At 42.2% G+C, this 57,671-nt stretch carries 45 protein-coding genes and 2 pseudogenes; 24 read left to right on the top strand and 23 right to left on the bottom strand.

Going from position 1 to position 57,671, the window contains the following annotated elements; translation table 11 throughout:
* Positions 1-4 precede the first annotated feature (4 nt).
* Positions 5-598 carry a DUF1517 domain-containing protein gene (locus tag RMY31_RS30090; protein WP_322662116.1) on the bottom strand — a complete coding sequence of 198 codons (594 nt, stop codon included), beginning with the start codon at positions 596-598 and terminating at the stop codon, positions 5-7.
* Positions 599-682: 84 nt separating this feature from the next.
* A complete protein-coding gene (locus RMY31_RS30085) occupies positions 683-2,218 on the bottom strand; it encodes a pentapeptide repeat-containing protein (protein ID WP_409878850.1) in 1,536 nt (511 codons plus the stop codon).
* A gap of 630 nt (positions 2,219-2,848) precedes the next feature.
* On the opposite strand from RMY31_RS30085, the gene RMY31_RS30080 reads away from it, so the two are divergent.
* Positions 2,849-3,688 (top strand): prephenate/arogenate dehydrogenase, encoded by an 840-nt coding sequence (locus tag RMY31_RS30080; RefSeq protein ID WP_322662112.1) that lies wholly within the window; start codon positions 2,849-2,851, stop codon positions 3,686-3,688.
* A gap of 616 nt (positions 3,689-4,304) precedes the next feature.
* Here RMY31_RS30080 and RMY31_RS30075 read toward each other — a convergent pair.
* From RMY31_RS30075 to RMY31_RS30055, 5 genes are all read right to left on the bottom strand, one after another.
* Complete coding sequence (locus RMY31_RS30075; protein WP_206263173.1) at positions 4,305-4,643, bottom strand: P-II family nitrogen regulator; 339 nt, start codon at positions 4,641-4,643, stop codon at positions 4,305-4,307.
* A 353-nt stretch (positions 4,644-4,996) separates the two neighbouring features.
* Positions 4,997-5,626 (bottom strand): hypothetical protein, encoded by a 630-nt coding sequence (locus RMY31_RS30070; RefSeq protein WP_322662128.1) that lies wholly within the window; start codon positions 5,624-5,626, stop codon positions 4,997-4,999.
* A 420-nt stretch (positions 5,627-6,046) separates the two neighbouring features.
* The gene (gene thiD, locus RMY31_RS30065; RefSeq protein ID WP_322662109.1) at positions 6,047-6,868 is read right to left on the bottom strand and encodes a bifunctional hydroxymethylpyrimidine kinase/phosphomethylpyrimidine kinase; all 822 of its coding nucleotides are present in this window, start codon (positions 6,866-6,868) and stop codon (positions 6,047-6,049) included.
* 9 nt (positions 6,869-6,877) lie between these two features.
* Positions 6,878-8,518, bottom strand: coding sequence for a hypothetical protein (locus RMY31_RS30060; protein WP_322662107.1), 1,641 nt, complete (start codon positions 8,516-8,518; stop codon positions 6,878-6,880).
* Between the two features lie 326 nt (positions 8,519-8,844).
* Positions 8,845-9,276 carry a hypothetical protein gene (locus RMY31_RS30055; RefSeq protein WP_322662105.1) on the bottom strand — a complete coding sequence of 144 codons (432 nt, stop codon included), beginning with the start codon at positions 9,274-9,276 and terminating at the stop codon, positions 8,845-8,847.
* 120 nt (positions 9,277-9,396) lie between these two features.
* On the opposite strand from RMY31_RS30055, the gene RMY31_RS30050 reads away from it, so the two are divergent.
* Together RMY31_RS30050 and RMY31_RS30045 are read left to right on the top strand one after the other, a co-directional pair.
* Entirely contained in the window at positions 9,397-11,247 is a 1,851-nt protein-coding gene (locus RMY31_RS30050) for a S8 family peptidase (RefSeq protein WP_322662102.1), read from the top strand.
* Positions 11,248-11,334: 87 nt separating this feature from the next.
* Positions 11,335-11,568 (top strand): hypothetical protein, encoded by a 234-nt coding sequence (locus tag RMY31_RS30045; RefSeq protein ID WP_322662100.1) that lies wholly within the window; start codon positions 11,335-11,337, stop codon positions 11,566-11,568.
* A 108-nt stretch (positions 11,569-11,676) separates the two neighbouring features.
* Here RMY31_RS30045 and RMY31_RS30040 read toward each other — a convergent pair whose 3' ends face one another.
* Complete coding sequence (locus RMY31_RS30040; RefSeq protein WP_322662098.1) at positions 11,677-11,997, bottom strand: thioredoxin family protein; 321 nt, start codon at positions 11,995-11,997, stop codon at positions 11,677-11,679.
* A 1,680-nt stretch (positions 11,998-13,677) separates the two neighbouring features.
* Between RMY31_RS30040 and RMY31_RS30035 the strand changes: the two genes are divergently transcribed.
* Complete coding sequence (locus tag RMY31_RS30035; RefSeq protein ID WP_409878845.1) at positions 13,678-13,842, top strand: hypothetical protein; 165 nt, start codon at positions 13,678-13,680, stop codon at positions 13,840-13,842.
* Positions 13,839-16,358 carry a cell division protein HetF gene (hetF, locus tag RMY31_RS30030; protein ID WP_322662093.1) on the top strand — a complete coding sequence of 840 codons (2,520 nt, stop codon included), beginning with the start codon at positions 13,839-13,841 and terminating at the stop codon, positions 16,356-16,358. Before RMY31_RS30035 ends, hetF begins: the two co-directional genes overlap by 4 nt.
* 12 nt (positions 16,359-16,370) lie before the next feature.
* On the opposite strand, the gene RMY31_RS30025 is transcribed toward hetF, so the two are convergent.
* Both RMY31_RS30025 and RMY31_RS30020 read right to left on the bottom strand, forming a co-directional pair.
* The gene (locus RMY31_RS30025) at positions 16,371-18,215 is read right to left on the bottom strand and encodes a phospholipid carrier-dependent glycosyltransferase (RefSeq protein WP_322662092.1); all 1,845 of its coding nucleotides are present in this window, start codon (positions 18,213-18,215) and stop codon (positions 16,371-16,373) included.
* Between the two features lie 182 nt (positions 18,216-18,397).
* Positions 18,398-19,642: a glycosyltransferase gene (locus RMY31_RS30020; RefSeq protein ID WP_322662090.1), complete on the bottom strand. Its 1,245-nt coding sequence runs from the start codon at positions 19,640-19,642 to the stop codon at positions 18,398-18,400.
* Between the two features lie 440 nt (positions 19,643-20,082).
* Here RMY31_RS30020 and RMY31_RS30015 point away from each other — a divergent pair, with 440 nt between their 5' ends.
* Positions 20,083-21,678 (top strand): glycosyltransferase family 39 protein, encoded by a 1,596-nt coding sequence (locus RMY31_RS30015; protein ID WP_322662088.1) that lies wholly within the window; start codon positions 20,083-20,085, stop codon positions 21,676-21,678.
* Between the two features lie 126 nt (positions 21,679-21,804).
* On the opposite strand, the gene RMY31_RS30010 is transcribed toward RMY31_RS30015, so the two are convergent.
* The gene (locus RMY31_RS30010) at positions 21,805-23,487 is read right to left on the bottom strand and encodes a glycosyltransferase family 39 protein (protein WP_322662086.1); all 1,683 of its coding nucleotides are present in this window, start codon (positions 23,485-23,487) and stop codon (positions 21,805-21,807) included.
* A gap of 270 nt (positions 23,488-23,757) precedes the next feature.
* Here RMY31_RS30010 and cofH point away from each other — a divergent pair, with 270 nt between their 5' ends.
* From cofH to RMY31_RS29995, 3 genes are all read left to right on the top strand, one after another.
* Entirely contained in the window at positions 23,758-24,900 is a 1,143-nt protein-coding gene (gene cofH, locus RMY31_RS30005; RefSeq protein ID WP_322662084.1) for a 7,8-didemethyl-8-hydroxy-5-deazariboflavin synthase subunit CofH, read from the top strand.
* Positions 24,901-24,995: 95 nt separating this feature from the next.
* Positions 24,996-25,391 (top strand): photosystem II protein Psb27, encoded by a 396-nt coding sequence (gene psb27, locus RMY31_RS30000; protein ID WP_322662082.1) that lies wholly within the window; start codon positions 24,996-24,998, stop codon positions 25,389-25,391.
* Between the two features lie 524 nt (positions 25,392-25,915).
* On the top strand, positions 25,916-27,415 hold the full coding sequence (locus tag RMY31_RS29995) for a family 10 glycosylhydrolase (protein WP_322662080.1): 1,500 nt from the start codon (positions 25,916-25,918) through the stop codon (positions 27,413-27,415).
* A gap of 109 nt (positions 27,416-27,524) precedes the next feature.
* Here the strand turns inward: RMY31_RS29995 and polA are convergent, their stop codons facing one another.
* The 3 genes from polA to RMY31_RS29980 all read right to left on the bottom strand — a co-directional run bounded on the left by polA (position 27,525) and on the right by RMY31_RS29980 (position 32,118).
* The gene (gene polA / locus RMY31_RS29990; RefSeq protein ID WP_322662078.1) at positions 27,525-30,446 is read right to left on the bottom strand and encodes a DNA polymerase I; all 2,922 of its coding nucleotides are present in this window, start codon (positions 30,444-30,446) and stop codon (positions 27,525-27,527) included.
* A 196-nt stretch (positions 30,447-30,642) separates the two neighbouring features.
* Positions 30,643-31,686, bottom strand: coding sequence for an LEVG family PEP-CTERM protein (locus RMY31_RS29985; protein ID WP_322662076.1), 1,044 nt, complete (start codon positions 31,684-31,686; stop codon positions 30,643-30,645).
* Positions 31,687-31,980: 294 nt separating this feature from the next.
* The gene (locus RMY31_RS29980; RefSeq protein WP_409878839.1) at positions 31,981-32,118 is read right to left on the bottom strand and encodes a hypothetical protein; all 138 of its coding nucleotides are present in this window, start codon (positions 32,116-32,118) and stop codon (positions 31,981-31,983) included.
* Between the two features lie 123 nt (positions 32,119-32,241).
* Between RMY31_RS29980 and RMY31_RS29975 the strand changes: the two genes are divergently transcribed.
* From RMY31_RS29975 to RMY31_RS29960, 4 genes are all read left to right on the top strand, one after another.
* On the top strand, positions 32,242-32,721 hold the full coding sequence (locus tag RMY31_RS29975; RefSeq protein WP_322662071.1) for a hypothetical protein: 480 nt from the start codon (positions 32,242-32,244) through the stop codon (positions 32,719-32,721).
* A gap of 175 nt (positions 32,722-32,896) precedes the next feature.
* The gene (locus RMY31_RS29970) at positions 32,897-34,816 is read left to right on the top strand and encodes an iron uptake porin (protein ID WP_322662069.1); all 1,920 of its coding nucleotides are present in this window, start codon (positions 32,897-32,899) and stop codon (positions 34,814-34,816) included.
* Between the two features lie 268 nt (positions 34,817-35,084).
* Positions 35,085-36,230 carry a hypothetical protein gene (locus RMY31_RS29965; protein ID WP_322662067.1) on the top strand — a complete coding sequence of 382 codons (1,146 nt, stop codon included), beginning with the start codon at positions 35,085-35,087 and terminating at the stop codon, positions 36,228-36,230.
* Between the two features lie 382 nt (positions 36,231-36,612).
* On the top strand, positions 36,613-37,278 hold the full coding sequence (locus RMY31_RS29960) for a DUF1361 domain-containing protein (RefSeq protein WP_322662065.1): 666 nt from the start codon (positions 36,613-36,615) through the stop codon (positions 37,276-37,278).
* A gap of 195 nt (positions 37,279-37,473) precedes the next feature.
* Here RMY31_RS29960 and RMY31_RS29955 read toward each other — a convergent pair whose 3' ends face one another.
* From RMY31_RS29955 to RMY31_RS29945, 3 genes are all read right to left on the bottom strand, one after another.
* Complete coding sequence (locus tag RMY31_RS29955) at positions 37,474-37,671, bottom strand: DUF1348 family protein (protein ID WP_322662063.1); 198 nt, start codon at positions 37,669-37,671, stop codon at positions 37,474-37,476.
* Positions 37,672-37,824: 153 nt separating this feature from the next.
* Positions 37,825-38,121 (bottom strand): DUF1330 domain-containing protein, encoded by a 297-nt coding sequence (locus RMY31_RS29950; RefSeq protein WP_053454906.1) that lies wholly within the window; start codon positions 38,119-38,121, stop codon positions 37,825-37,827.
* A 9-nt stretch (positions 38,122-38,130) separates the two neighbouring features.
* Complete coding sequence (locus RMY31_RS29945; RefSeq protein WP_322662059.1) at positions 38,131-38,985, bottom strand: alpha/beta hydrolase; 855 nt, start codon at positions 38,983-38,985, stop codon at positions 38,131-38,133.
* 209 nt (positions 38,986-39,194) lie between these two features.
* Between RMY31_RS29945 and RMY31_RS29940 the strand changes: the two genes are divergently transcribed.
* The 5 genes and pseudogenes from RMY31_RS29940 (at position 39,195) to RMY31_RS29920 (ending at position 43,119) form a co-directional block, all read left to right on the top strand.
* Positions 39,195-39,749, top strand: coding sequence for a TetR/AcrR family transcriptional regulator (locus RMY31_RS29940; RefSeq protein ID WP_322662057.1), 555 nt, complete (start codon positions 39,195-39,197; stop codon positions 39,747-39,749).
* A gap of 250 nt (positions 39,750-39,999) precedes the next feature.
* Positions 40,000-40,191, top strand: coding sequence for a hypothetical protein (locus RMY31_RS29935; RefSeq protein ID WP_322662132.1), 192 nt, complete (start codon positions 40,000-40,002; stop codon positions 40,189-40,191).
* Positions 40,097-40,790 (top strand): annotated as a pseudogene (locus tag RMY31_RS29930) (transposase). The gene RMY31_RS29935 and the pseudogene RMY31_RS29930 overlap by 95 nt, the downstream one beginning before the upstream one ends.
* Before the next feature lie 289 nt (positions 40,791-41,079).
* Entirely contained in the window at positions 41,080-42,255 is a 1,176-nt protein-coding gene (locus RMY31_RS29925; RefSeq protein ID WP_322662055.1) for a hypothetical protein, read from the top strand.
* 60 nt (positions 42,256-42,315) lie between these two features.
* Positions 42,316-43,119 (top strand): hypothetical protein, encoded by an 804-nt coding sequence (locus RMY31_RS29920; RefSeq protein WP_322662054.1) that lies wholly within the window; start codon positions 42,316-42,318, stop codon positions 43,117-43,119.
* Between the two features lie 23 nt (positions 43,120-43,142).
* Here the strand turns inward: RMY31_RS29920 and RMY31_RS29915 are convergent, their stop codons facing one another.
* Positions 43,143-45,521, bottom strand: a complete 2,379-nt coding sequence (locus tag RMY31_RS29915; RefSeq protein WP_322662052.1) for a putative PEP-binding protein — start codon at positions 45,519-45,521, stop codon at positions 43,143-43,145.
* A gap of 585 nt (positions 45,522-46,106) precedes the next feature.
* On the opposite strand from RMY31_RS29915, the gene RMY31_RS29910 reads away from it, so the two are divergent.
* Positions 46,107-46,562: an MgtC/SapB family protein gene (locus tag RMY31_RS29910; protein ID WP_322662050.1), complete on the top strand. Its 456-nt coding sequence runs from the start codon at positions 46,107-46,109 to the stop codon at positions 46,560-46,562.
* Positions 46,563-46,576: 14 nt separating this feature from the next.
* Here RMY31_RS29910 and RMY31_RS29905 read toward each other — a convergent pair whose 3' ends face one another.
* From RMY31_RS29905 to RMY31_RS29895, 3 genes are all read right to left on the bottom strand, one after another.
* Positions 46,577-46,990 carry a hypothetical protein gene (locus tag RMY31_RS29905; protein WP_322662048.1) on the bottom strand — a complete coding sequence of 138 codons (414 nt, stop codon included), beginning with the start codon at positions 46,988-46,990 and terminating at the stop codon, positions 46,577-46,579.
* Between the two features lie 149 nt (positions 46,991-47,139).
* Positions 47,140-48,270, bottom strand: a complete 1,131-nt coding sequence (recF, locus tag RMY31_RS29900) for a DNA replication/repair protein RecF (protein ID WP_322662046.1) — start codon at positions 48,268-48,270, stop codon at positions 47,140-47,142.
* A gap of 84 nt (positions 48,271-48,354) precedes the next feature.
* The gene (locus RMY31_RS29895) at positions 48,355-51,213 is read right to left on the bottom strand and encodes a cation-translocating P-type ATPase (RefSeq protein WP_322662043.1); all 2,859 of its coding nucleotides are present in this window, start codon (positions 51,211-51,213) and stop codon (positions 48,355-48,357) included.
* A 281-nt stretch (positions 51,214-51,494) separates the two neighbouring features.
* Here RMY31_RS29895 and RMY31_RS29890 point away from each other — a divergent pair, with 281 nt between their 5' ends.
* On the top strand, positions 51,495-53,174 hold the full coding sequence (locus RMY31_RS29890) for a transglutaminase domain-containing protein (protein WP_322662041.1): 1,680 nt from the start codon (positions 51,495-51,497) through the stop codon (positions 53,172-53,174).
* Between the two features lie 115 nt (positions 53,175-53,289).
* Here the strand turns inward: RMY31_RS29890 and RMY31_RS29885 are convergent, their stop codons facing one another.
* Positions 53,290-54,141, bottom strand: a complete 852-nt coding sequence (locus tag RMY31_RS29885; RefSeq protein WP_322662039.1) for a PD-(D/E)XK nuclease family protein — start codon at positions 54,139-54,141, stop codon at positions 53,290-53,292.
* A gap of 95 nt (positions 54,142-54,236) precedes the next feature.
* On the opposite strand from RMY31_RS29885, the gene RMY31_RS29880 reads away from it, so the two are divergent.
* The 4 genes from RMY31_RS29880 to RMY31_RS29865 all read left to right on the top strand — a co-directional run bounded on the left by RMY31_RS29880 (position 54,237) and on the right by RMY31_RS29865 (position 57,056).
* Positions 54,237-55,676, top strand: a complete 1,440-nt coding sequence (locus RMY31_RS29880; protein WP_322662037.1) for a phosphoglucomutase/phosphomannomutase family protein — start codon at positions 54,237-54,239, stop codon at positions 55,674-55,676.
* 74 nt (positions 55,677-55,750) lie between these two features.
* Entirely contained in the window at positions 55,751-56,029 is a 279-nt protein-coding gene (locus tag RMY31_RS29875) for a LapA family protein (RefSeq protein ID WP_322662035.1), read from the top strand.
* 29 nt (positions 56,030-56,058) lie between these two features.
* The gene (locus RMY31_RS29870) at positions 56,059-56,199 is read left to right on the top strand and encodes a hypothetical protein (protein WP_322662033.1); all 141 of its coding nucleotides are present in this window, start codon (positions 56,059-56,061) and stop codon (positions 56,197-56,199) included.
* Between the two features lie 416 nt (positions 56,200-56,615).
* Entirely contained in the window at positions 56,616-57,056 is a 441-nt protein-coding gene (locus RMY31_RS29865; protein WP_322662031.1) for a DUF29 domain-containing protein, read from the top strand.
* Between the two features lie 38 nt (positions 57,057-57,094).
* On the opposite strand, the pseudogene RMY31_RS29860 reads toward RMY31_RS29865, so the two are convergent.
* Positions 57,095-57,313, bottom strand: a pseudogene (locus RMY31_RS29860) (hypothetical protein); the annotation flags it as partial.
* Positions 57,314-57,671 lie beyond the last annotated feature (358 nt).

Raw genomic sequence — 57,671 nt, 5'->3', positions numbered from 1 at the left:
CAAATTACAAAGGTATCAATTCTGGGTAATATTGCAACAGTTGATCGTTGGTGAGTTCATCTCCTAACTGTGCTGGTGAGAAATGCACTTGGATTGCCCGTAGTTTGTGTTTGTAGTGCAAATTGATTAAGGCTTTTAAACCTTCCTTCAGTGCTTGAATGTTAGCGAGGTCAGTTTCTAACTCTGGCACTTCGCCTTCATAAGCTACTGTAATCATCACAACTACGTTGCGGGTTACAGGTATAGATAAGGGCTGATTTAAATCAGATTCTGGACTGAAATCGAGGTCAGCACCGTATCGTTCGGCAGAGTCTGTAAATAAGTCATTCACATAATCTCCCGCCTCGCCTTCGCTCCAAAATACATCGCCTTCATTAGCTGCCGAAAGCCAGTATTCATCAGATCGCAAAAGAGTTTCGCAAAGTTCTACTAATCCTTCTCCTAAAACTTGCAAGTCTCCATCTGCATCGATCGCATCCCTTGCACCACGATTCAATACTCCCAAAATTGGTGCGACCTCAGACCCAGCTAGATGTAGAAATAAGCGAAAGACTACATAGCGAGTTCTGCCAATCATTTTATTGAAGATATCGGGCATATGCTTTCTCCGGAAATTTGTCAGTTGTTAGTGGTCAGTTGCTAGTTGTCCTTTGTTTAGTTGCCACTGACTGATGACTAATGACTATTGACTGATATAGTGGAAACTTTTGACAAAATCTACAACCATATTTAACGAAGGCAATATAGATATAGCAGATTCGCTAGATGTATCAGCTAAAAATCCGACATCGAGTTCAGAGGGATTAATAAATCGTTTACCAAAATTCGGGTTATAATGCATAATCAAAGTTTGAGCGCTAGAATTCGTTAATATTGTTTGGGTAGGAACTCTAAAGAAATTTAATTTTGCTGCTAATTCCAGATTTTTTTTCATTTGTCTAATAGTCTTAGCCTGACTAATAGCTTGCTGGATAAGAGTAGATAATTGCTTCACCCGATGGGGTGTTTTTTCCCCAAGGTGCGGCAAATCTTCTTTTGCCAACATTTCTACTACTGTGTAAATATTTTTTTGCGTGGTAGCAGCATCTCTAAAGGGAAGAATGGCAATACAAGCTGTAGGCAATAAAGCTTCATCACTATCTACTCGAAAAGTGAAAACAGTCCGGCGACGACCGATTTCCATGCTAGGAGGTTGTTTCAGCATCCGGTATTCCTGAGCAATTTGAAAATATGCACCAGCGAGGGCAAAGTTGGCCTCGTGTTCTAGAGCTGCATCGACGATAATACGGATTGTCGGTGGAGTTTCATTGAAAAAGTCTCGTGGGTCTTCTGACTCAAACTTTTGGATGATGGAGCGATCGCCTGTTGGACTGAGGTCAACCCACTCACAAGTCAAGCCTTCGGTTTTTAAACCAAAGCGAGAGGTAGAGTAAAGTTTTGCTCCGGTTAAAATCGCACCTGTTAAGTCAGCACCTATCCACTCTGCTTTAATTAATGTTACCTGAGTTAAATCGGCATGTACTAAACTGGCATTTGTTAAATTCGCATTGCTTAAGTCTGCGCCCATTAAGTTAGCTCCACTTAATTTGGCTCCGCTTAAATCTGCCCAACGGAGATTTGCCCCGCTTAAATCTGTACCGTTGAGGTTAGCATGACTGAGATTTGCTTGTTTGAGTTCAGCTTCTCGCAAATTTGCACCGCTAAGGTCAGTGCGATTCAAATCGGTAGCGTTTAAATTAGCCATTTCTAAGTTGGCTCCTGCTAAAGAAGCACCTTTTAAAATCGCCTCAGTTAAGTTGGCACAACGGAGATTCGCCTGTCGCAGCGTTGCTTCTCGCAAGTCAGCGCAACCCAAGTTAGCCTCGCAAAGATCGGCACGACTGAGATCGGCACGAATTAATTCAGCACGCACCAGTGAAGCCCCTCGTAGTTGAGCGCGATTGAGATCGGCGCGAATTAAATTAGCTACATTGAGACTGGAATTATTGAGGTTAGCGTTGTCAAGATTTGCACCACTTAGTCTTGCTACATTCAGATTGGTATGGCTCAAGTTGGCTGCGCTGAGATTCGCCCCACTCAAGTTGACTACATTTAAGTTAGCTGCGCTCAAATTCACGCCACTGAGTTTGACACCACTCAGGTTAGCTTCACAGAGGTCAATACCACTAAAGTTTATGACTCCTGCCGCGTATTGTTCCAACAATTCCTCTACAGTCATAGATGCTACCCCTCATACCAATTTTAGATTTTGCGGAAAGTTGTCAGCAGGGTTTCCCTGCGTAACAAACTTTCCAAGACGGATTTTAGATTTTAGATGGGAAATCCTAATGAATTAGGACTTACGCAAAAACTCTCTGAAACTCTTATTCCTCCGTGTCCTCTGTGTCGCGCCAGCTGCTTCAAGTCGGGGAACCCGCCCAACGCACTGGCTTCTGTGTGGTTCGATTTTCCGTTGCCTATGCGTAAGTCTTGTGAATATTCAACTGGTCGCGGCGAGAAGTCCCACACTATACTTTTATGTTGGTGGCTCTTGAAACGCCGCTTTGCTACTGGGTAATGGGAAGATGTTGCAAAATTTGGGAGAGGTTAAAGCCCCTTCCGTAATTTTTCCGTTTTTTACCCAATCCCCAGTCCCTTTTACTTTCATAAATTTAAAACAATACAAGCTATCTTAATTTGGTATGAGATGCCAACTTTAACAAGCTAGACATAATTAACTGTAAAATGCCAACCCTTGAAACCTTGCCAGGCAGCGGATTTTCCCTTCTGCCATCTGCCATCTGCCTTCTACTTAATAGTTGGTAAAGTATCCAGAAAATACTTAGAAGATAAACTTTCAAAATTAAAAATGAAAATTGGTATTTTAGGACTCGGACTAATAGGCGGTTCTTTGGGTTATGACTTGCGATCGCAAGGGCATCATATCTTGGGAGTCAGTCGCCGTGAATCCACCTGTCAAAGAGCGATCGCCCTAGGCAGTGTCAATGAGGCATCTGTTAACATGAGCTTATTGGCAACCGCAGAGGTTGTATTTATTTGTACGCCTATCGGGCTTATTGTTCCCCAATTTAAACAGCTGATTGAGCATTTGTCTGCCGCAACAATTGTGACTGATGTCGGTTCAGTGAAAGCACCGATAGTTCAAGCAATTTCTCACCTTTGGCAAAATTTTATTGGCGGTCATCCCATGGCAGGAACAGCAGATAGTGGGATAGAAGCTGCACAACGGGATTTATTTCTTGGTAGACCTTACGTATTAACACCAGACACGACAACACCAACTACTGCAATTTCAGTTTTAGAGGAAATTGTGCGATCGCTTGGCGCTAATATCTACTATTGTCAGCCAGAGCAACACGACCGCGCTGTTAGTTGGATTTCTCATTTACCTGTAATGGTCAGTGCTTCATTGATTGCTGCTTGCATGGATGAAACTGACCTCGAAGTTTTGCAATTAGCTCAAAATTTAGCTAGTTCAGGTTTTCGAGATACCAGTCGTGTGGGTGGTGGAAATCCTGAATTGGGGGTAATGATGGCGCAGTACAACCGCAAAGCATTGTTGGGGTCTTTGCAAGAATATCGCCACAACCTGGACGAATTAATTAACTTAATTGAGCAGGAAAATTGGAAAGCTTTAGAGACAAAGTTACAGTCAACGCAGCAAGCGCGACCTGATTTTGTTGAATAGGCACAAGACAGGAGTAGGAGTTTTATCTTCCCCTGCTTTCCCCAGAGATTAAGATTAGAAAAACGACCACAGTTATACCTGCGATCGCGACGAATTAACTATAGACTTGATTTTACTACGAATAATTACTGAATACCCTATCTCCCTAAAGAGGGTTTTTTATATGTATTAAGTATGCGTATTGGCGTATTGACAGAATACTAAGTAAAGTATTGCTATATTTGGGCAAAGATTGTTTCAAAGTCCCCATAAAAAAATGCACCTTGGTTAAAACTGTTACTAAGATGCCGTTATATCAATTTAAAATCTGGCTAGGGTTATGCATTTAAAGTACAGGTACTATAAGGTAATGCGTCTAACCCTTATACAACACTTTAAAAAACGACACAATAAAACCTGTGCAAGGAGAAGCTAGCGCTGCGGTGTTAACGTAGCGCTAGCGACGTAAAAGCGCCAGCAGTCCGAACTTGAGGATTTCCGCGCTACTTGAAGGCAGATGCTAGCTTCAAGAAATTTTGACACTCATTTTTATCCTTGAGGACTCGCTAACGCAGTCGCAGCTTGGATCGGAAAACCCTCCTATAGCCCTGCTTCAGCGCAGAAACTTCTACAGCAATTAGACTGCTTCTGTATTCTTTTCTCCAGTACGAATCCGAATAACTTGCTCAACAGGCGAGATGAAAATTTTGCCGTCGCCAATTTCGCCTGTGCGGGCAGCAGCAATAATTTTGTCTACTACCATATCAACTTGACTGTCCTCGACAACAATTTCCACCTTGAGTTTTTGCAGAAACTCAACGGTATATTCAGAACCCCGATAGCGTTCCGTTTGACCTTTCTGCCGTCCGAAACCTCGAACTTCAGAAACAGTCATACCCACAATACCAGCGTTAACCAAAGCAATTTTTACTTCATCAAGCTTAAATGGGCGGATAATTGCTTCTACTTTTTTCATGTTTTCGACTCCTTACTTCTCATATGTTCGTTTATCTATCTAACCAGATCCACTGTCTGACACTTTCATCATTTGTACTATTTCAAAAAGATATGTAAGAATTGGCTCTTTTTTTAAAGTTTATGCGCCCTGGATGAGCAATTCTGACATTAGCAGTGGCAAGGATTGAATAGTTGGTTAATCCTTGAGGTTGTGATACGAGACGTTTGTCCCCTAATAAACGTTTTTGTATGTGGTTTTTGTGACTCAAAAGACAAATTCCATTATTGACTAAATTTAGTCCGATATTGACAGAGTGATTTTGGATAATTTACATAGGAGTTGGAAACACAAAGAAGCAATGGATGTGTCAGCTAACGACTCTGATGTTCAAACAAGGGACGCACAATCAAATAGCCAGCAGCAAAAGCGGTAAGCATAATTAACAAGATAGTAATGGCTAACCACCAACCACTGAATTCTTTTAACTCTGTCTGCGTGGAGGGATAATAGCTTACTTGCTGCTCTTCTATAAGTATTGTTTCCGGCATTTGGGAAGTTATTTCCACTACAGGTACAGAGAAGTTAGAATGACGATTTTTGCTGTTGGCAACTTCTCCTGTGGTCGACGCTACGCGAACAGGAACGACAGGTTGACGCGAACGAGGAACTTGCTGGCGTGGATGCGCTTCAGTACCTGGATAGTTAGTTGGATTTTTCACCTCAGTAGGAGAACGCTGGGCTTGGTGAGAACTAGGTGTAACAGGAGAATCTACCAATTTTTGCAGGTGTAAAAAAGACTGAACCACTTTGGTAATTTCCTGGCGGAGTAGTTGGTTGTCTTGTACCAGTTTTTGGTTTTTTCCAGTAAGTGCATCTAGCTTTGCCTGTGTTGCCTGCAACTCTGCTGCCAATTCTCGGTATACGTACATTGGTACAGAGGCAGGGTAAGTTTGACTTGGTTTTGGGGGATTACTGTGAACAGAACCTGTGGTTGTTCGCATCGGTGAGTTGGTATCAAAAATTAAGGTAATCAGATTATTCAGAGAGGCTATCACATTATAGTCAGCCCTGAAACTAGCCCAAGAATAATAGAAAAATGCCCAGAGGGCAAAGATTTTTTTTACATTTTGGATGTGGTCAATGGTGAGCCAGTGTGGTCTTGGGGAGACACTCGCTACACTGCGGGTAGCAAGTGTCGTCGGCAAAGCCCGACTTGTTCGCTCAAGCGCGTTCCCGCAGGGTAGGAACTGCCGTCAGCATAAAGCACCTGCCGTGGTTTCCCTCATGAACAACTGGCGCTAGCGACGCAGGAGCGTCACCCGTTCGCCGTCAGACGTTCCCGCAGGGTAGGGTCAGTAGTCAGTGGTTAGTGGCAAGACAAATAACAATTTACAACTGACAACTGACAACTAACCAACAAGTTAATTTTGTAACAATGGGAAGAAGTGTCCCACAGGCCCTTGTCCTTTGCCAATATTGAGGGCGTAACAGAGTGCGGTCGTGACATACTCTTTGGCTTGTTGTACTGCTGGCCACAAGTCTTCTCCGAGCGCCAGATTAGCTGCGATCGCTGCTGATAGTGTACAACCAGTACCGTGGGTATTTGTAGTCTCTATTTGTCTTGTTGTCAAGATTTCCAGCTTTTCGCCATCAAACCAGATATCTACACCACGCAAATTCCCCTGCATTCCTCCACCCTTGACTAAAACAGCCTTTGCCCCTAAATTTTCGTGAATGGTTCGAGCGGCTTTCCCCATGTCATCGAGGCAATTAATTGTTAAACCGCTCAAAATCTGTGCTTCATAGCGATTTGGCGTGACAATAGTCGCTTTGGGAATCAAGACATTGCGGAGAGTGTTGACAGCGTCATCATCAATCAATTGTGCTCCCATGCGTGACACCATCACCGGGTCAACCACTAGGTTATTGATTTGTAAAGTTTCTACCTGTTGAGCAACAGCAGAGATAATTTCTTGATTGAGCAGCATTCCGGTTTTTGCGGCTTGCACGCCGATATCTTTGGCCACCGCTTGAATTTGCGCTACAACTGCCTCGACTGGCATAGCGTCAACCCGTGCTACCCCTAGAGTATTCTGTGCCGTGACGCAGGTTATAGCGCTGGTACCGTGGACACAGTTAAAGGCAAAAGTGCGTAAATCAGCTTGAATTCCCGCACCACCACCACTATCTGAACCAGCAATAGTTAAAGCAACAGGCACCCTACATATTGTTTCAGCGTTCATAGGTGAAGATTACTGGCGAGATGGTAATTCGTTGACTTTTGCTGCCAAAGGATTTGGTTGTAGGTTTTGTGGTCGTGCTTGCGGTACAACCGTTAAGTAAGGTTGAAGCTTGGCTTCATCAACCCAACCAGAGTAGTATTTTACACTGGTTGATTTTGGGGAAAGCTGAAGTAACTCTAGATCGCCACGCATGGCATTCCAATTGATTGGAACCTCTGGTGAAAGTTGACCAGAACCAATACCTTGCGGACCACTGCCGACTAAATTGAGAGAAACTTCATCTAATCCTCGCACAAAGCGATCGCCATTCCAATGCCATTGAAAACCAGGCCAATCAATTTGTGGTTTTCCTGGTGGTAAAGAGTTATTAAATTCATAAATACTTGCACCCTCATCCAGCTTCACAGTAAAGCCTTGAGGATATTTCACCTCATAGCGTTTCTTGAGAGTCTGATATTCAACAGGACTCCACCACAACACTTCCACTGTTTCCCCACTGTTATTACGAGATAAAGATACAGCAGGAGTTTTATTAGTCAATGCACTGTAAAGTGGAACTTCTTCTGATGGCAGGTTAGCCATTGCTGTAAATCGCCAGCAAGACCAATCACGATTATCAGCAGCTTGCCAATTAAATTGACAAACACCGTTAGCAGTACTGACCCACAGCTTATCGTTTTCCAACTTGAGTTTGTCAGGAATTGCCCCCACCAACGGACTATCGTTAACAGTGTAAGCAGTTAAAGAACCAGAATTAAGATTTTGTGAATTGGGACGGTAAGCCACTAATCCTTTAGCAGGAATATAAAGATTTCCTTCGCCACTAACACTAGTACCCATCCAAAAAGTAAGATTCTTAGTATCTCCAGTGATAGCTAAATCAGTAATTTGTGTAGACCAAAGTGCTTCTGGTTGAATCAGACTAAATTTCTCAGTTTTCGGGTCATAACTGACGATAGTAGCAATTCCGTTATTACCTTCACCTTGTTCAAAAGCCACTGACCACCAAATACGGTTGTCATAAACCGTAGCAGATGTAATGCGAGGAAAACCTAATTGACCTCCCGTACCATACCCTGCTTTTACCGCTACATCCTGTAAATCTTTGAGAGTGTACAGCGTTTTTATTTGAGGTTTTTCACTATTAGGAGTAACTAATTCAAAAACAACTCGATCCTGTGTAGGTTCTGGTTCATTGGGTCTGGAGATATTATTGTTTTCACCCAAAGTAAACTTCGGCTCTCTCAATACTCGATACTGATAGGTTTTACCCTGAAATTCGATATTTTTGAACTTTGGATTAACCGTCTCTTGTGCGAATGCCGCATAATTACTTTCTGGCTGCAACTCCTTGGGTAGAGTTCCTGGTTGTACTGTCCAGGAATTGTTACTCCGACAGAAAACAAAATCTTGCTTTAAACTTTGAAACCTAACCGTATCCGCATCTGTTATAATATTGCGAATATGAAAATTAAAGCTATCATAAAAGCTTTCATTTTCCTTCGGCATAGGTAAAGAAACAATTGTAGCCTTTGGACAGTTTTCCGCTTGAGGTTTGACACTATTATTTGCCTGAGAAGAAGTGTTCGCCGTAGAAACACAAGCATTGAGCAGTAAAGCCATCCCAAAAAGGGGAAGAATTTTTTTCATTACGAACTATACTCGTCAAATAGAGACTTGCCACTTTGAATTCATTAAATTGAATACAAACTCTCTAAAGACAATTCCTAATCTTATTTAGAGAATTTTATAAAAATCTTTCTTTACTTAGCGTTGTTTGCATCCTTGGCGGTACCCTGCGGAAAGCCGCTTTGTGTCTAAGTTAAAAAACTAATTCTCACAACGCAAATAAGATTGCTATAATAGCAAGAATTTTAGGCATAATTATTAAAAATCGCCTTTAATGGGGCTTGCACACACCACACTTTGATCCTAACAACCATTCATCTTTAATGATAATTAATGACTAACGACTACTAAGTTGGTTCCGAATGCAAATTTTGCAATGCTCCTTGCAAATACTTGCTCCATTCTGCTGCTAAAGGAATTTCTGTGAAAGGAACGCGCACGGAGTTAGCAGGTTCAGCAAAAATAAATTCTAACTCAATCGTCCGACCTTTTTTTGGAGGAGTTTCCGTTTCTACAGGTTTGCCTTCTACCAAAAGTCGGACTTTATCGACATCAACTAAAGAAAAAGTTTCTAGTTTAATAGGACCTTTTGGTGTGGGTTTACCCCAAGTTAAATTGTTGCCTTTTTGACCCAATACAGCATAGATATCATACTTAGCTCTTTCAAATTGCTCTGCCCAAGCTCTATAGGCTTCAACTTTCTGATACTCCTTCGAGCCTTGCCAAGCTAACCAGAAAAACATTGCTAACAAAGGCAACCACAAAAGACCGCGTTCCATTATTTAAACTATCCTGAATTTGAGTAAAAATTGTGTAACTAAAGTGCAAAATACATCCACATAGAGACGGATATAAGTTATGGTAGTGAGCAAACTGGCAAAAAGCGGTAACGAGTTAATATGAGAAGACTTATATTATTGTGCTTGTTTGTCATTGGGTTAGTAACTGCTGTATTTGGCTTCCTGAACTTTCAGGGATTAGCAGCTAAAGGCGATTTTGAGACAATTTTGCTTGATTTTCGGGAAGATATTCCTACAGAGATAGTGAAGCAAGATTTACAAGCGATCGCACAACAATACAACGTTACACCCCAATTAGATAACAAATTTTCAGCGCAAGATAATGTTTATATTATCAAAGGCGATCGCCAGCGACTGAAACAACTGCAAAAATCTCCATTTGCTAAAGCGACAGAAATTATCGAGCCAAATTACATCTACAGGCTAATTCCCCAACCAAGTGAAGCAACTGGACAGGAAGCGTTTTTGAAATCCAATAACTGTGGGGAAACAACTCCTTCGTTAATTGGCCCTAACGACCCGTGTTACAGCAAACAGTGGAACCTTCACAAAATCGGCGTTGAAGGCGCGTGGAGTCAAACTAAGGGTAGCGGCGTAACAGTTGCTGTAATTGACACAGGTGTTACGCAAGTGCGCGACTTGCAAGAAACAAAATTCGTCAAAGGCTACGATTTTGTTAACGACCGCGAACAAGCCACAGATGACCACGGACACGGTACTCATGTCGCTGGTACTGTTGCTCAATCTACTAATAACAATTATGGCGTAGCTGGGATTGCTTACGAAGCCAATATCATGCCGCTAAAGGTACTCAGTTCCTATGGTGGCGGTACTGTTGCCGATATTGCCGAAGCCATTAAATTTGCTGCCGATAATGGCGCAGATGTCATTAATATGAGCTTGGGCGGTGGCGGTGAAAGCCAGTTGATGAAACAAGCAATTGAATATGCCCACAGAAAAGGCGTTGCGATAGTTGCTGCCGCCGGTAATGAAAACGCCAATGGGGCAGGCTATCCAGCGCGTTATCCCTATGTTATCGGCGTTTCAGCACTCGGCCCGGATGGAGAAAGAGCACCTTATTCTAACTTTGGTGCTGGTGTTGATATCTCAGCCCCTGGTGGTAGTGAAGCTGGTACGATTCTGCAAGAGACCATCGACGAAAACGGCGAAGGGGTATTTCTGGGGCTTCAAGGCACAAGCATGGCTTCCCCTCACGTAGCTGGTGTGGCAGCATTAATCAAAGCCAGTGGCATCAAAGAACCAGATGAAATATTAAAAGTTCTCAAGCAGTCAGCAAGAGTTATCCAGGATGATAACTTGAACTACTATGGTGCTGGACACCTCAATGCCGAAGCCGCAGTCAAACTTGCCATCAATGGACAAATCAGTTTCCAAGATTTCTTCCGATGGTTACGCGATAACGGCTATCTTAACCCCCGTTTTTGGATTGATGGTGGTGCCGTGGCACTGTTACCCAAAGTCTTAATGGTATTGGGTTCCTATCTTTTGGCTTGGTTTTTACGGGTTTACTTCCCCTTCACCTGGAGTTGGACTTTATCCAGTGGCTTAATTGCTGGGAGTTCTGGGTTATTCTTACTCAAGGGAATTTATATCTTTGACCTTCCCCAGTGGCCTTTCCGAGTTTTGGGCAGTTCCATTCCCGAACTAGGCAATACCATACAGGGCACTGATGCTTTTAATCCCCTGTTTGCCAGCGTGGCGATTCCCCTTGTTTTAATAGCATTACTGTTAGGACATCCTAGCTGGAAATGGTTTGCCATTGGCTCTACCCTAGGCGTTGCAGCGTGCTTAACAGTAAGTGCAGTTTACGACCCAGCAGTTTGGGGCTTGGGAAGTGGTAACTTGGCTAGAAGCTTCCTTATTGTCAATGCCCTACTTTGTTATGGACTGGCTCGTTTAGCATTGAAAAACGAAAGTAAACCAGCATAAAAGGGACTAACTATTGGGGACTGGGTATCAAGAAAGATTTTCCTAGTCCCTAGTCTCTAGTCCCTACTCAACACTCGGTACTCGATTATGAGCATCACAGTTACAGGTACTATCGAACGTCGTCAACTCGGTATGGGGGCTTGGGCCTTAGTCACAGATGAGGGTGTTACTTACGAAATCCTCAAAGGTGCAGACAAAAGCTTACTCAAAGCCGGACAAAAAGCAAAAGTTAAAGGACAGGTACGCGAAGATGTCATGACGACTGCCATGATAGGCCCTGTCTTAGAGGTTAAATCTTTTGAGGTAATTAGTTCTGACTAGAGTAAAGGATTAGGGGAAAGATTATGCTCTCTCTTGCCCCTCTGGAGACAGCGCCTTGGGCGGCTCTGCCGACTTGTGGCGACTGTCTGTCGTCCCTCTGCCTTCAAGCTAAGCACTAGCCGTTGAATTTAGAACTTCTTGCAGGCGACTTCTAAACTCCCCTTTGGGATGACCTCCTTTTACTTCGCCTATAATTTGAAATTCTCCTTCTGGAGAATCACAGAGAATATAAGTAGGCCATCCCATTTCTGATTTATCAGGATATTGGGTTAACAAAATCTTACGATACTTGCGGTAAGTAGCCGTGTCTTGCATTTTCACATCAATAAATTGCAAACCCAGCTCTTCAGCCACCTTTTGGTCATAAAAAGACATTTTGTGGCAGATGCCGCACTCTTCCGAAGAGAACTTAATGACAGCTAAACTCATCTGGCTCTATGCCTCTCTGCATATAGGCAGTATATAAATAGCATAGCTCTTGGGAGCCTACCATAAATATACCATTAAAAATGCCTCAACCCCTTAGAATCAAGGCATTTGAAATTTTTAATTCCGCACAGTGGTATTAATTCATCAAGGAATGAAAATTATTTAGAAACCAAGATAGAAAGTTAATCAATATTAATGATATGATGGGCAGACTTCCGATTTTTACACAGCGGAAATTCTATAGGGTGTCAAAGCGAAGCCTCTGTTAAGGACTGTGTCCAACGCAAAAAAAGCAATATCCTTAAATAATTCATTATTTGGCTAACACTGCGAGTTAAAGCACCTAAACTGAGGTCATACGCGCCAAGAGTATACTGAAAACCTTATCGGTGAAGAGGTTGCTTGCGTGGATTCAAAGCAAAGTGGGATCAACAAGCGGTGAAGCTAAAAGAAATGGCACACCATACACGCTAGAATATTGCTCTACACTTGCGCTAGAATATTGCCCTGAACAAATATTGGCCCTTAGGACACACGACTAAAAGATTTTTCACAAAAATCCCCCAGTGGGTGTTAGCCAACCAGGGGAGTTAATTATCAGGGTGCATCTACCAATTAAATGTTCTCAGCCCAGACACAATCCTCCGGATTAATTTGTACGAACTGAAGTGTTTTTTTCTGAAGATAAAAAAATCCCCTAGTGGTGTAGCCAGCCAGGGGAGTCAATTATCAGGTGCATCTACTAAATAATCTGTTCTAAAATTAAACAACGTATTCCAGATAAAATTGTCACAAATAGAGATGCTGTTGGCACAACCAAAAAAATCCCCCAGTGGTGGCAGCCAACTAAGGGAGTTAGTTATCAGGGTGCATTTACTGATAATCTATTCTAGGATTAGACAGTATGTTCCGGATAAAATTGTCACAAATAGAGATGCTGTTTTCTCAGCATAAAAAAATCCTCGGGTGGTGGCAACCGACTAGGAGAGTTAATTATCAGGGTATGTTTATCAATAATTGATTTTTTCGAGGCACAATCAGTAACTTCCAGATAAAGCTTTCATCAATGGAGTTACTGTTTGCCTCTTATAAAAAAATCCCCCAGCAAGTGTTAGCCAGCCAGGGGAGTTAATTATCAGGGTGCATCTACCAATTAAATGTTCGCACCTCAAACAGCATCTTCCGGATAAATGTTCGACAATAGGTGATACCCACAAAAAAATCCCCCAGCAAGTGTTAGCCAGCTAGGGGAGTTAGTTATCAGGGTGCATCTACTAATTAAATGTTCGCACCTCAAACAGCATCTTCCGGATAAATGTTTCATAATTATGGTTGTTGGTGATGCCCACAAAAAAATCCCCCAGCGAGTGTTAGCCAGCTAGGGGAGTTAGTTATCAGGGTGCATCTACCAATTAAATGTTCGCGGCTCAACCAGCATCTTCCGGATAAATGTTCCATAATTATGGTTGCTAGTGGTGTCCAGTATAAAAAAATAGTAAGTGTTAGCCAACTAGGGAAGTTAGTTCTCAGGGAGCAATTTTCTCAAGTTAAGCTTTATTCTCTGGACAAGAATGCCTTTACTTGGTAATTGTTACCTAATATAAAAAAAACCCAGCAGGCATAAACCGACTAGGGGAGTTAAAGATCAAGGTGCATCTACCAATAAAGTGTTCTGTGCGGATGCCAACCAATCCGGATAAAGTTGTAGAAGCCGAGAAAGCAAAACAACTTAGTTTAGAAACATTCAATAGCAGGATGCATCTAAGGTATCAGAAAGAGCAAGAAATCGACTTGAAACTTTCGCGTTTCAAACTAGATTTAGGAGGCAAACAGGAGAAACTGTGACTCAAGAATTTCACATTTCCGTAACCCCAGTAGGGCCAAATGACTACTTGGTGCGGACGGAACGAGTCGCGCCTGGGGTGCCATTGGCAGAAGAACTGGTGACTTGGCCTGTAGTTGAATGGTTGGCGGCTGCTGGGCATCTCATGAATGACCCATTAAAGTCGGTCTTGCAGGGAGATGCCTTACCTTTTGGCGGTCGGGAAAGCGACATCGCCAGGAACTCTGTCAACTTGGTGGCATTGGGTCAGCAGTTTTATAATGCACTGTTTCAAGGCACTCTCAGAGATAGTTGGATTACCGCCCAAGGTATTGCCCAAAATCATCAACAGGTACTGCGTCTACGCTTGGGTTTAAAAGACATCAGGTTAGCACGTCTGCCATGGGAAGTCATGCACGCAGGCGATCGCCCCCTGGCAACTGGCCCTTATGTTGCTTTTTCTCGCTACCAAAGTGGAATTTTGGCGGCTTCACGGCTGCCATCGAGAAACATACCAAAAATCCCACCAGAAGATGGCGTGAAAGTACTGATGGTTCTTGCTTCTCCCCCCGATCAAGTCCATCTTGATTTGCTCAAACAAGAAGCTATTAGACTGCAAGCTGAGCTTCACCGCAAGGCATCACGAACTGGCGAAAACGGCAATCATCTCCCAGAAATTGAACTTACTCTGCTAGACCAACCAGGGCGGGAAGAATTGACACAAGCCTTGGAACAAGGAAGATACCATGTTCTACACTACTCCGGTCATAGCAGCCTAGGGCCAAACGGTGGCGAAATTTATCTTGTCAGTAGCAGAACTGGCTTAACAGAAATCCTCAGTGGCGACGATCTAGCAGGTTTGCTCGTTAACAACAGCATCCAAATGGCAGTGTTTAACTCTTGTTGGGGAGCATACACGGCTACGTCCAACACAGTCGGCGAAACAGGTGAACGTAACCTCGCAGAAAGTTTGGTAAAACGGGGTATCAGAAGCGTTTTGGCAATGTCGGAACGCATTCCCGATGAAGTAGCGCTAACGCTGACACAACTGTTTTACCGTAACCTCAGTCAGGGATACCCTGTAGATTTGTGTGTGAGTCGGGTGCGTCAGGGATTAATCTCTGCTTATGGTTCTCACCAGACGTACTGGGCTTTACCGATTTTGTACCTCCAGCCAGAGTTTGACGGTTTTCTCTGCCCGGAAATTTCTTTTGACCTAAGTGCCGACTCACTGAATGATTACAGGCAGCCTTTGAGAAAAACTCCCACTACAATGTACTCTGCGATCGCAGATGATACTGAGGAGATGCATTTACCAATCGACGACATGATGCCCTCTGGTTTGGTTCATGATTCTTCTGGGTTGGACTGGCTAGGTGAAGAAACTTGGGGCGATCTCGTTGATGAGATTGAGTATGATGACCCCAGCTATGCGGAAGATTCAGCTCTAGTTTCGGATTTGTTTCGCCAGCTAGACAACCAAAACGTCGGGAATGAGCAACCTCCTATGGCTGGGGAAATGCAACAGATTAGAGAAAATAATCTTCACAAAGAACAGGTTGCTGGGGAAATTGCCCGCCTTGAAAGACAAGTAAAGTCCTGGGGAGAAGTTCCAGAGGCAATAACCGAAGCTCACCGCAATGTTGCAGAAGATTGGCAAAATTATCATTTAGCCTCATCATCGCAAGCCCCATTGAGACCTCGTGCCCGTCGTCAATTGCGACCGATTCTAGGTATTGTAGGAGCAAGCGCGATCGCATCTGTAATTGGTTTAGGTTGGTGGTGGCAATATCGACAGACATCAAGCTTGCCTGACATCCCAGCAATTCCCGCTCAGTCTCTACCCACTGCAAAGAACCCTAGTACCGACTTAAAGACCGCTGCTACTGGAATTGTCACTGCTACTGCTACCGAAAAATTAAGCCAAGGCGACTTACAAGCAGGGCTTGCAGCGGTGGAAGAACTACTCAATCGTGGCGCACTTGCTGCTGCTGAGACTGCCCTGAATTTGGTGCCATTAAAGCAAGCCGACGATCCATCTGTTAACTTTCTTAAAGGGCGATTAGCATGGCAGTCTGTGCAGATTGGAGACGAAAAATATAGCATCGATGATGCCCGCCGTTACTGGGAAAGTGCCATCAAGGGTCAACCAGATTCGCCTTTGTATAAAAATGCTTTGGGATTTGCTTACTACGCAGAGGGCAATCTGAATCGAGCCAATGACTCCTGGTTTCAAGCTTTGAATTTAGCTCTCAAACAGCAAAACACAGCTTCTGCTACACCTGTCTCTTTGGAAGCAAAAGAGCCTCAAGATGCTTTAACTTCCTATGCTGCTTTAGCTATTGGACTGTATAAATCTGCGCCTCATCAATCTGCTACTAAACAAGCACAGTATATGAAAGAAGCGATTAAACAACGCCAAACGGTGCTTAAGAACGATCCGATAAATTTTCAGATCGATAAATTGAGTAATAATTGGCTATGGACAGAACAAGCAATTACGGATTGGCGATCGCTACTTCAGGAAAAAGATCAATAATTAATAGCAGTGTCATTTCCGCCCGCCAGCCTTCAGTTGACAGTGATAAATTTTGTATTCGTAGCCGTTTATAGCTGGTAAAGATTGAATATCAGCAACACATTTTTTAACTTCTTCTGCTATGGGAGCATGAAAGTTCACGAGCCACAAGTCAAACGGTCTTGACAGTGTTTTTATTGTATTTGCTAACGCAGTAGTAGAAGTATTAGGGTTTTGGTCTTGATGGGCCAGAAAAAATAGATGAGATGGAGAAAGAAGATTTTGAATATTCAACTCCCTAGCGACTCCCATCATTTCACCAATTTGTACGTGAGTTATCTGGGTAGTAGCAACGATCGTTGGAACTTGAGATGTTTTTTGAATTAGTTGTACGAAAAGGTCAGGGCGATAGTATTTTTGATAACCAAGATTACTAACCACTGTTACAGCACTGAGAAATCCTATCAACCAGATGAGTATTACTGCTTTTTTACCACTAATTCCCCATCTGCCTGTTTCTTTTTCTTTGCCAATTAATTTATGGGAACTATGCCAACAAACTGCAAGACTCGCCCCTAGTAAAACTATGACAGCGGGAAAGTAGACAAAGTTATAACGCGCACCTCTTGTTAAATCTATATTAAAAAAGTAGGTGAAAATAAAGAATAAAGCGATCGCGCCTGCAATTACTCCAGACAATACCTGAGTCATCAAGCGATTCTCTGGTTGCTGTAATTGCATCTTGTACCCACGAATTAAAATTGGTGCTGCCCAAATCATGAAAATTAGCATCACTAGCCCAGAGGCAATTACAATTGCTAGCTGTGGTGCTTCCACTGGTAGCAAGTAAAGCATGGTTATCCATGCTGCGAAAGCTTGAAAAATTGGGCTTAACCAAGCAAATCCCTCCCGTGGTTGCTGTATCCAATCCGTCAACTTACTACCATAGCTATTCTGTAAAAACATTGGTAGCCAAACTGCCCCCGCCACAAAAGTGCCGATAGCAACCGCATAGATACGCCGCCAAGGAGGGAATGAAGAAGACGGGGAGACGCAAAGATGGGGAGACGCAAAGACGGGGCGACTAGTGAACCCAGAGGGTGACGGCGAGATTTGTACTGAAATATTCTCCGCATCCTCTTGTTTTAGCTGTTGCTGATGCCAACCTAGAACAATTAAAACCAAAGCTTCAGTGCAGAGGGTGAGGGCGAAGAAATAGTGGGTAGCAATACCCAAAGCATTAATTGCCACCCAGGTAAGTGCTATCCAGATAGGTATTTGTGTACGATTTTGGATGTGACGTGTAGCAACTACTAAGCAGGCGAGGGAAGCAATCACCCACAAAATTGCCAAAGTGTAATGACGGGCTTCTTGTGCCAGAAAAATGCTGTAGGGTGATACTGCCATCATGGCAGCAGCTAAATGACCAACCAAGCGAGAGCGAAAACTCAGCCAGCTGAAAGCATAGATAGCTGGGACAGATGCAGCACCAAAAATAGCAGCTAGCGATCGCGCCCCCCATAAAGAAACTAGACCACCTTGTGTAGGAAATAACTGCATCCACCAGTGAGCTAGTACAAAGTAAAGTGGGGGATGGTTAGTTTCATGACTCAGGTGTGCCCATACGTCTTGAATGGTGGCACTTGGTTGGGGTTGCAGAGGTTGCAATAAAATATCAGGTGCGATCGCTCGATCTAGCGGTACTGATAAAAAACTATTTCCTAGGCTAAACACTAAGGTGGAAAACTCATCAGTCCAAGGAGGCTTACCAGTCAAGTTGGTTAAGCGCAAGCCTAGTCCAATGAGGAACCAAATCAGGCACAGCAAGGGGTGAAGCCAGCGAGAAGGAATAGCGACGTACCGATTATACAAATGCATCCTTTGTCAGACAGAAATTTCACTCAGCATAGGTAGACAGTAACGAGATTGTCTGGTTGCAAAAGTGATATGCATTCCAAACAAGAGCTTTTACAGCCATGCCTTTAACAAGCGAATTTGCAAATATGTAGACTTGATATTTGAGATTTAAGTTCGATGGCAACTTAAATCTCCTAGTGTGATTATTTCACGTCTGTTACACGCCAGCTCAGTTTCAAGTTCACCCAGAAATTCCAAATGGTAGCAACTGCGATCGCAATCAGGTTAGCAATGTAGCGGTTAGGAATCAGGAAATTAAATACTAAGTTCAACACCAGAACATTCAAAACCAGTCCGGCAAGGCAAATTATGTTGAATTTTAAGAAGCGCTTGAGACGTTGATGCCATTCTTGCTGCTTCATGCTGACATCAGCAAATGTCCAAGCATCATTCCACAAGAAATTATTCAAAATTGCAATTTCGCCAGCAATGATTTTACTGCGCGTCAAGGGCAAAGCCAGAGTAGTTGGGTCGCTGAGTAGATACAGCATTGCCATATCCACAAATACCCCACTCAAACCCACTAACCCAAAGCGCAGGAATCGACCAATGGGGAAATTGATTTGTTGATTGACTCGTCCTAGCACTCCTGTGGACAGACGCAACCGCACTAAGTGGTGGATGTATTCCACATATTGCTTCCACGTAACTTTACTTTCACCTTCTTTACGCTCGCAAAATACGTAACCCACTTCAGTGATTTCCCGCACTTTTCCCCGGCCAATTACCTCTAGCAGAATTTTGTATCCCACGGGATTGAGTGTTGCATTGGCGATCGCACTTCGACGCACCATAAAATAACCACTCATTGGGTCGGAAACTCTGCCCAATACACTGGGTAGAATAATCAATCCCAACACCTGAGCGCCACGGGACAAGAAACGCCTGACAACACTCCAACTACTGACACCGCCTCCTTCTATGTTCCGGCTGGCTACTGCCAAATCCACCCCCTGTTGAATCCCACTTAACAGTTGTGTTAACACCTCTGGTGGATGCTGCAAATCTCCATCAATCACCCCTAAAACACGCCCTCTTGCTGCCTGCCACCCACGAATCACAGCAGAAGATAGCCCGCGTTCGTGTTGGCGACGCATCACCCGCAACTGTGGATATTCTTCCGTCAACGATTGTGCTACTTCCCAAGTGCGGTCTGGACTATCGTCATCTACCACAATCAGTTCGTAGTCCCCTGGTATAAATTCATCTAATAACTGACTTAATATTCTGACAACGTTCTGGATGTTATCACGCTCTTTATAAGTTGGAATCACTAAAGAGAAATAGATGGCTTCATCACCTGCATCCACATTGATAAAAGGTGATTCAGAAATCTGTAATGAACCAGTCGGAACCGTTAACAGTGATTTGGGTGAATTAAAATTCATAGAGGAAATTTAAATTAACAGTGACGGTGTGTATAAATTTGCTTAAATATAGGTACAATATGACACTATACCCATAGATAGTAGCTGTTTCACTAAAAACTAAGCAGTTAAAAATTGCTTGATTTATGTTGTCCTATTTGCTTATTCTGGCTTTTAGTCAGCGTCAAGTCTTGCTGTATCAATATTGTTTAGGTAGTTGAAATTTAAACATCAAAATCATTATGAGATATTAATGCCCTACAGTCATTAGTATAAATACTAACTATCAAGCTGAAATAAATTTAGTATTTTATCTCTATACAATCTAAATAATAAATTATTTAATTTTAAAAAAAGCAATTATATAAAAGTCAAATAATTCTTTTTGTTCGCAGATATAGGTTACAAAAATATTCAGTGTTTAGTAAAGTAAAACAGCCAAATTTAGATATTTTTGAAAAATGACTATAAAAAGAAGACCTTTTCAAAAAGTTTATCGTTATTGGCTATTGTTTTTAACAGTTATTTTATTAGTGGGTATATTTTTCCGCTTTGTCAACCTCGAACGCAAAGTTTACTGGCACGATGAGGCTTACACTTCATTACGAATTTCTGGGTATACTAAAACAGAATTTGTGCAACAAGTGTTTGATGGACGTGTAATTGATGTTGATTCTGTACAAAAGTACCAGCGACCCAATCCGGAAAAAGGTGTAATTGATACAATTAATTCTTTGGCTGTGGATGATACTCAACATCCTCCACTTTATTATGTGATTGTTAGATTATGGGTGCAAGTTTTTGGTAATTCAGTAACTGCAACTAGAAGTTTATCAGCCATTATTAGCTTGCTAGCCTTTCCTTGCATTTATTGGCTGTGTTTAGAACTATTTGAGTCGCCAATAATAGCATGGACAAGCATAGTACTTTTAGCTGTCTCGCCTTTGCATGTATTGTATGCTCAAGAGGCTCGACAGTTTAGTTTGTGGACAGTAACTATCTTGCTAGAGAGTGCTTTATTGCTACGAGCAATGCGACTTGGTAGCAAGCAATTGTGGAGGATTTATGGAGTTACAGTAGCACTCGGATTATATACATTTTTGTTTTCTGGATTGGTGGCGATCGCTCATGGTATTTATGTAATTGCTATAGAACGTTTTCGATTCACTAAAACGGTAAAAGCTTATTTGATAGCAACTAGCGCTGGCTTTATAGCTTTCATCCCTTGGATTGTAATTATTATTTATAACTTAGATCAAATTGACCGCACAACAGCCAGCGCTCAAGCCAGACTATCCATATCAAGTTTAGTGTCCACTTGGATTACTAATATTACTTATTTATTTGCGGATTTTTGGCGTTACGAACCATTTTTTCCCGATTTGGATTTTCCCGGTTTGCGGTGGGGTCGATTTTTAACTCCTTTGATACTAATTTTAGTAATATATTCATTTTTATTTGTTTATCGTCATACCGCACCACGAGTTTGGTTGTTTATTTTTACATTGAGTGGAGTAACTGCATTAGCTCTCATATTACCTGATGTGATGATTGGGGGTAAGCTCAGCGTTAGAGCTAGATACGTTATGCCATGTTATGTAGGTGTTCAACTAATTATTGCTTACTTGTTAGCAACTCAAATTTTTTCTGCTAATTTGATAAACCGTAAATTTTGGCAATTAATCATAGTCATATTAATTGCCGCAGGAGTTTTATCTTGTGGCGTTAGTTCCCAAGCTGAGACATGGTGGAATAAAGGTAGCCATGCCAACCCGCAAATTGCTCGGATAATTAACAAAACTAAGAATCCACTTCTGATTAGTAGTAATAATTCACTGAATATTGGCGATTTAATGTCTCTAAGTCATCTACTAAATGACAAAGTGCATATGCAGTTACTAATTGAGCCAAATATGCCTCAAGTTCCTGATGGCTTTAGTGATATATTCTTATATAATCCCTCAAAAGTATTTCAATCTAAACTTGAGAAAATATACAAACTAAATTCTGCTTACAAACGTGGTAGACTTTGGCAACTTGAAAAGAAAACTGATTAATAGTTGTGTATATTCTAGAGTATGGCAATTATATAAAAATTAATTTTGCAAATAAATGAGGTACAAAACTAAGAACTCAAAAGCCGCGACCTTTGTACTTGATGCAAACGAGAACTGCTGTAAGTTTCAAGTTTTTGGCAAATGTGTATATAGCTTAGCGGTAAATTTATCTAAAGACATTGTGCCTAAAAGATTTTGAGTGTTTGTTAGTTTAAACTGAGATGATAAAAGTTGTTGAATTTTCTGATTTTCTCTTTCTATTTCCGCCTCTGTATCCAAGCGCGACCATACAGGATCGCTGCTGTCTAACCAGAGAAGACGAGGATACTGTTCGGCTTTATCTTTAAGTACTTTTTCTAAAGAAGTTGCTAGGTTTGCAGGTTTTTCAGCTAACAACATCACAGAAGCTTGGGGAGGAATGTAATAAGCTAAACGCATAACATGACCCCAAGCTTTAGAATTCATTGCGATTAAAGTAGGCTGATTACCATCTTTTACAATCAAGTCTGCAACTGCATGAAAAACTGAACGCTGCCGTAGACTAAAATCACCGATACTAATGGTGAGATACAACAGTAATAAACTAGCTACTACAGGTGTACGCCATTGCCCAGCAATTCCTCGCTCTATCCACAAAGTTAGTAATAACAAACAGCCAGGGAGAATAATTATCATAGTCCGCCCCCAACCAAACCCTAAGGTAAACTTTTTAGTTGCGATATCTACTCCCAAAGCTAGCAACAGCGGCAAAATTCCTAATATCAAAGCCACACCTAAGTTTTTTTGCTCGCCCCTGTGCCAAAGGCTGATAGAACAAATTAAAAGCAGCAAGATTACCAAACAACCGGCCATAGTTATACTAATGGGCGCTAGGCTTGATACCCAGTCTCCTATAAGTAAGTTGATACCTAAAGTTTGAGCAACATCTTGCAAATGATTTAACCATACAGAGCCAACTTCTGGCGCTGCACCAAAACGTTTCAAGTCAGCGTTGCGGAGTTGCTTCAAAGTACCCCATATTACCCACGGAAAGGTCAGCACAACTCCAGCCCCCAAACGTAAGGCGTGCTGCCACCAATGTTGGCGATCGCGGTAAAGTACCAATACTGCTAGAGTAATTATCCAATAAGCATATAAATAAAAGGTCAATAACCCTGCCGCAACCGAGCCAATCAAAACGATGTTCCACAGCAACTGATTGCGGCGATTATGATTATCTTGCTGATAAATCAGATGCAGCAGCGACCATGCACTTAATGTTGCCCACAAAACTAAGGGAGCATACATCCGCAGATTGAGAGAATGAAATAAATAAAATGGATTAATTCCTAGTAACGCTGCTAGTAATAGTCCTCCACGGTTTCCTAAGACAACTCTACCTAAACCGTAAGCACTGCCCATAGCTGCAATGCTCAACAATGTATTAAAACTGCGCGTTGCCGCTTCACTGTCACCGAAAAGCCGCAGCCAAAAATGCTGGCTCAAGAAAAATAGTGGTGGATGAGGTTCTCCTCCTAACAGACTCCGAAATAGCTGACCAAGAGTCAGGAAGAACTCGCGTATACCTGCTTCGACAGGTAATTTCAATAAGGATGTATATTCTGCTAAAACTACTGGTGCATCTCCAGGTGAGTTATAGGCACCCTTTTGCCCAGTAGAAATTAGTAAAGATAAAACTTCGTCATACCAAAATTCTCTACTTCCCAGATTGAGAATCCGTAGTATAACTGCTACTGCGATCGCACTTAGCAGCAACCACTCTAGAGAAAAGGATACAGATAATTTAGAGTTTACTAAGCTTTTATGCATAAATGGTTAATGTATAATTTTTCAAGTAATGAAGCTAACTTACTCAATAAGTATTTTTTGGCAACTCAGTTGTAACATAACCAAAATAAAATGCGTGTAAAAAATACCTTAAGCGTAATTGCTTAGCAAAAATGGTCACTTTTTTATAAATGAGTCTATAAGTATTGCTAAATAGCACAGTAAAATTCTTCTACTCCATGTGTGTCAGTTTATGGAGATTACAGATTCTTGCCACAATAGAAGGAGTAACCTGGTTGTAATTACTGCCCTGTGAAGCTTAAAACTATTGATGCTATTCTCGACCGTGCCCTCATGGGGGATGATGTGTCTCCCCAAGAGGGAGTGGTATTGTTAAAACAAACTGACCCAGAAGCGATCGCAGCTATTCGTACCACCGCTGACAAACTCCGCCACAGTCAAGCAGGTGATACGGTCACATACATCATTAACCGCAATATTAACTTTACTAATATCTGTGAGCAGCACTGTAGTTTTTGTGCTTTCCGCCGAGATGATGGTGATGCTGGGGCTTACTGGTTAGATTGGACGCAAATTTTAGAAAAGTCTACAGATGCAGTACAGCGCGGCGCAACAGAAATCTGTATGCAAGGAGGATTAAATCCCCAAGCGCTGATTGATGGCAAATCTTTAACCTATTACCTAAAACTGGTAGAAACCATCAAGCAAGAATTTCCTCAGATACATTTACATGCTTTCTCTCCACAGGAAGTTCAATTTATCGCCAGAGTTGACGGACTTGAGTATGCTGATGTAATTGCTGCGTTGCGAGATGCTGGTGTTGGTTCAATGCCAGGAACAGCAGCTGAGGTGTTAGATGATGAAGTACGGCGGGTATTGTGCCCAGAGAAGATTGACACAACCACTTGGTTAGAAATTGTCAGTACAACTCACAAATTAGGTTTGCACACCACTAGCACAATGCTGTCTGGGCATATTGAAACACCAGAACAACAAATAAGCCATTTAGAAAAATTGCGATCGCTCCAAAAAACTGCTATGGATCGAGGATATCCAGCCCAAATTACTGAATTTATTTTATTACCCTTCGTTGGCAAAGAAGCGCCTAAACCTTTACGCCGTCGTGTCGGACGCGATCAACCAGTTTTAGCTGATGCACTATTATTAGGGGCTGTGGCACGGATTTATCTGGGAAATTGGATTCCCAACCATCAGCCGAGTTGGGTAAAGTTGGGGCTAGCTGGTGCAACGGAAGCCTTGGTTTGGGGTTGCAACGATATCGGTGGCACTTTGATGGAAGAACACATCACCACAATGGCAGGTGCTTTAGGTGGAACTTGTATGGAAGTCGAAACCCTACAAACTGCGATCGCTTCTTTAGGACGACCTTACCAACAACGAGATACTCTTTATCAAAAAGTTAGGAGTTTTTAATTCTTCACTCCTCACTCAGCACTCTTTGATGATCCCCAAGATACCATTCCAGGATAGGATGGACGTTGATTTACGTATTGTTTCAGTTGATGCATATGAAACGCTATTGGTCGCGTCTGCTTGCGCTGGTTTTGGTTGTAACCATTGGATTAATGGGTTGTTCTAGTCCTGACAGTTTATCGGGAGATTATCGCCAAGACACCTTGGCTGTGGTCAATGCCATGAGACAAGCCCTAGATTTATCAGAAGATTCACCAAACAAAACAGAAATTCAAGCACAAGCGCGTCAAAAAATTAATGACTTTTCAGCCCGCTACCAAAGGGCTAACGCTGTTTCCGGTCTTAACTCTTTTACAACTATGCGAACAGCCCTTAACTCCTTAGCTGGACACTACAGTTCTTACCCAAATCGACCCGTACCACAAAAGCTCAAAACTCGCCTAGAGCAGGAGTTACAGCAGGTAGAGTCCGCACTGAGGCGTGGTGCTTAACTATTCACTACCCTATATTTCAGCGTGATGAGTCCTAAGTTTTGACTTAGGACTCATGACAACTTTGGCAACTTGAGTTAAATCTGAGTTTTGAATTAAAAATTTAGAATTTTGGCTTCGATAGTTAACTGTGGATACCACGTTATTGTACTAGGTAACAAAAAACATTCGCTGCAATCGTATAATATCGTGCAAGTGTTTTGTGTAACTTAATTAAATAAAAAATCAGGCAACAGAAATAGGGGTTTGGGAGTCCTCAACAAGTAAGGTTGAAAACCCCTAATTTTGAGAATATAAAATTTAATACATGTCGTGTTAGTTATTTGATACCGAGTTGGAATCAAAGATAGCAAATGATACGTGAGGAGGATGGAAAGATGAGGACGATGAGAGGGAATAATAATAATTCGCTATCTCCCCTAACTACCTCATAATTACCTGCTCTTTCATGTCTAGATGCTATTTCTAGACACAAGTTGTTGTGAATTAGGGTTGATGATTGATTTTTCCTTCTAGTTGTAGGTATGCATAACCGTCCCTTGAATCTTGCAAGACCAATGTTATTTTCACGTCGCCTGTTCGCTGCTGTTTTTAGCAGTATTTTCTTGATTCCTAACTTTGAAATTCAGCCAGCAGGGGCGCAAGTAACAGAGTTTTGCCAATTATCAGCAGTGGCAACGCAAGCAAAAGAAAACTTACGTTTGTCAGCACTAAAAGGTAATAAAGATGCTCAAAGCAGCTACCAGCAGTTGTTGCAAAAACACGCACAAGAATTGCAGAACTGCCGTAGTCGTACTTGGCCAAACATCCAAGCCCTTTGGTTACGCTTGTATCCCTGTGACATTCAACCGGGAGCAATCGACAACATTATGGATCGGATTGTCAACCGTGGATATAACCAAGTTTATTTAGAAGTTTTCTATGACGGACAGGTTTTATTACCAGCAGCAGCTAACCCAACTGTTTGGCCTTCTGTAATTCGCACTCCAGGGGCAGAAAACATCGATCTACTCGCCACAGCGATCCAAAAAGGGCGGCAACGTGGTTTAAAAGTCTATGCTTGGATGTTTACCAACAATTTTGGCTATACCTATGCCCAACGCCCAGATAGAGAAGGGGCGATCGCTCGCAATGGTAAAGGTCAAACAAGCTTATATGTAGTAGATGGCAGTTCTCAAGTATTTATCGACCCCTACAACATGCAAGCCAAACGCGACTACTTCCAAATGGTACAAGAAGTATTGCGCCGTCGCCCGGATGGCTTGCTATTTGATTATGTGCGTTATCCCAGGCAAACGGGGGGTAATTCCATCGCCACGAAAGTTTCGGATTTATGGCTATATAGTCAAGCCACCCAAGAAGCTTTATTGCGACGGGCACAGAATTATAAAGGACTGGAGTTAATTCGGCGTTTTTTAAGGAAGGGATATGTAACCGCAGCAGATATAGCTGAAATCGATAAACTTTATCCTCAAGAAGGTGAACCGATGTGGCAAGGGCGCATTCCACCACCAGCGCAAAAGTCAATCCTGACTCCCACTGACAGACAACCATCTCTGCAAATAGAGTTGTGGCAACTCTCCGTTGCTCACGCCATGCAAGGTATCCTGGATTTTGTCGCCGTAGCAAGTTACCCAGCACAGCAGCTAGGGATTCCTTCTGGGGTCGTGTTTTTCCCTGATGGCAATCAAACTGTAGGCCAAGGTTATGATTCTCGCTTGCAACCTTGGGATAGGTTTCCTAGTTCCTTGCAGTGGCATCCGATGTCTTATGCGACTTGCGGTAACGTTAGTTGTATTGTGCCGCAAGTACAACGAGTTTTAAGCGTCGCCCAACCTGGAACGCAGGTAATTCCGGCTTTAGCTGGTAACTGGGGAAAATCGGTGAGTAATCGTCCACCACTAGAATTACAAATGCAGGCACTTCGCAAACTTGCGCCTCAACTCAAGGGAGTGAGCCATTTTGCCTATTCTTGGCAGTTTCCTCAAAATGATAGCGATCGCAAATTCTGTCGCGTTCAGTAAGCAAGAGGGAATTTTAGATCGACAGGGGGGTACAGCAAGTGTAGCAGTTCCCCTTTTTTAAGTTTTTGGCGAGCAACTAATTCAGGATAATCAATTTCGCCAAGCACCTTTACTTTGTTTCCATCCAATTCTCACCTGCACGCACATCCACTACTAACGGCACACTCAACTGTACTGCATCTTCCATTACAGATTTAATCTGCGGTTTTAATTCTTCCCACTCATCGGGAGGGACTTCAAACACTAATTCATCGTGAACTTGCAACAACAGATGCGCCTGATATTTCTGCAAAACCTCATGCAATCTCACCATCGCAATTTTGATGATATCAGCACTGGAACCTTGAATTGGTGCATTGGCAGCAGAACGCAATAACCCCGCATCGTAAGCACCCAAATTCTTCAATTTACTCAAATCAATATCTTCTGGATTGCTACCTTTTAATTTGCGTAAACTGTTGTGAGTAAAATCAAAATAACGACGACGACCGAGAATAGTTTCTACATAACCTTGGGCGATCGCTTGTTTTTTGACCCCTTCCAAATATGCAAATACTTTGGGATAGCGCTCGTTAAATCGTTTAATAAACTCGTTAGCAATGGCTTTATCTATCCCAGTTGAACGCGAAAATCTGAGAGAACCCATTCCATAAATCACACCAAAATTAATAGTTTTTGCTAGCCTTCGTTCATCTGATGTAATATCTTCTTTTTCAAAAATTAACTTTGCCGTTACAGTATGAATATCTTCATTCTGCTGATATGCTTGCACCAACACTGGTTCTTGAGTTAAATGAGCTAAAATTCGCAGTTCGATTTGTGAGTAATCAGCAGCCACCATTAACCAACCTGGGTCTGGCAAAAACGCTTTCCGAATTTGCCGACTAAAAGCTGTACGAATAGGAATATTTTGTAAATTCGGATTAGAAGAGGATAACCTACCAGTTGATGTTGCTGCTTGATTAAAATCAGTATGCACCCGCTGAGTATCTGCACGTACTAATGCTGGCAATGCATCTACATAAGTAGACTTTAATTTAGATAAAGTGCGGTACTCAATAATCGTATCAACAAACTCACTTTCATAAACTTCTTGGAGTTTTTCTAATGTGGCTGCATCTGTAGAATAACCTGTTTGGATTTTACGAGAATATTTCGTGCTGAATCCTAATTTATCAAATAATATCTGGCTTAATTTTTTGGGAGAACCCAAATTAAATTTTTCCCCAGCTAGCTCAGTTGCTTTTTCTTCCAACTTTGCCAAATCTGTTTCTAACCGCTGTGAAAGTTCTTTTAAATAAGCTGAATCAATGTGGATTCCCTGGTATTCCATTGCTGCTAAAACTGATTCTAGTGGCTGTTCCACATCTATCAATAATTGATATAAAGCTGGAATTTTTGCCAGTTCCTCACTCAATTTCAGCAATAGTTGAAATGTTGCATAGACTTGCAAACAGCAATAATTTGCTACAGCAGTGATGTCTATATCAGCAATGGTTTTGCCCTTGGGAACTAAATCTAAATAATTTTGCACCGATAATCCCAAGTATCGTAATGCTAAATCGTTCAAGTTATGGCTAGTATCTGGATTCAGAACATAACTCGCTAGCATCGGATCGAATACAATTCCTGCCAAGTTAATTCCCTGACAGCGGAAAACTAAGCGATCAAATTTTCCATTCTGAAAAGTTTTAGGATAATCAGCACTTTCAAGAATTGGGCGTAGTGCTTCTAGTACTACTTCTTGATTTAAATTTTCTCCAGTTTTGTGATTGAGAGGAATATAAGCTGATTCATCTGGTTTCGTTCCCCAGCAACAACCAATTCCTACTAAAGAAGCATCCCGTGGTTCTAAGTCACTAGTTTCAGTGTCCCAAGCGACAGGTGTTTCTGGGTTAGTGAATTTCTGCAAAAGATTCACTAACTCGGTGAGTTTAGCTTCCGTGTTAATAATGCGTGGTTGAATTTGGCAAACAGGTTGCTGTTGTACGGCTTGTGTCTCATCAAAACTGAAAAACGAAAGGTCTGCGTCTTCAAATTCTGATTCTGTATCAGCCGTTTCTAATTTTGGGGCTTCAGCAACTTTGCCACCGAAACGTTGCTGAAGTTCATTGACTTTGCCTAAAAAAGTTTTGAATTCTAATTTTTCTAAAATTGGTATCAGGATATTTGTGTCAAATCCTTTCAATTTACATTTTTCAAAATCAACTTCTAAAGGAACATCGACAACTATTTTTGCTAAGTAGCGAGATTTATTAGCATCTTCTCTACCCTCTGCCAGTTTTTTCTGAGTTGCTCCTTTAATTTCGTCCAGTGCAGCATAAATCTGCTCGAGAGAACCATAGGTGTTAAGTAGCTGTACTGCTGTTTTTTCACCGATACCCCTAACCCCAGGAATATTATCTGATTTATCACCGCAAAGAGCTTTAAAATCAACAATTTGCGTAGGTAATACGCCCAATTTTTCTTTAACTTCTTCCGTACTAAATTCAGTGATGCTATTTGTAGAGCGTTTGAGAGCATCGGGACTAAAATTTAAAACAGTGATTTCTTTATCTGGGTCGATCAGTTGAAATAAATCGCGATCGCCTGTCAAAATTTTCACTTTATATCCAGCGGCAGTTGCTTTTTGTGATAAGGTTCCTAAAACATCATCCGCCTCGTAACCTGGAGCAGTAAAAATTGGCAGATTGAAACCATCCAACAACTCGTGCAGATTTTTCAAGTCGGGAACAAAGTCTTCTGGCGTTCCTGGACGGTCGGCTTTGTAGGTATCGTCAGCTTCATGGCGAAAAGTTGGCAAACCCAAATCAAAAGCGATCGCCATCGCTTGTGGCTGTTGTGTTGCCATTACCTCTAGCAGTGACTTCAGGAAGCCAAAACATACACTGGTAGGAATTCCTGTCTTAGTACGCAGTCCCCCATCTCGTCCTTTGGCGAAAGCGAAGTAAGAACGAAAGGCGAGGGAGTGCCCATCTACTAAGATGAACGTGGGGCGTGTTGCAGTTACAGAAGCGGAATTTTCAGACATAGCCTTATTCTAGCCACTTGCTTCTGTTGCGGGAAGAGCCGATGTCATTTCCGAAGATTATTTAGCTACGCAGATTCACTCCACGTTTACTGTTGGTGCTAAAAACCGCTTATATACATGATTTTGGGTTGGGCCATAGCTTGGCCCAACCCAAAGTAGTTCTTAACTGAAAGGAACTCCAAAAAATAACTAGTTTTTAACAGTCAACAGTTTTCTTTTTGCGTTGTCGTGCGATTGTTATGCCTAGCATAGCCAAAGCACCTAAGCCAGCCAAATTACCAGGCTCAGGTACGGTTTCCAATTGTAAATTCACACCATCACCAGTGCTAATGAACTGACTATCGTTGTAGCCGTATTTTTGACCAGGATTACCCAGTTGAATCACGAACGACACGACATCCTTGATAATCAGTGATTGCAAATTACCGTCTTCCTTTCCTGCGAGCAATTCCTGAATTGAAAAAGTTTGGCCCGCGCTGTTGGTGTAGCTTAAAATTCCTGTATGATTCGAGTCTTCAACATCAAATAAATTAAACTTTAGCGCTGCCAATGGACTGTTGAAATCAAATTGGAACTTACCAACTTCCAACTGTCCTTTTTCAACAGGCTTACCAGGGGTAATTGTCGTTGTCTGAGTAATCGTCTTAGTAGTAATCTCCTGTATTAGCTTGTTTACACCGTTAACTTTCTTTTGCTTGGTGACAGTTGTTGTCTCTACAGTAATGTTCTTGATTATCTTCTTACCATCAGCACTTGTAGTAGTTTCTGTTGTAGTCGGAGTTGTAGCAGTGACTGTCCCAATGCTGGCTCCTGCGGGAGCATCAATAGTCTGTTTAGAAGTATTGGATTTGGGCGGGTCTATTTTCTCTGTGTTAGGAGTATAAGCTACTGGACGCAACCAATATTCTCCTAGAGCAGGATTAGTGCCTGCATCCTGTGCTAGAAACTGGATACCAAATGATGAGTAATCGTTGGCAACGTCTCTTTTATCAACAAACAGGCGGCTTTCTGAAAATTGTGGATCGTAATTCAAACTGGTCACAGTGTAACCATTTGCGCCTGAACTTGTGTTTATACATTTGGGGTTTGTACTGCTAAGACACGCTAGATTTGTGAGTTTAATTTCTCCTTCTTGCTGGGGAACTAAATTAGCTGCATGAGCAGCAGATGTAACAGACAAAAAGCCGATGCTAATTGTAGATGCAGCTAAAACTCTGGTCAAAACCTTGAATTTAGACATTATTTTCTGTCTTGTTATTAGGAAATTTGTTGTTCACGTTATCTCAATCTCTCCCAGGATATCTCTCAACAAATCTTCATAACAATAGCAAAAATGCAACTTATATAACTCTTTAAACAGGCATTTATTTTACGCATTTTTTAATTAAAATATATGGATAAAAATAAGTAAATTTGCAGTTATTTATTATTAAAATAATTGTGAATATAGGAATAAAAGCTAAGAAATCAGTAGATTTACAGATTTGTTAGATTTAATTTAGATTTATTACTCTATTGAGATGAGTGGAATCTTTTATTTCTTCAAGTTGGAATTGTAAAGAAGTCTAAAGTATGTGCGATCGCGTCCAGAGAAATAGGCAAACAATCCACCTTTGTCAGTGACGCTAGAGGAAAGATAGCCAGTTTCCAAGCGCATTACGAGTGGTGACAAGTTTATCTAGGTGAAGTCCGTTTTCTTCCAGGCTCAAATAAAATATTCTGTTCTTTGACAGATTACGCAAAATAACTGAATTATTAGCTACCATGTTGGGGTTTTACTGCTGTTGGGGTATTAATGTCTGTGTGGTGTAAATATATTGTTATTGCTCCTGTGAGTCTGAGTATCGCTTTATTGGTTACTAGTTGCAGTGAAAATAAAGCTTCCCAATGTCAGCGACTAATTCAAGTGGTGAATGAAGGAAATTCTCTGATCGATCAAAAAAAAGGACAGCAGGTGATTACAACCATGCAACTGTCTAGAGATTTGGAAGCTGTCACTGCATCTTTAGAGGAACTGAATTTGGCAGATCCCAAGATGAAAGAATTGCAAAGCCGTTTTATCAAAGTATTCAAGAATCTCAGTCAAGCGATCGCTAAAGCAGCTAGGGCGCTGGGTGCAGCTAAGACAGCCGAAGCCTCGGCATCTGGTAGGGAAAAAATACAAAAGGCTAGAACAGAAATTGATACAGCCCTAACAGCCGCAGCTAAAACTGCTGGTAAGGAGTCGGATGCATTAGTCAATGAACTGAATAAGTACTGTCGTCAGGCGGAATAATCTATTTTTGTTGGGGACTAATGGCTGTTGACTGGGAAAACTCTTTCCTAGTCTCTTGCCTCCATGCTGGTTTGAAATAATTAGTAACTTTTATCACTTAATTTTTAGAAATATTCCTGAAGAACACCAACTTAAACCGTGAAAAGAAGTATTGGTGTTAGTCAACTGATATACAATGAGTGATATAAGTCTACTGATGGCTGGCGTATTGACAGCAGGGCAAACAACTTTGCCCAACAATTTACCTGAGCAGCCTGTAATTCAGTCAGACAGAGTGGTGCAAGAGTCAAAACAGGAACAGTTATCTCAACTCTTCCCAACTGCTGAAATTACACCACCTGAATTTGTGCAGCCAGATGGTAATCTTCACGTCACTACATCAACTCCAAATAAAGAGTATCAAAATCTACTTAAGAAAGTTAGACAAAAGAGTCAGTCTCAAATCTCTTCTATCTTGTCTGAATCCCAGGATCCCCAAACTGTAACAGATAAAATTCAGAAGCCAGAAAGCACAGAAGAATTCTCCCCATCTCCCTATCCCTCCGTCTCTAACTCTCCCCCCGTCTACCCAACGCCAGAGTCTGACACTCAAGAGCTAGACAACCAGATGTCTCAGGTGACATCTGTGTCGCAACTGGATGATGTGCAGCCTTCTGACTGGGTTTTTGGCGCTTTGCAGTCTATAGTAGAGCGCTATGGCTGCATTCCTAAATCTTCTGTTGGCATTCGTGCTGTCAGCCGTTATGAGTTTGCAGCTGGTTTAAATGCTTGTTTAGAGCAGATTAACGAATTAATTACTAGCAATAAAATAAATACTATTAACAATGAAGATTTAATCCTACTGCAACGGTTACAAGCCGAGTTTCAGGGGGAGTTAAAGCAATTACAGGAGCGTTTGGTAGCTGTAGAAGAAAGGACTAATGAATTACAGGCAAATCAGTTTTCCACAAATACCAGATTATTTGGTCAAGCTATTTTTAGTGTGCAGGGGACAAATAGCACCGATGTAGATTTGTTTCCTAGAGATCGAGTATCTGAGCGTCGGGGACAAACGAACCTGACTTTTGCAAATAGCGTGCAGTTAACATTAGCAACTTCGTTTACAGGACGAGATTTATTGCTAACAGGGCTATCTGCGGGAAATTTGGGTTCTACAGCATCTTTGGTGTCTACCAATATGGGGCGATTGGGTTTCGAGTCAAATACAGAAAACAACCTACAAATTAACGACTTGTCTTATCGATTTCTACTCTCGGATAACTTGGGAGTTGTTGTAGGTACGGCTGGTGTCAACCCAGTTAATACCTTTCGCGGCATTAATCCCTTAGAAGGTTCTGGCGACGGGGCAATTTCTCAATTCGGTCAGCGCAACCCGATTTTAAGCATTGGCAACGGCACTGGTGGTATAGGCTTTGACTGGCAAATTAGCGATCGCATCAGCTTACAAGGTGTTTATAGTGCTGAAATTCCCGGTTTTCCAAGCAATAGCCAATCGGGCGGATTGTTCGGCGGTAGATTTACCGCAGGCGCTCAGCTAACTTTAGCACCTACTGATAATGTCGATATTGGGGTGCATTATCTTTACTCCCATTCACCTAATGAATTATTGGGAACCAGTATTGGCGATGCCCAATTGATTTCTCCTTTTGCAGAGCCTACAGCTTTCAATACCCATGCTGTTGGTGCAACTGTGGCATGGCGCGTTAACCCGAACCTACAGTTGGGCGGTTGGGGTGGCTTTTCTTCCTCAAAGCCAGTTAATCTCTCTGGAAGTGTAGAAACCACAAATTGGATGGTATTTGCTGCTTTTCCTAATTTGCTGCGTTCTGGCAATTTGGGGGGTATTCTCGTGGGACAACCCCCCAAAATTACTTCTAGCACCTTGCCTGATGGATTCAATTTTCCTAACTTTTCTGATGGAGGAACACCAGGCGGACGCAGTGATACATCGCTCCATGTAGAACTTTTTTATCGTGCCCAGCTAAATGAACATCTGGCCTTGACACCAGGAATATTTGTAATTTTTAATCCCGATCACAATGCTGCTAACGACCCTTTAGTAGTTGGGGCATTAAGAGCGACCTTCCGGTTTTGATTTTGTACTGATGTAAATGTAATCACAAGGGGTTTAACCCCCTAGCAAGTATTTACAAACTACTTGCGATCGCCTGCAATTCCATTTACCTGCCTGAATTCGTTAGAAATGAGATTTCAAATCAGTTTGCATTACCCATCTACCGAAAGCTTAAAAACAGCAACTAGTTTATAAACCAGTTACATTTTGAACTTTGTTGTCACGCAATAGGAGCGGAGACTGTAAACCTGTGCGTGTTTTTTTATGCCAATTAAGGAGCAAATTTTTCATGCAATTAAGTTCAGCAGCTACTAAATTGGGTTGTACAGTTTTAGGTGGCAGTAGTTTAGCAGCCGTCATCATCGGTTTAGCAGGAACAAGTGCTTCAGCGCAAATCACAATTCAAGGCACTGGCGCACTATCTGGAACCATTCAACTTCCCAACAATAATCCCAATTTCAATAACAGAGTGACTCGTGTTGATACCGACTCCAACGGTAGTTACCAACGCAACATAGGTTCTAAGAACAATCCTAATTATGTTCCTGTATACCAGTCTAACTATGTGAAAGTAGAAACACGTTCAGATGGCAGTCTGCATTACTTTGTTGACTTTAAAGGCATTCCGGTTATCTCGTTTGATGGCATTCTCAATTCACCGATTCTTTCTGGCGGTACTTTAACACCGTATACTTTCCAAGGAAAAGTGCCAGGAACTAAATTTCAAGGCGTAGTTCAGGACGAATTTGGACTCACAAAAGCCTTTTACACAGGTATCGTCACCGATCCGAAAACAGGAAAGCAGTATCAGGGGACTTTTCAAGTGAGTGGGCAAGGACCGCGATATAGCGATCGCGATGGTGGTTTAAGTCCCACAGTCTTTGATTTCAAGTCCGATTTACCGGGTAAGCCAACCGTCACATCCTGGCAAATGAACAACGTACCCTTAGTCAGATTGACAATTACAGTACCTGCAAATGCTACTCCCATCACATCCAACCCTACTCCTACGCCTACACCCACTCCTACGCCTACACCCACTCCTACACCCACCCCTACACCTACACTCACTCCTATTCCTACACTCACCCCTATACCTACGCCCACTCCTATACCTACACCCGTAGTGAGTGTTAATAGTACACCCACTCCTGTACCCGTAATTGATACGAGTAGTGCGATCGCGCAAGCAGTCCCGCAGGCATTTACTTTGCCCACACCTACGGTTGAAACAAAGGGATCTAATTTTTCGTCGCCCGTTACAGCACCTAATATCGAGTTCAGTAGCGGTAATTCATTTGCAGTTAATCCAGTAGGTTTAGAAACTTCTACCGTTACTTCAACTAATTGTTCAATAGATTCTGTTAATTGCCGTACCAGACTCAATAGGTCTAAACAGGCAATTGGCCCCCGTAGTCGAGTGTTAGTGCGTTAAATTTTTGATAAACTACTGATAATCTCTAAGGAATTAAATTAGTTATCAAATTCTTCTGGAATTAAAGTAAGCCAGATTGAAGTTAATCTCATGGCTAGGACAAGGGCAACCTTATAAAACACAAATTCTACTGGAAGTTTTTATTAGCGCCAAAAGCTGCTCATAAAAACTTCTTTTCTATGATAGATTTACCCTTGATGATTTTCTGGTTATACTATGTGTTTAAGCTGGTTAAGTGAAAAATTAAGCATTAGCCATTTTCACAGCCCAGCATGGAAAACACAAAAACCTTTTTCTATTTTGACAGTTTTGTCAAGCGATCGCTGAAGTTAAGACTACAGAGCGAATCCACATCAATCACGCGTCTTGCCAGTAAGCATTTATGAAAGAAGAATTCATTGAATTGATAGCCAGAGTATTGCAGGTCTTGAGTATTAACAAAAGTTGGATGACTTGGAATTTGTTTCTAGCTTTTATACCTTTAGCTTTAAGTGTTTGGCTATTTCGTACCAAACGTGGTCGCTCTTGGGTCTGGTGGCTAGGATGCCTAGTTTTCTATGCTTTTTTACCAAATGCGCCTTATTTGTTGACTGATATAATTCATTTGATAGATGATATTCGCGCAATTCAATCTGTGTGGATGATTACCTTGATACTCATTCCTCTTTACCTAGTGGTAATTTTGGCCGGATTAGAAGCTTATGTAATATCTTTAATTAATCTGGGACATTACTTGCACCGCATTGGCAAAAGTCAATGGATTTTAGGGGTTGAATTGATTACCCACACTCTCTGTGCAATTGGTATTTATTGGGGGCGATTTTTGCGTTTCAACAGTTGGGATTTCATTACTCAACCAGATGCTTTATTGACCAAAGGTGTAGAGGAACTTCTGGGTAAACAGCCGTTGGTGATTATCGCTATCACTTTTACAATCCTGCTAGGTTTGCATTGGATTATGAAACGAGTGACTTTAGGTTTTGTGACGCAACTACACAAGAGAATAGCTATCAAGCCACAAAGAACTAATAATCCAAATGCGGGATAATTGAATATTGTTCTCTAAATTGCTGCATACTATAGCAATCTTATTTGATTTGTAAAAATTGAAAGCTACAGATCCCCGATTTATTTGATAAATCGGGGATTTTGTTTTTCAGTAATGATTTACAAAGGTCATATATCAATACAGTTTAGTTATTATAATTTAATATGTTCAATACCTTAGCCAAACTACGAGGGTTCAATGGCCATAGAACTGGGATGCCTTGATTTGTTCTCGTCCGCTGAAAAATTCGGCGCGATTGCGCCACTGAGAATCTTCGGTATAAGCCAAGGCCACTCGTTCCGGATCGCGGGTATTCCAGGCATCTTCTGCAACTTGAACTTTGACTATAGCAGTGTCCAACGAAAAAGGTGGTAGGGGTGGTTTAGTTTCCACAGGTTTTTTATTTGTAGTTGAAAAAGTTTGTCTGTTGTTGATTTTGAGTTAGCGATCGCCTAAAAACCCTTATAGCTCAAAAATTTTGGTTTGTAATCCAGCAACTTATTTAGAATTGGGAATATATAGCACTGTCCCGTTGACAACTTTTGTTCAGTTTGGCGATCGCACACTTTCGACAATCACAGCTTGAAACTCCGCAGTTCCTTCCCGTAACTGTTTAATTTCGGCGTACTCATCAGAATGCCAGTAGCTCAGGAAATCCTCACGCGAACCCCACTCAAATATAACGGCTTGCTTCCAAGTCATTGTGCCTTCAATCACTTCGGGCGTTCCTTGGGCAATCAGGCGACCACCACGCTGTTGAATGACTGGCATAACTGTCTGGAAGTACTGCCCAAATCGCACTGGATCGGTAATGTTTAGGTAAACAATAAAGCAAACTGGCATAATCGCCTCCTACTTATGTGTTTCTAGAAAGCGTTTGATGTAGCTGGCGATCGCTTCTCCTTCTTCCTCCAACGCAAAATGCCCTGTGTCAAGCAGATGAAATTCAAGGTTGGGTAGATCGCGTTTGTACGGATAGGCACCTTGGGATGGGAAGATCGGATCGTTTTCGCCCCAAACAACAAGCGTTGGTGGTTGGTATTGACGGAAATATTCTTGCCACTGGGGGTACAACGGCGGATTTGAGCCGTAGCTGTAGAATAAAGCCAGTTGAATGTCTTGGTTACCAGGGCGATCGAGCAGTGGTTGGTCAATATTCCAGTTATCTGGACTGATCGATTCTAAATTCTTGACCCCGTGGGTGTACTGCCACTTCGTAGCATCCAATGTCAGAAGTTGTCTGAGCTTGTCTGCATTTTCTGGTGTACGATTTTGCCAATACGCTTTGAGCGGCTCCCAAAACTCTCGTAACCCCTCTTCATAAGCATTACCGTTTTGCACAATCAGCGCCTCTACCCGTTGAGGATATCTCACCGCAATCCGGTAGCCAATAGGAGCGCCGTAGTCCATTACATAGAGACTGTAGCGTTTCAGCCCGATGGCTTCGATGAAGTTTTCCATCACTTGGGCAAGGCGATCAAATGTATAATCGAACTCAGTCACCATTGGCATAGAACTGTTGCCGAAACCAGGATAGTCTGGTGCAACGAGATGGAAGCGATCGGCTAAGGCAGGGATAAGATTGCGGAACATGTGCGATGAGGTAGGAAAGCCATGCAGCAACAGAATCGTTGGAGCATCGGGCGAACCTGCTTCTCGATAGAAGATGTCAAGCCCATTCACAGAAACGGTGCGATAGGTGGTCATAGCAAGCCTCCTAAAGTCTAATGGGGAAGGAACAAAGGTAAAGATCCCAACTGATTGATTGCATTTTTCAACCAACCTGACAATCCAAGACAAGTAGGTTGAAATCCTTGAACGGGTCTGATTGGGTTTATTATACCGAACGAACGGTACAATAAAACTGTACCGACCATTTGGTACAATGTCAACAGCTAAAGTTAAAATTGCTTTCCATGCCAAAAGAAACTTACATTCCATTTCTGCTGCAACTGTTTCGGCAGTACGGCTATGACGGAGCCACCCTATCCAAGATTTCTGAGGCAACAGGACTTGGTAAAGCCAGTCTCTACCATCACTTTCCGGGTGGCAAGGATGAGATGGTAAATGCTGTATTGAGTTACCTCGAACAATGGCTAGAGCAAAATATTCTGCAAGACCTCCGCATGGAGGGAGATGCCTTGACGCGGTTCCAGAAAATGTGTGACCACATTAGTAAACTTTATGAAGGGGGAAAACAACCTTGTCTATTTGCTATTTTGTTGATGGGATCGGCACGCGATGTCTTTCATACCAAATTGCAAACTTTATTGCATACCTGGATTGATGCGATCGCAGAGGTTCTGATAGCAGCAGGATTGGATGAAACACTAGCCAAGCAACGAGGCGAAGATGCTGCGATCGCTATTCAAGGTAGTCTGATTTTGTCACATGGGTTGAATGATTTTGTTCCTTTTCAAAGAATCATCAAACAATTACCACAACAACTATGCCAAGATTTAGGCGCATAATATTTTGGTTGTGTTGTAACAGACAGCCGAAGCTGCATAACAGTAAAGTTATGCAGCGGCAAGTAACTAGTACAGCAGTACGGCAGGGGTGTACCCGCCTCTAGCAAGATATTTGTATGGTGTCAAAACTTTGCTAACAGTATGAATTAACGATTAAAGTTAAAACGCCCATTTGCTTTTTCACCTTTAATATCTCAATACCGTTGCCAAAAGAAGAGTATGAAGAGGTAGGACTGTCGTATTAGAGTTATTGTCTTCCCAAACGACAACTCAAAACGACGATTCAGCCCATGCCCGACATCTGATCGCTGTTGCAATGCCTTCTACCGCAGATAAACGTTACAACGATGCGGCAGTTGAACCAGATAATACTGGCCATGTTAGCGATGAGCGGCCGAGTCACAATGTTGGGAATATCCCGGTGGGGAGGGATGGGTGGTAGTTATCGGACAATGTTGAGGTTCTTTCATAAAGTAATACCTTGGGCAGCATTATTTTGGCTGTTTTTTCGGAAACATTTGTGGAGAAAGAATGAAGTATATTTGTTGGCAGGAGATGAAGTTGTAGTTAGTAAATCTGGTAAGAAAACTTACGGGGTAGATAGATTTTTTTCAAGCCTAGCCAGTCAACCCATTCATGGTCTGTCTTTCTTCGTATTATCCTTAGTAAGCGTGGAAGGAAGACAGTCATTTCCGATTAGAATAGCTACGTTTCCAAATCGAGTTTAATTTTCGGGATGCTAAACAATTTTGGGGGTTGGAAGATTTTATGAATTTGAGCCAAACTGCTGTGACTAATGCGGCTAATTTGGCATTCTTTCTGGTCAATTTATCCCATCTTCTTCTCGCTGATTTCCGTAAACATAATCTTAACTCTGGCATTATTGACCTGAAAGCTTATTACCGTGGTTTTCGATATGTTCGTGAAATTTTAAAAATACTTCCTCAAAAGCCTGAGCCTATTTTATTAGCCCAAATTTTTGCCAAGCTCACTTCTTTGGGACGTATTCATCCCAGTTCTATGGCCATTGAACCCTCGTAGTTTGGCTAAGGTATTGATGTTGACTAAATTTTTCTTAAAAAAGTAGACTTAACAATTCGGCTTTCCTCATTTTGCAAGGGGTTTAGGGAGAGCAAGACCTTAAATGAACCAATAACTTAATTTTAAGTACAAAGCCATCCACGTCTATACCCATCTGTTTATCCATCTAAAGAATGGTGTACATGACACGTAATTTCTTATCAAAAGAAAGATGAAATTTCGTGATTCAGCTATTGAAATGAATATAGATTGTTCAGCTTTATATAGACGTGGATAGGAGTTTCATAATATGACAATATTGTCTACTGATGAATTAAAAACTTTAATTGAACATCCTCACAGCCACTGTGTCTCTCTGTATATGCCTATGCAAAAAGCAGGGCCAGAGATTCGACAAAACCCAATTCGTTTTAAAAATTTAATCCGTGAAGCTGAGGAACGCTTGGATGCAATGGGGATTCGCCACACTGAGGCGGTAAACTTTCTTCAGCCAGCTATGGAACTTGATACAACTGATTTCTGGGAACACCAAGACCACGGCTTGGCAATCTTTATTTCTTCAGATGTATTTCGCTACTACCGTCTACCAATGGAGTTTCAAGAATTGGTGGTTGTGAGCGATCGCTTCCACCTCAAACCGTTGCTACAATTAATCAACAATGATGGCAAGTTCTACGTCCTCGCTCTGAGTCAAAAGGATGCGAAGTTTTTTGAGGGAACGCGCTCCGGCCTCAATGAAGTAGAAGTAGAAAATATGCCTAAAAGTATTGATGAGGCTCTACTCTACGACGAAACCGCCAAAGAAGGTCAATTTCGCATTGCTACATCCAAAGGTAGCACCTCAAGTCCTTTCTCGCGCTCGCAACCAGGTGTATTTCACGGACAGGGAAGTCCAGATAGAGACAAGCACCAAGAAGCTATTCTCCAATACTTTCACGCGGTTGATGCTGCATTGCATGAGAAACTGCGAGATCGAGAAGCGCCTTTAATTTTGGCAGGAGTTGAGTATCTCCATCCAATTTACCGAGAGGCGAATACTTATCCCCATCTAATAGAAGAAGGCATTACCCGCAGACTGGAACTTTTCCAACCGGAAGAATTACACGCCCAAGCTTGGCCAATCGTTGAACCTCTATTCCATCAGTCAGAGCAAGATGCAATGGAGCTTTACCAACAACTCGCTGGAGAGGGTACTGGCAAAGCCTCTAGCGATCTCAAAGAGATCATTTCAGCAGCTTACTATCAAAGAGTTGATTCTTTGTTTGTACCAGTAGGACAGCAAATCTGGGGTGAGTTTGACCCAGATTCGATGGCTGTCGATTTGCACCCAGAACCAGAACCAGATGATGAAGATATGTTAGATTTTGCTGCCATTCATACAATTTTAAACGGTGGTACAGTTTACGCTGTCGAGCCGGAACAAATGCCTAATGATGCACCAGCAGCGGCAATTTTCCGATATTGACCGTTTTTGTAGTGTTGTATACAGTTAAACCAGCTATATACAACACACACAATTAATACTATGCGTGCCTTGATAAACCAATCTTTAATAGGTTTAGCTATTTTAAGCATGACGGCTGTATTGTCCCAGCCTGTTAAGGCAGAGGTAATCGCTGGACAATCGGGTAATGTCCGGGCAGAAATATCCTATGACAAACCAGAAGAATATCAATATAAAAATGTGCGGTTACAGATTATTCGGGCGGGTACAACTGTTTTGGATAAAAAGCTGCCTCAAGAAAGTGAATATGACCGACCTGTTGGAGTATTTACAGACAATAAGTTACCAGTGCTAGACTTGGACGGCAACAAAGAACCAGAAGTAATTGCTGATTTTTTTACAGGCGGAGCGCACTGTTGTACATATTCGTTGATTTACCGTTACAACAGTCAATCCAAGCAGTATAATCAGACTCGTCATGAATGGGGTAATGGTGGCTATCGACTCCAAGATTTAGACAAGGATGGACTGCCAGAATTTGATAGTCGAGACGATCGCTTTGCTTATGCCTTTACAGCCTACGCTGCTTCTGGCTATCCTCTGCAAATTTGGCAATATCGTCAAGGAAAAATGATTGATGTTACCCGCCGCTATCCCAAGTTAATCTACAGTCATGCTAGCGAACAATGGCAAACTTACATGCAGGCGCGGCAACAAGGTGATGACGGCAAAGGATTTTTAGCTTCGTATCTGGCAGATAAGTATTTACTTGGTCAAGGACAGGATGGTTGGCAGCGAGTGCAGCAAGCTTATAAAAAAAGCGATCGCACAAAATTCTTTGCAGATTTACGCAAGTTTTTGCGTGAAACTGGATATATTCGATAAAAAAGTTGACTTTTGACAGTCAGTTATTCAAGTTTTCGTCGTGCTGCTGCTAAAATCAAACGTTGTTCAGCACGAGCGATCGCTTGATATGTTCGCTCTACTGCTTCTGGTTCTACAGAAATCGAAGTAATGCCCCATTGCACCAGTTGCTCGATAATTTCTGGATAGAGTGCTGGTGCTTGACCGCAGATTGAACATGGTATCTCCGCAGTTTTAGCCATTTGGATCAGTTGGGCGATCGCACCCATTACCGCTGGATGCCGTTCGTTAAATACTTTTGTGAGCTGTCCTTGTTCTCTGTCTACTCCTAGCAGTAGTTGTGTTAGGTCATTAGTCCCAATGGAAATTCCGGCTACACCTGCTTTCACATATTCTGGTAGCAAAAATAACACGCTTGGCACTTCTGCCATAATCCATAATTGAAACTGCGGTATCTGGGTTAAGCCTGCTTGCTCAACTTTTTGCCGACAAAAGGAAAACTCTGCCACACTGCGAACAAAAGGCAACAACAGGTGAACATTGCTGTAACCTGCTTTTTGTACAGTTGCCAAAGCTGTTAATTCTAACTCAAAAACTGCGGGATTGCTGATATAACTGAATGTACCGCGATCGCCTAGCATCGATTGTGGAGTATGAGTAGATGATGAGAACTCGTGCGATCGCCAGTCTAAAGAGCGATAAAATACTGGTCGTGGTGCAAAGGCACGAGCAAACCGCATAATCTGCTCAGTCCATTGCTCTAACAATTCTTCTTTATGCCCACCTATAAGCCAAATATTAGGATGTTGCCCCTCAAGCGTGCTGAGTAGCATTAGTTCTGAGCGCAACAATCCTACCCCATCCACAGGTAAGTTTTGTACTTGCTCAATTAAGCTGGGCTGACTCAGGTTCACCAACAGCTGGGTGGCAATCATGGGTAGATTCGGGGTAATAAGAGGATGGGGTGATGTCGTAATGGGATGATGAGAATTTAGTTCTTGATTTTTACCCTCTCCTTTTTTGTCTACTCTGTCTTCTCTAATACGATATACTTCTCCGCGATCGCCATCCACTAACAGCCGTTCGCTATTTTGAATTATGATTGTGGCATCTGTAGCACTTACTACTGCCGGAATACCTAGTTCTCTAGCCAAAATTGCAGCATGGCTAGTCAATCCTCCCTGCTGCGTGATAATACCAACGACTTGTTGCAGTAGCGGTAACCAATCCGGTGTAATCGTCGGTGCTACTAAAATTACTCCTTTGGGTATTTGTTCTGGTCTGTGTTGGGAGTTGACAATTACATAAGCAGTCGCTGTCACTCGTCCTGTTGCTGCCCCTAGTCCTTTAATGAACTGTAAATTGGGAATCACTGATTGGGGGCTACTAACTTGCGTGATAGTGAGATGGGGGAACCAGTCGCGTGCTTTATTTGCCAAAGTTGAACGGCCTGGCGTAACTGGGGTTTCCTCAGATATAGTCCATTTGATAGTAAAGCTTTTCCCTAGTTCACTCATCAGTTGATTGCCCAGAGTGATTAGTTGTTGCAAGTATTCTTCTTGTAAAGCGTACTGTTTTTGTTGAGCTTCCTCAAGTACATAAGCCAATATATCAGTATTATCTGCTGTTAGTACCGATCTAGCGAGAGATTGCGAAGCATCTACAGCCGCAGCATCATTAAAACGATAAGCCAGCATTTTATTGCCTAGATGTCGCTCTAGGACAACCCCTGTGTCTCCTTGGATGTAGTATGTATCTGGAAGTACATCACCTTGGGAAATCGCTGTTCCTAATCCCCAAGTTGCTTCTATTTTCCATCCCGCAGAATTAGTATAAAGTAAACCGCTGGCGATCGCATTCTGAACTGGTTGTACTAATACTGCTAAATTAATTTGTTGTAGGCTAATTCCCACCCGCTGCCAATACAGTAAACTCCTGGCACGAAACAGCTGACTCCAAGTATGCTTTAATGCTCTGGCGATCGCTTCTTCATCACAGTAGCAAAAGATTGATTCCAGCAAACCAGATGTATTCCCCAAATTTTGCATTACTGTCGATAATGCCAGCGTTGGTCGCAAAATCAGATAACTAGTTTGCCATTCTCTAGCTGCCTGAAAAATTGTACTTACCCACCGTGGTGGTACAGTCGCTGTAATGATTTCTTGACGCAAACGTCCAGCTACCTGCTGAAGTTGTCGCCAATTAGCTACATCCAGGTGCAAGGAAGAATAGGGTAAATCTGCGACTAATGACTCTGAACTGTTGAGAGTTTCTAGGAATTGTCGCAAAACATCTGCGGAAATTACAAAACCGGATGCCACCGGATAGCCACGCTGCATGATTCTGCTTAAGTAAAATGCTTTGTCACCTACCTTGGCACGGTCTAGCAGTTTGATTTGTTCAAGCCAGTAGAGTTTATCCACTCAATTTATTAGTTGTCAGTTATTAGTTTGCCACTAGAGGCACACCCTCTTGGTAAGTTCATCAGATGTCATCTCTTGAAATATCTGCCAGAAGCAGTTTCTAGCATTTACGTCTAATTGTGCCGATTTAGTTATCAGTTAATTACTATTACACTTGTCTGACGATTGTCTGACTCCTTTGTAAATCACTGTCTTTGATTCATTCAACTTAATTGCACCTTAAGAAGTCGTCTTACATTCATTTATTGAGTGTTTGGTTAAATTTAGCAATTTGAGTTAAAATATTGCTTTATAATCATTTTTAAAAGATGAAGACCCATTTAGTTAACTTGAAACTCCCATGTCGGTAATCATTAATATTGACGTAAATTATAAGTGAAGTTTTATATCTTTTTGCAAAAATAATATTCTTCTGATTAGACTAGCAAGAAAATAGAAAAAATTATTTTCTTGCTAAAAAAGTATTATTCAATATTTTTAAGCACCACAATCTGTAGGTTTTGTAGTAAAATCCATAAAATAAGGTTGATTGGAACTATATTACCAAGCAACCGTAAAATATAGTACTTTCTTTAATCTCTAGCATTGTCTAACACTTACTACCTTGCACCCAATGATTTACCAAACATTGTCTTTAGGCTGTGCTTTGCCTTACTGATTGGAGGAATTATTGGATTAGAACGCCAGTTGAAGCAGAAACCAGCAGGTTTAAGAACTCATATGCTGGTGTGCCTTGGTTCAGCTGTGTTCGCTGTCATACCTATGCAAATAGTTTCGTTACAATCAAATCCTGATGCTCTCAGCCGGGTGATTCAGGGTATTGCAGCTGGTGTAGGATTTCTTGGTGCTGGGGAAATTATACGCGAATCTTCCGAAAAATCATCGCGACCTGAAATTCACGGACTCACATCAGCTGCATCTGTTTGGGTTTCGGCTGGTTTAGGAATTGCAGCTGGGTTGGGTTTATGGCAGTTAGGATTAGTTGGTGCTGTGCTGACTTTTGTGGTTCTCCGCCTTTTTAAAAGATTAGAAAATCGATAACGTATGGCTAATAACTAATTAAATAATGTGAGTGCCTTGGCAAAAATTGGTTCTTCCGATCTACTGCGAAGAATTGATTTCACTAAATAGATAAATTCCCAGTCTTGTTGACGATCGTTCTCAATTGTTTTACTTGCTGCGTAAAAACTCACATCATCAAGACATAATTCATTTGTATTACCTGTTTGCAATTCTGGTTTTCTCTTATCCCAGGTAATAGATTTACCACGTAATGTAAATTGAAACCATAAAATTTCATCGTTGTTCAATTCAAAAAAGACATCAAAATAAGGTTCCTCACCTTGAAACCAAATTCTAGTTTTACTATCTTTCTGACCTTGTTTAAGTAGCTTTTGCTCAATTGCTCGTAATGATGCACCTAGTGATGCAATCTCATCTTCATTTAATATGTCATTAGTTTTGGGCATAGTTATGAAATGTTTATCAAACTAAGTTCATTACAAAATAGAGCAAGCTATAGTAATTCGTAATTAAAACTCGTTAGATTTAATCTTAATTTACAGGGAAAGCATGTTTTCTCTGCAATGCACTGCCTTCTCCTATAATTGTTGATTTACTAAAGAGTCGCTGGTGATGATATTATTTCTCCTGCCTTAACAAAAAGAATTTGGGAAGAATTCAACCACTGGGAATCAAAAGAACTCAGGTGAGTGGTAGTAATCAGAGTTTGAAAACGGTCTTGAATAGTATCAAGTAATTGATTTTGGCGGGATGGATCTAATTCGGCTAGGACATCATCAAGCAAGAGTAGTGGAGGCTCTTTGATAACTTCTTCAATTAGTTGCAATTCTGCTAGTTTTAGGGCTAATACTAAAGTTCGTTGCTGACCCTGAGAACCGTATTGACGAGCGGGTGTTTGGTTAATAGTCAATTCTACTTCGTCGCGATGAGGGCCGACAAGGGTAGTGCCTCGGTACAGTTCGGCAACGGCTCGCTGTTGAATTTTTGTTAAAAACGCTTGTTGCACTTCTTCCGGCTGGTTTTGCACTAAAGGAACGCTAGGGGCATACTTGATTTCTAGAACTTCTGTACTGCCGCTGATATTAGCGTGCCAAGCTGCAGCGATGGGAGCTAATCTTTGGATGGCGCGATCGCGTCTTCTAATCACCCTTGTGCCTGTGGTAGCTAGTTGTGCATCCCACACAGCAAGTTCTGATTGCTGAGTGCTGAGTCCTAAATCTTGATTTTTTTTTAAAAAGGCGTTGCGTTGCCGTAGTACATGGTTATACTGCTGCAAAATGTGAGTGTAGACTGGTTCGAGTTGAATTAAAAGTGTATCTAGCCAGTTGCGGCGACCTTCGGGACCGCCGCGCACGAGTTCTAAATCCAAGCTGGAAAACTGCACTGCATTCAACACACCGAGAAAATCCATTTGTCGCCGCAGAGACTCGCCATTTAAGGCCACACTGCGACGACCGTTGCGCCGGAGAGTTAAAGTTAAGTCACTGATGCCAGTTTGTCGCTCTAGGGTGGCATGAATTTGTCCTATGGCTTCCCCTTCTTTGACTAAATCGCGATCGCGTGCCATGCGGTGCGATCGCAATGTTGCCAGCAACTCCACCGCCTCTAACAAATTGGACTTTCCCTGAGCGTTATTGCCTACCAAAATTGTTTTGGCAGCAGTAAACTCAACCTTTTGCTCTTGGTAATTACGAAACTGTCTCAGGTGAATGTTTTTTAAGTACATAAAAAGAAGAATTAAAAATGCAAAATTAAAAATTAAAAAAGGGAATTTCCATAGTTTTAATTTTTAATTTTTAATTTTTAATTTCTAGACACTCTTCTTGCCCATAAACCGTAGGAATAGCTTCTCCAATTCCACCCACACAAACATCAAGGCACTAAAGCCGATACAAATCCATAACTCTGTTGGACTTAGCCAATGAGTACCAAAGAAATCTCGCAGAGGCGGAACATAAATCAGCATCAACTGCAAAATTGTGGTGACAACAACAGCCCCTAACACAAAGAGATTGGAGAAGGGATTCATCTCAATTGTCAGTCGGTTGTTAGAGCGAATTGCGATCGCATGACCCATTTGGGCAATACACAATGTTGTAAAGACCATTGTCTTCCAAGCATCGCGATCGCCTTGATATCCTGGTGCATGGGTATGGCTATAAGCCCACCACATTAAAGCAATGCTGATAATGGCAAAGATGATGCCAATACGAACCATATAAGAACCTAACCCCCTAGCAAAAATACTTTCGCGGGGACTAAAAGGCGGACGTTTCATTACGTCTGGTTCTGGAGGTTCCACAGCCAATGCCAAAGCTGGTAAACCATCTGTCACCAAGTTCATCCAGAGAATTTGTAAGGGGGTTAGGGGAACACCTCCCAAACCAATTAAGGGTGCTGCGGCAATCGTGAGAACCTCGCCAATGTTACTACCTAAGATGTACTTAATAAAGCGGCGGATGTTAGTGTAAACAACTCTGCCTTCTTTGGTGGCGGCGACAATAGTGGCGAAGTTGTCATCTAATAGCACCATGTCACTGGCTTCTTTACTGACATCAGTACCAGTGATGCCCATAGCAATTCCGATGTCAGCTTGTTTGATGGCTGGGGCATCGTTGACACCATCACCTGTCATGGCTACAAATCTGCCTCGACGTTGCAGTGCTTGCACAATTCGCAGTTTGTGTTCTGGGGCAACCCTAGCATAAATGCTTACCAAGTCAACATTCTGCTCTAGTTCTTGGTCGCTCATCCGCTGCAATTCCTGACCCGTGAGGACGCGGTCGCCTTCTTGTGCGATTCCCAAATCGGTAGCAATTGCTCTTGCTGTTAACTGGTGGTCGCCAGTGATCATAATTGGGCGAATGCCTGCTTCCCGACACTCTTGGACTGCCGCCCTGACTTCTGGGCGTGGCGCATCTAGCATACCCACCAATCCCAGCCAGATTAAGTCTTGCTCGTATGTCTCCTCTGACCCCTCTGGCGGAATTTCTGCGAGAGGTTTATAAGCAAAACCTAACACTCGCAAACCTTTACTCGCCATTTTGTCGTTTTCTGCCAGAATTTGGCTGCGTTGTTCTTCTGTTAGGGGAACTGAGCGATCGCCTAAATAAATCTGCGTGCAACGAGACAAGACTATCTCTGGCGAACCTTTGGTAAACATTACATAAGGCTCAGACTTGACCAAACCAGCGAGTGCGGGGTCAACTGATGTCAAAGATTGTTCGCCTGTCGCGACTTGTTCCACTCGACAGATGACGCTCATCCGTTTGCGCTCTGAAGAGAAAGGAAACTCTCCAACACGGGGTAATTTACTGTTCCACTGGTCTTTTTCAATACCAGCTTTCGCCGCCAGTGTGAGCAAAGCACCTTCTGTAGGATCTCCCAGAATCGCCCAATCGCCATTTTGTTTTTGCAACACCGAGTCATTACAAACAACACAGGCGACTAGCAAAGCTAGGACATCTAAATGCTCGTCTATGGAAATTTTTTGACTATCTAATTGAAAATCTCCTGTGGGAGTATAACCTTCTCCCGTGACGCGAAACGCATGGCGATCGCTGTAAATCGATTGCACCACCATTTTGTTCTGAGTCAGGGTACCAGTTTTATCAGAACAGATGGTGGTGACAGAACCCAATGTTTCTACCGCCGGTAGTTTGCGAATCAAAGCATTCCGGCGCACCATTCGCTGGGTTCCCAGTGCCAAAGTGACGGTAATCACTGCGGGTAAACCTTCTGGCACTACGGCAACCGCCATACTTAAGGAAACTTCCAATAATTCCTGTAAGTTGCTAAAACCTCTTGCCTGGATGATACCGCCAATGACGACGATCGCTACCAGAATCAAAGAACCTGTGACCAGAACATTACCCAACTGGGTCATTCGCTGTTGCAAGGGGGTAGGTTCGCTGTCCACCGACTGCAACATGGCAGCAATTTTACCCAGTTCCGTTGTCATGCCGGTGTTGCTTACCAGAACCTTGGATCGTCCTTGGACAACTTCAGTTCCTTGAAAGACTAAATTAATGCGATCGCCTAAATCTGTTTCTTCTGGCAAAACGATTTTTGCCTGTTTGTTAACAGCTTCGGCTTCACCCGTTAGTGCCGATTCTCGCACTTGTAAATTAGACGCTTCTATGATGCGTCCATCTGCGGCTAACTGCACCCCAGCTTCCAGCAGCATTATATCCCCTGGTACTAGTTCCTTGGCTGCTACCTCCACCACTTTGCCGTCACGAATGACTCGCACTAAAGGAGAGGAAAGTTTTTTCAGCGCTGCCAGGGCTTTTTCAGCGCGGCTTTCTTGGACATAGCCGAGTACGCCATTGAGGATGACAATAGCCATAATGGCGATCGTATCTTTGAAGGGCACTTCACCAGGCTTCAAGCCGCCCGCCCGCCAAGCCATGAGGTCTAAAACCCCAGAAATGATAGCTACGGCAATCAGCATCAACAACATAATGTTCTTGAACTGATCCAGTAGAATTTCCCAAGGGCTGCGGCCACCACTTTCTTCTAGTTCGTTGGGGCCATATTTTTGCAACCGCTGTTCAACTTCTTGGGGTGTTAAGCCACTGTCTGGGTTACTATTGAGCAGTTTTAGTGCTTTATCGACTTCCAAACTATGCCAATTGGCAGCACCTTCAGGCAGAGAATTAGCAGACATCGTGTAGTTCACAGAAATTGGTTACAAAATTCGATCATAATTTAGTGATGGCTGGAAAACCATCAACTAAAGTTACATTAGAGCTGTTGTCAAGCTGTATGAGGTTGAATGCAATTCATAAGATTTATAAATTTTTCCTCTGTTGATATATGTGTGTTATCTCCTACGAAAGAGTTTTTTACAACACATTGTACTGATAATTGATATTAGTAGAAGTCTGAGGTTTGGTGACAAAGGATATGCCACAATTAATCCTAGGGGTGCTAAACCATTGAACAAATATGCTTAATATAAGTTTTACACTCCCTAGTTTGACTGCTAGCCAAATGCTTGGGCAAAAGACAATTCGACCGCTTACCGCTGCTACCCTGAGTGGTATTGCTTTCATCAAAGATACGCTGCTCGCCATTGACACTGTTAAAGGGCATCTATTAGAGATTGACCCTAACTCTGACAACAGCAAAATCCTCAATCCCCACCAAGTTAAAGAATTTAGCGAGGTGACTGGTCTAGCAGTATGGGAAGATACTCTATGGGTGACTCGCGACAACAGTGTTTATTTATCCAAGCTCACCTCTTTAGGTCTGGAGCATTTTGTCACTTTGCCTTATCCTGCTGACGGCGTTGCTGTTTGGGAATCAACAGTCTACGTCAGTTGCCAAAAGCTAGGATCTATACTGATTTTTGACCGCGATACCCGCAAAGAGATTACCAAATTTTATGCCCCTGGGGTTGGCGTAGAAAATTTGGCAGTTAGCCAAGAAACGCTTTGGGTTTGCGATCGCACAGAACAAACAGTTTACTCTCTAGATCGGGCCACAGGAGAAATTAACTTCAGTGTTCTCACCCCGTTTGATTCTCCTACTGGCATAGCAGTACATACCAACGGCGATACAGGCCAGGAAAGTCTTTACATTGCCTATGCTTCCGATGAGCCTTATATCCGGGATAACCCGAATGCTGACCCCAATCATGAATTAACCTACCGCGATCGGACTTTTATTCATCCCCTGTATTATCATTACGAGCCAGATAAACATTACGCCCTCTCTAATGGCTATCTAATTGAAATGTCCTATGCTGAGGAAATTTCTCCTTTAGAAGAGGTATATTTACCAGAAGTAGAATGGCGCATTGCCTTGCCCTCAGAAACTGAGCGCCAAAAGCTAAAACATATTGAACCCATCGGTCTACCCTTTACAGAAGAGGTGATAGACGGACAACGGGTGGCAGTATTTAAATTTGATGCCCTCACTCCAGGCGAACGGCATATATTTGGCTGGAAAGCCTTGTTAGAAGTTCGAGGAATTAAGTATCGAATTACTCCTAGAGATGTGGAAGATATTCCCGAACTCCCACCAGAATTTCAAAGTCGCTACTTGGTGGATGATGACGATTTGGCAATGGATACCACTATTGTTCGTCGTGCTGCCCGCGATGCAATTGGTTCAGAAACCAATTTACTGCGGAAAATGTACAGCATCCGCAACTATGTTTATGATGAATTATCCTATGGCATCAAACCATACATTGACACGCCAGATATCGTTTTAGAACGGGGTGTTGGTTCCTGTGGCGAGTATGTGGGTGTTTTGCTTGCTCTGTGCCGTTTAAATGGCATTCCCTGCCGTACAGTGGGTAGATATAAATGCCCGCCTCATGGCGAACAGCAAGGTGTCCCCTTGCAACCCGACTTTAATCATGTTTGGTTGGAATTCTACATCCCAGGTTTTGGTTGGTTGCCAATGGAATCGAATCCAGATGATGTTGGGTATGGTGGCCCTTATCCCACGCGCTTTTTTATGGGCTTAAGCTGGTATCACATTGAAATTGGCAAAGGTATCACCTTTGAAAGTTTAAGCAGCCAAGGTGTACGCCTTACCAAAGAGGATATCCCCATAGGTGACTTAGCAATTAATCATATCCGATTTACGATTCTTAAAGAATTGCCACCTTTTTGAACTGTGCCGATGTGATTGGGTACTGGGGATTAGGGATTGGGGAAAAGGAAAAACCATACCTTTCCCCTTTAACGTTTTTCCTATCTTCGCAGTACCCAGTACCCAGTACCCAATACTAAGCATTAGTCCTTAAGCTAGGCATAGGATGCGATTGAGTTGACTGTTGGGAAAAATCACAGATTGATTGAAATGGGCAAAAACGGCAGTGAGTGCCTGGATTAGGGGGGAAAATTTGGCTGAAATTACTAGTTTTTTCCTGATATTTTTGCAAATCGCGCTGGTGCTTGTGGGCAATATTAGCCAACTCAAATTTTAAAGATTTAAATTCACCATTATTGATGCTAATTAAATCAGATTTTTTACCCAATTCTAAGTTATAGAATGATGCTACAGCTTCACGCCCTGGATAAAGATAACGAGCAGCCAATAAATAAACTAATGCCTGTCGTCGATCGAAAGCGGATTTACCAGTTTTGAAATCTAAAATATGCAAAGTGCGATCGCTTTCAATAAAAACACAGTCCATCGCTGCATATAAGCGGAAGTGAAAATCTTCATGGTCAATTAAAATCGGTTTGGGAAAACCTTCATCGCCCGGGGTGAGTTCGATGATTTGTTTATCCAACAGCAAAGGAGTATCGTGATATTTTTTCAAAATTTGCAGCACGCGCTGTTGCACTTGATCGGTAGAGTTACTTAATTTCAGTAGCTGAGCAACTTTTTCTACTCCGTCTGCTTGGTGTAACAGATGTCTATTATGATGAAATTCATAAACCCCTTTTTGGGCAAGTATCCCAATCCGCTGGGGTGCAGTGGCCTTAGCCAATAGTGCTTTGACTTGTGGATCGTGTTGACGCGCTTTGATAAACCCCCGTCTCATCTGGCAATGCCAGCGTTCTTGCCCTGTCGCTGGGGCAACTAAAGACCAAAGGTGATAACTGGCAAAAGGTCGATCGGGGGTTAACATTGCTCAACAGCAGTGAGAAAAAACACGGTAGGGATACTTGCGGCTACGCACGCTTTGCGGGAAGCTTCCTATAGTATTTGGAGAAAGTGGCGAAAATGAGCGCTAGTAGCAATTCCAGTAAGATAAAGTTTGGCACTGACGGATGGAGAGGTATTATTGCTGATGATTTTACTTTCCCCAATGTGCGGAAAGTAACAAGAGCGATCGCAAGCTACCTCGAAACAGCCTACTCTAAGGACAGACCAGTTCTTATTGCCTACGATACTCGCTTTTTAGCTGACCAGTTCGCCCGTACAGCGGCTCAAGTCTTGGCGGACTTGGGTTGGACGGTCAAAATTACCGATCGGGATTGCCCGACACCTGTAATCGCCTACAACGCCCGTCACTTAAATTCCGCTGGGGCGTTGATGTTTACTGCTAGCCATAATCCAGCACCTTACTGTGGGATTAAATATATCCCTGATTATGCTGGGCCTGCCACTCCAGAGATTACTGATACTATTGTGGCAAATATTGAAAGTGCATCGGATGAGTTGCCTAGTAACAATCCATCAGGTGCAATTTCCACTTTCGATCCCAAACCAGACTATCTCCAATTTATCTATACCTTGCTAGATGTAGAAAAGATTAGAAGCGCTCAACTGAAAGTTAAATATGATGCGCTGTATTCTACTTCTCGCGGGTATTTAGATGAAGTTTTGCAACATAGTGGTGCTCAATTAGAATCTTTCCACACTTGGAGAGATGTATTATTTGGTGGCGGGATGCCAGAACCCAAAGGCGAACAACTAGTTGAGTTAGTGGAAGCAGTACTGCGCGATCGCGCAGATTTAGGTCTGGCGACAGATGGAGATAGCGATCGCTTTGGCATTGTGGATGAACAAGGCAACGTCCTCACTCCGAACACTGTGCTATTAGTACTAGCACGACATTTAATAAAAAATAAAGGGAAAAGTGGCGCGATTGTCCGGACGGTGGCTACAACCCACTTACTAGATAATCTTGCAGCTAAGTACGGTCTACCAATTTATGAAACAGCAGTGGGCTTTAAATATATCGGCGAAAAAATGCGCGAAACTAGCGTACTGATTGGGGGAGAAGAATCAGGCGGTTTAAGTGTAATTGGGCATATCCCCGAAAAAGATGGTGTTTTAGCTGACATGCTAGTAGCAGAAGCGATCGCCTATGAAGGTAAACCTTTGAGTCAACTTGTCAAAGAAGCGATCGCTGAAGCTGATGGGCCGCTTTACAACACACGCCTTGATTTGCACCTCACAGAAGCCCACAAAACAGCCGTCATCGACTCCTTCACAAAAAATCCACCTACAGAGGTAGCAGGAATTAAAGTTAAAGAAGTCGGGCGCAAAGATGGTATTAAGCTCTACTTAGAAGAAGGCAGCTGGATATTGCTGCGTCCTTCCGGTACAGAACCTCTGGTGCGCGTCTACCTAGAAACCAACTCTCCCGAAAAACTTACCCAAGTTGCTCAAGAGATGGAAAGCTCGATTGCTAAGCTAGAGGCAGTAGCAGTTTAATTCAGTTAGGAGTTATGAGTTAAGAGTTGTAAAGTAATAATTCTTAACTTGTAACTCCTCAGTTTTATCAACGTATGAAAACCCTAGCTCCTTTTTTCGCATCCCTAGTTGTAGCTATTTGGGTAGTGGCAATCGCGATTATTTCAGTTCAAAACGCCACACCAGTATCGTTAAAATTCTTAACATTTCAATCTGTTCAAATACCAGCGGGTTTAGTTCTGGCTTTCAGTGCTGGTATAGGGTTAATTGGTATATCAATACTGCAACCCCTTTGGGGTTTAGCTGATTCTCGGCAGGGTAATTCGAGGTTGGAAGACGATGCCGAGTTTTTTGTAGATGATGAAGATTTTTGATAAAGCACTATCTCAGGAATGAAAACGCTATGAAAAATACCTCAAGAACCGATTGGAATAGAATTGATACCATAAGTGACAAAGATATCGATACTTCAGATATCCCACCCTTATCAGATGAGTTTTTTGCTAAAGCACAATTACGAATGCCTAAAGCACAACGCACTTAACCTGCATTGGTGAACCTTGTAACAGTCGCTTTGACTTCAGCATCACTTGCAAATTCTCCAGCATTCGCTTCAGCAATTCCCTTTTGAATTTCCTCTATTTGCTACTGATGCATTTCTAGATAAGCCTCTATCGCCTCATTCAAGACTTAGCTGCGATCGCGGTTTATTCCTGCTGCGATCGCATCAACAGATCAACCCTTGAATTCATGCAATCTGGTGATATGAGGTAGTTTTATCTAACTCTATGATACAGTTGGCAACTTTATTAATTCTACGTAGACGCTTTTTAGCATCTTGCCGCAGGCATCGCATTCCTTACAAGCAAAAACCTCTGTGTAATGGATGGGCGATCGCGTTACTATCGAGATACTGTAAAACGTAACTAGTGGCATGTTAGATCGAGTAACAGGCGAGTTATGAGCGCAAGTTATCAAGCAGATTTCAATTTATGGATTAAACATACAGCCCAACTATTGCGATCGCATCATTGGCAGGAAATTGATTTAGAACATCTGATTGAGGAGGTTGAAGACTTGGGCAAAAGCGAAAAGCGAGGTATTGCCAGTCAACTCACTCGCCTGCTGTTACATCTGCTCAAGTGGCAATATCAACCTCAGCGTCGCTCAGATAGTTGGCTGGATTCTATCACTGATGCTCGCACCCAAATTGAGTTAACGATTCAAGATAGTCCTAGTCTCAAGAACTATCCTACAGAGCAACTTGAGGAAAGCTATCAAAGGGCACGCCGCCAAGCTGCCAAGCAAACAGAGCTGCAAATTTCTGTGTTTCCAGAAGATTGTCCCTATTCTTTAGAGTTAGTTTTGGATGAAGACTGGCTGCCAGAAGCTAGCGAGTGAGATTTAAATTAGAGCGATCGCTCCTAAATTTAGCAGCTTTAGGTTACTTGTAACTTCAAATAATCAATAAAATCAAGAAGTTCTGTGTCAGAGAGTTGTAAGCGAGATTTCTTGCCGTACTTTTGCTGTAAATACTCCCTTCCCTGCTTTGGACTCCAGTTTAATTGTGATAAGTATGTGTCAGTTTGAGCAATAAAAACATCACGGGGTTCAGCCGTTTTTGTATTGTTAATTTTTAAGCTTAATTTTTGCCCTATCTAACTGCCATATTTTTATAAAGGTTTTGTAGCGAATTTATTGAACAACTCACTTTTAAGTAGGTGGGCGTAAATATTTATCATTGGGATAAGGCAGGAGGCAGGAGGCAGAAGGCAGAAGGGAAGAGGGTTTGAGCCAAGTTAATCTTTCTTTACATAGTTATATTTATTTGCACCTTTCTACTTACAGTCTGTGTTCTTAAGCAATAAGTTGCTTTATACAGCACTTCCCGTTGTTATGAGGTACAGTTAGTAAGAAGAAAAATAATATCTTTTCATGAAAGCATATTCAATCGATCTCCGAGAAAAAATAGTTGCAGCACATATTCAGGAGAAAATATCAATTCGTCAAGTGGCA

Source organism: Dendronalium sp. ChiSLP03b (assembly GCF_034531165.2).
GTDB lineage: Bacteria > Cyanobacteriota > Cyanobacteriia > Cyanobacteriales > Nostocaceae > Dendronalium > Dendronalium minutum.
The sequence above is the reverse complement of the archived record's forward strand: the minus strand, read 5'-3'. Positions and strand labels throughout refer to the sequence as shown.

Bases quoted from the DNA above. Each gene is read 5' to 3' on its own strand.
- RMY31_RS30090 (WP_322662116.1), bottom strand. From the start codon at position 598: ATGCCCGATATCTTCAATAAAATGATTGGCAGAACTCGCTATGTAGTC.
- RMY31_RS30085 (WP_409878850.1), bottom strand. From the start codon at position 2,218: ATGACTGTAGAGGAATTGTTGGAACAATACGCGGCAGGAGTCATAAAC.
- RMY31_RS30080 (WP_322662112.1), top strand. From the start codon at position 2,849: ATGAAAATTGGTATTTTAGGACTCGGACTAATAGGCGGTTCTTTGGGT.
- RMY31_RS30075 (WP_206263173.1), bottom strand. From the start codon at position 4,643: ATGAAAAAAGTAGAAGCAATTATCCGCCCATTTAAGCTTGATGAAGTA.
- RMY31_RS30070 (WP_322662128.1), bottom strand. From the start codon at position 5,626: ATGCGAACAACCACAGGTTCTGTTCACAGTAATCCCCCAAAACCAAGT.
- thiD (WP_322662109.1), bottom strand. From the start codon at position 6,868: ATGAACGCTGAAACAATATGTAGGGTGCCTGTTGCTTTAACTATTGCT.
- RMY31_RS30060 (WP_322662107.1), bottom strand. From the start codon at position 8,518: ATGAAAAAAATTCTTCCCCTTTTTGGGATGGCTTTACTGCTCAATGCT.
- RMY31_RS30055 (WP_322662105.1), bottom strand. From the start codon at position 9,276: ATGGAACGCGGTCTTTTGTGGTTGCCTTTGTTAGCAATGTTTTTCTGG.
- RMY31_RS30050 (WP_322662102.1), top strand. From the start codon at position 9,397: ATGAGAAGACTTATATTATTGTGCTTGTTTGTCATTGGGTTAGTAACT.
- RMY31_RS30045 (WP_322662100.1), top strand. From the start codon at position 11,335: ATGAGCATCACAGTTACAGGTACTATCGAACGTCGTCAACTCGGTATG.
- RMY31_RS30040 (WP_322662098.1), bottom strand. From the start codon at position 11,997: ATGAGTTTAGCTGTCATTAAGTTCTCTTCGGAAGAGTGCGGCATCTGC.
- RMY31_RS30035 (WP_409878845.1), top strand. From the start codon at position 13,678: ATGCCAACCAATCCGGATAAAGTTGTAGAAGCCGAGAAAGCAAAACAA.
- RMY31_RS30025 (WP_322662092.1), bottom strand. From the start codon at position 18,215: ATGCATTTGTATAATCGGTACGTCGCTATTCCTTCTCGCTGGCTTCAC.
- RMY31_RS30020 (WP_322662090.1), bottom strand. From the start codon at position 19,642: ATGAATTTTAATTCACCCAAATCACTGTTAACGGTTCCGACTGGTTCA.
- RMY31_RS30015 (WP_322662088.1), top strand. From the start codon at position 20,083: ATGACTATAAAAAGAAGACCTTTTCAAAAAGTTTATCGTTATTGGCTA.
- RMY31_RS30010 (WP_322662086.1), bottom strand. From the start codon at position 23,487: ATGCATAAAAGCTTAGTAAACTCTAAATTATCTGTATCCTTTTCTCTA.
- psb27 (WP_322662082.1), top strand. From the start codon at position 24,996: ATGAAACGCTATTGGTCGCGTCTGCTTGCGCTGGTTTTGGTTGTAACC.
- RMY31_RS29995 (WP_322662080.1), top strand. From the start codon at position 25,916: ATGCATAACCGTCCCTTGAATCTTGCAAGACCAATGTTATTTTCACGT.
- polA (WP_322662078.1), bottom strand. From the start codon at position 30,446: ATGTCTGAAAATTCCGCTTCTGTAACTGCAACACGCCCCACGTTCATC.
- RMY31_RS29985 (WP_322662076.1), bottom strand. From the start codon at position 31,686: ATGTCTAAATTCAAGGTTTTGACCAGAGTTTTAGCTGCATCTACAATT.
- RMY31_RS29975 (WP_322662071.1), top strand. From the start codon at position 32,242: ATGTCTGTGTGGTGTAAATATATTGTTATTGCTCCTGTGAGTCTGAGT.
- RMY31_RS29970 (WP_322662069.1), top strand. From the start codon at position 32,897: ATGAGTGATATAAGTCTACTGATGGCTGGCGTATTGACAGCAGGGCAA.
- RMY31_RS29965 (WP_322662067.1), top strand. From the start codon at position 35,085: ATGCAATTAAGTTCAGCAGCTACTAAATTGGGTTGTACAGTTTTAGGT.
- RMY31_RS29960 (WP_322662065.1), top strand. From the start codon at position 36,613: ATGAAAGAAGAATTCATTGAATTGATAGCCAGAGTATTGCAGGTCTTG.
- RMY31_RS29950 (WP_053454906.1), bottom strand. From the start codon at position 38,121: ATGCCAGTTTGCTTTATTGTTTACCTAAACATTACCGATCCAGTGCGA.
- RMY31_RS29945 (WP_322662059.1), bottom strand. From the start codon at position 38,985: ATGACCACCTATCGCACCGTTTCTGTGAATGGGCTTGACATCTTCTAT.
- RMY31_RS29940 (WP_322662057.1), top strand. From the start codon at position 39,195: ATGCCAAAAGAAACTTACATTCCATTTCTGCTGCAACTGTTTCGGCAG.
- RMY31_RS29925 (WP_322662055.1), top strand. From the start codon at position 41,080: ATGACAATATTGTCTACTGATGAATTAAAAACTTTAATTGAACATCCT.
- RMY31_RS29920 (WP_322662054.1), top strand. From the start codon at position 42,316: ATGCGTGCCTTGATAAACCAATCTTTAATAGGTTTAGCTATTTTAAGC.
- RMY31_RS29905 (WP_322662048.1), bottom strand. From the start codon at position 46,990: ATGCCCAAAACTAATGACATATTAAATGAAGATGAGATTGCATCACTA.
- recF (WP_322662046.1), bottom strand. From the start codon at position 48,270: ATGTACTTAAAAAACATTCACCTGAGACAGTTTCGTAATTACCAAGAG.
- RMY31_RS29895 (WP_322662043.1), bottom strand. From the start codon at position 51,213: ATGTCTGCTAATTCTCTGCCTGAAGGTGCTGCCAATTGGCATAGTTTG.
- RMY31_RS29890 (WP_322662041.1), top strand. From the start codon at position 51,495: ATGCTTAATATAAGTTTTACACTCCCTAGTTTGACTGCTAGCCAAATG.
- RMY31_RS29885 (WP_322662039.1), bottom strand. From the start codon at position 54,141: ATGTTAACCCCCGATCGACCTTTTGCCAGTTATCACCTTTGGTCTTTA.
- RMY31_RS29880 (WP_322662037.1), top strand. From the start codon at position 54,237: ATGAGCGCTAGTAGCAATTCCAGTAAGATAAAGTTTGGCACTGACGGA.
- RMY31_RS29875 (WP_322662035.1), top strand. From the start codon at position 55,751: ATGAAAACCCTAGCTCCTTTTTTCGCATCCCTAGTTGTAGCTATTTGG.
- RMY31_RS29870 (WP_322662033.1), top strand. From the start codon at position 56,059: ATGAAAAATACCTCAAGAACCGATTGGAATAGAATTGATACCATAAGT.
- RMY31_RS29865 (WP_322662031.1), top strand. From the start codon at position 56,616: ATGAGCGCAAGTTATCAAGCAGATTTCAATTTATGGATTAAACATACA.